Raw genomic sequence first — 57671 nt, forward strand, 5'->3', positions numbered from 1 at the left:
TTTGTCGCCTGCCCTAGGTACTTTCTTAGCAGGTGTGGTACTCGCCAACAGTGAGTTCAGGCACGAACTGGAATCTAACATCGACCCGTTTAAAGGGTTATTGCTTGGATTGTTCTTTATCACGGTAGGCGCAGGTATCAACTTTGGCGTTCTATTTAACGATTTCGCACTCATCATTGGCTTAACTCTTGGCGTGATGGCGCTGAAAGCCTTGGTGTTGTTTACACTGGCTTTAATCTTCAGAATCAAAAACAGCGACCGCTGGCTATTTACATTGAGCTTGGCTCAAGCGGGGGAATTTGGTTTTGTACTACTCAGCTTCTCAGCACAGAACCATGTATTACCTGCGGATATTGTTCAAACACTATCACTGGTTGTTGCCCTCTCTATGTTCTTAACTCCTGGTCTGTTCATTCTGTTTGATAAAGTCATTCTGCCCCGTTACGAGCAAAAATCGAACGATCGAGAAGAAGACAAAATAGAAGAGAAAGGTACCGTTATCATTGCAGGCATCGGCCGATTTGGTCAGATCGTAAACCGCTTGTTGGTATCAAATGACGTCAATACCGTAGTATTGGATCATCAAGCAAACCAAGTGGACTTATTACGCTCCATCAATATTAAATCTTACTTTGGTGATGCTACTCGTCACGACTTGTTGCATACCGCGGGTATCGAAGAAGCCGCGATGCTAGTAGTGGCAATCGACAACCAAGACTCAAGCGTTGAATTAGTGAAATACGTTAAACACACCTACCCTAAAGTGAAAGTCTTAGCGCGTGCATTCGACCGAGGTCATAGTTATCGCCTAAGAGAAGCGGGGGCAGACTTTGTTGAATCAGAGACCTACCATTCTGCTCTTGAAATGGGCGCTGAAGCCTTGCGTTCTTTGGGTCATCACCCATTCTTCGTCGAGCAGCAAAAATCGACTTATCAACGCGTTGAGAGCCGTAAGTCTGAAAAGCTTTACCAAGCTTGGTCTGAAGCGGAAGAGAACCCGCGCTACGACAACAACTACCGACAAATCTTCATTCACCTTGAAGAAGCAATGAAAGAAGATATGAAAAAAGACCGTTCAGACAAACACTCTCGTTCTGAACGTGGTTGGACACCTCCACCGAAAGGCTATGCAGATGGCTTTGAGGAAGAAGAGTCTTAAGCAGAATCTAGACTACAGCTCTAGATAACCATGCTATTCAACCATCAAAAGCGGCTATTTGAGCCGCTTTTTCTTTCATTTAACCCCGACAAAACCTCAAATGAGCACAAGTATCAGGTGCTGAAACTCTTAATCCGAAAGATTTGTGTGATCTAGCTAAAATTTTTAATTTCTGACCACATGGCAAAAGTGGATTCGATTTTTACATTATTGAAACATTCCCACCCCGCATAAACCACACCAAAAACATGGCTATATATGCACTCATTCCTACCATTCAAGCACCCACCCAATTCTTAGCGACCACTCTCTAAGGCTTGAATTACATTGCATATATCGAAATACGCCGCAAAACCCCTAACAGATTCATTCATCAATCAAATAAATAACGCACGACATTCACAAATTCAAACCATCAAAATTAACATAAACATTTCAAGATATGTCTATCGTTACAATTTGTAACGAATGGCGGTTGTCGGTATAGTCCTGCAATTCAAAAAAGTGAGACCTTTGCGCTCACCTTAAAGGAGATATAATAATGATTACTAATGATGCTGTAATAATGGGCATGTTAGCTGTTATTCTTGGCGGTGTTTTTATCACGGAAAGTAGCCAAAATAGCGCACTGAAAAAATTCTACTCGTTCGTTCCGGGTCTATTGCTCTGTTACTTTGTTCCTTCTCTATTGAACAGCCTAGGCATCATCGACGCATCAAACTCAAAGCTGTACTTTGTTGCAAGTCGTTACCTATTACCAAGCGCACTCGTTCTACTGATCATCTCAGCTGATCTACGCAAAATCTTCGGTCTTGGCTCAAAAGCCGTAATCATGTTCCTAACGGGTACTGTCGGCATCATCATTGGTGGCCCTTTGGCAATTCTGATTATCGACCAAGTTAACCCTGACCTAGTATCTGGCGATGTATGGCGTGGCCTTACAACTGTGGCTGGTTCTTGGATTGGCGGCGGTGCGAACCAAGCAGCAATGAAAGAAGTGTTCGAGGTTGATGACCAACTCTTCTCTGCAATGATTACGGTTGATGTTATCTGTGCGAACATTTGGATGGCAGTGTTACTTATCATGGCTGGTCGCCAGAAGAAGATTGATGCATGGTTAAAAGCAGATACATCATCTATCGAAGAGCTAAAAGAGACGGTATCTAAGTACCAAGAAGAGAACGCTCGCCCAACAACCACAACCGATCTCATGAAGATCACGGCAATTGCCTTCGGTTTAACAGGTTTGGCTCACTTATTCAGTGACATGATTGCACCGTGGATCTCAACCAACGCGCCAGAGCTTGCGAAATACAGCCTAACATCTGGCTTCTTCTGGCTGATCGTAATGGTGACAACGTTCGCGCTGATCGCTTCATGCTTCAAATCTACACGCAGCCTTGAGCACAGCGGCGCGTCTAAAGTTGGTTCAGCGTTCATCTACATCCTAGTTGCAACTATCGGTATGCAAATGGATGTGACAGCTATCTTAGACAACCCAGGTTACTTCTTCATTGGTATCACATGGTTAACTATTCATGCCCTTCTGATGATTGTAATGGCGAAGCTAATTCGTGCACCATTGTTCTTCATGGCTGTAGGTAGCCAAGCAAACGTAGGCGGCGCTGCATCGGCACCTATCGTCGCGGCTGCATTCCACCCAGCATTGGCACCAGTAGGTATCCTAATGGCGGTATTGGGTTACGCTCTCGGTACATACGGCGCTTACATCTGTGGTCTCATCATGCAGGCTGCTGCATTGGGTTAACAACTCATTGCTATAAAAAATGGGCAACTGAACCTTGATCATATCGCCCATTTTCTTGAGTTCCGAGATGTAAAAAAGGCGACAGTAAAAACTGTCGCCTTTCTAATATCTTGTTACTCAGCTAAAGCTTATTCCCAATCAAGAATTACTTTACCTGACATACCAGAGCGCATCATGTCGAAGCCTTTCTGGAAGTCGTCCACTTTGTAGTGGTGAGTAATGATTGGTGTTAGATCTAGGCCTGATTGGATTAGTGAAGCCATCTTGTACCAAGTTTCGAACATCTCACGACCGTAGATACCTTTGATAACCAAGCCTTTAAAGATTACTTGGTTCCAGTCTACTGCCATATCTGATGGTGGAATACCTAGTAGAGAGATCTTACTGCCGTGGTTCATGTTAGTCAGCATGCTGTTGAACGCAGATGGGTTACCAGACATTTCTAGGCCTACATCGAAGCCTTCAGTCATGCCAAGATCAGACATTACGTCTTCAAGCTTCTCTTCCATCACGTTTACTGCGCGAGTCACACCCATTTTCTTAGCAAGATCTAGGCGGTACTCGTTTACATCAGTGATTACAACGTGACGAGCACCAACGTGCTTAGCAACAGCTGCAGCCATGATACCGATTGGGCCAGCACCAGTAATTAGCACGTCTTCGCCAACTAGGTCGAAAGAAAGTGCTGTGTGTACTGCGTTACCAAACGGGTCAAAGATTGAAGCTAGATCGTCAGAGATTTCTGCAGGGATCTTAAATGCGTTGAACGCAGGGATCACAAGGAACTCAGAGAACGCACCAGTGCGGTTAACACCAACACCTGTTGTGTTACGACAAAGGTGAGTACGGCCGCCACGACAGTTACGACAGTGACCACATGTGATGTGACCTTCGCCAGATACACGGTCGCCGATTTCAAAACCACGAACTTCTTGGCCAATGCCAACAACTTCACCCACGTATTCGTGACCTACTACCATAGGTACTGGGATTGTGTTTTGTGACCACTCATCCCAGTTGTAGATATGTACGTCAGTACCACAAATTGCGGTTTTCTTAATACGAATAAGAAGATCATTATGACCCATTTCAGGTTTTTCAACCTCGGTCATCCAAATGCCTTCTTCAGGCTTTAGCTTAGAAAGTGCTTTAATTTTCATAATGTTACCTAGTTCATCTCGCCTAACTGTAAGGCGAGAATCAAAAATCTATATGTTCTACTGGGTGTTGTTCTATCTAATTAAAGGATGCTCGTGGCACCCCTTTAAAATTAGATGATACCCATGTCTTTACCAACTTGGATGAACGCATCGATTGCGCGGTCTAGTTGCTCACGAGAGTGTGCAGCAGACATTTGCGTACGGATACGAGCTTGACCTTTTGGTACTACAGGGAAAGAGAAACCTACAACGTAGATGCCTTTCTCTAGTGCGCGCTCAGCGAACTCAGCCGCTACTTTTGCATCACCAAGCATGATTGGGATGATTGCGTGGTCTGCACCGCCCATAGTGAAGCCAGCTTCTTCCATGCGAGTACGGAAGTGAGCAGAGTTTTCCCATAGTTGAGTACGTAGGTCGCCAGATTCCGCAAGAAGATCTAGAACGCGGATAGACGCAGATACGATTGCAGGAGCAACAGAGTTAGAGAATAGGTATGGACGAGAACGCTGACGTAGCCAGTCGATCACTTCTTTCTTACCAGAAGTGTAACCGCCTGAAGCGCCACCCATTGCTTTACCAAGAGTACCAGTGATGATATCGATACGGTCTACAACGTTGTGGAACTCGTGAGTACCCGCTCCGTTTTCGCCCATGAAGCCCACTGCGTGAGAGTCATCAACCATTACTAGTGCATCGTACTTGTCTGCAAGGTCACAGATAGCAGGAAGGTTAGCCACTACGCCGTCCATTGAGAACACACCGTCAGTTACGATTAGTGTGTGACGAGCGCCAGCTTCTTTAGCAGCGATAAGTTGCTGCTCTAGCTCTTCCATGTTGTTGTTCGAGTAACGGAAACGCATTGCTTTACACAGACGAACGCCATCGATGATAGATGCGTGGTTTAGTGCGTCAGAGATGATTGCGTCTTCTTTACCTAGAATTGTTTCGAACAAACCAGCGTTTGCATCAAAACAAGATGTGTAAAGGATAGTGTCTTCTTTACCTAGGAACGTAGAAAGCTTTTGCTCTAGTTCTTTGTGAGAATCTTGAGTACCACAAATGAAACGTACTGAAGCCATACCAAAACCGTGCTGATCCATACCATCTTTAGCTGCTTCGATAAGAGCTGGGTGGTTAGCAAGACCTAAGTAGTTGTTTGCACAGAAGTTTAGTACTTCTTCACCAGTCGAGATAGAAACCGCTGCTTTTTGTGCAGAAGTAATAATGCGCTCAGACTTGTAAAGACCTTCTTCTTTAACTTCTTCGATTTGAGTTTGAATCTGTTGGTAAAATGCAGAAGACATTGTCTCATTCCTTCCTAGTTATAATTTAGCAGCATCGCGCGCCGCTTTATGTAGGGATGTAAACGATCTCAACACGATCATTTACACTGTAAAACTTATGCCTATATTCTAGTTGAACATCCCCGTTCCGATTATCCCTTTAGTTGGAAAAACATTAATGAATCACAGGCACTAATAATAGTTCATCCCAGTGACATAGGGCACATTAACGCCCTTCACCTGCTTTTTTAAACGCCAAATTAGCTATAATTTCCGTCTAATTTCGCTTTCATATCAAATCTCAATTTTTCATCTCAGAATGCGCAGCAGCAACGCCGCTATACAGATGAGCTTCAAACACAACAACCTATCAGAGCAATCACGTCAATCAATTAATGAAATTGATTCACAAATCAAAGTAAATCGCTCACAATGACCATTAAGTTCATCGTTGAAACTAGCTTAACTGGATACTTATGATTAACCCAAAACTCATCGCCCTGCTTCCGGATCTCGCCTCGTTCATTTTGGTGGTTAACGAAGGTAGTTTTACGGCTGCAGCAAAACAGTTAGGCGTGACACCATCAGCCTTGAGTAAGCTCATCACCCGCTTGGAAAAAGCGCTATCGGTGAAACTGTTTGAGCGTACCACTCGTACCCTTATCATTACGCAAGCGGGTCAATTGGTTTATGATCAGAGTGTGGTGATGATCAACGCAGCGCAACAAGCCGTTGAACTGTCTACCTCCGACCATACCGAACCTGCAGGCTCGATAACGGTAGCGGCGCCTGAAGCCTTCTTGAATTCGGTATTGCAGCCTTTCGTTGTTCCATTCTTAAATCAGTATCCAGAAATCCAACTTAAATTGAGAGCGGCTGACGGCGACATCGATATTTTACGTCAAGGCATCGACATTGCTTTCCGCCTGACTGATAAGCCCGACGAAAGCTTAGTATTGAAAGAGTTAGGAAAAACAAACCTCGTGTTGTGTGCAAGCCCTGACTATTTAGATGCCAAGGGGATTCCTCACCACCCTACCGAGCTGTCTGAACACGACTGTTTGTATCTTGCAGAGACAGACAAAGATCACATTTGGGATTTTCTTAAAGATGATGAATTTCACACAGTACCCGTCAGTGGACGTTACGCAGTTAACCACTCGCAGATGCGACTGAAAGGTGTGAAAGAAGGTCTAGGCGTCGGTATTTTCCATGACTTCGTGATTCAAGATGCGTTGGCTGAAGGCTCCGTGGTACAAGTGTTGGAAGATTGGACCATCAAGAGTAACTACCATGGTGCTATCGCGATGCAATTTGCTCAAACCAAGTATATGCCCGCACGACTGCGTGTATTCATTGATTACGCCATGAAGCACTTAGGTGACAAGTTGGCAGGAGAAATAAACTGATGCTGAAAGGAATACACCACGCCGCCATTATTTGCTCAGACTACGAAGTCTCTAAACGCTTTTATACGGAAGTTTTACAGCTTGAAGTGATTGCGGAGAATTATCGTGAAGCACGTCAGTCGTATAAGCTCGACTTGGCACTGCCTACTGGCGCTCAAATAGAACTATTCAGCTTCCCTAACGCGCCAGAAAGGCCTAGCTTTCCTGAAGCTCAAGGGCTAAGACACTTAGCTTTTTGTGTTGATGACGTTCAACAAATCAAAAGCTATTTGGAAGAACAAAGAATCGAAGTCGAACAGATCCGAATTGATGAATTTACAGGTAAAGCATTTACTTTTTTTGCCGATCCTGACGGGCTTCCGTTAGAGCTTTATGAAATCTAGAGCTTTATCAAATATAGAGCTGTACAAGTCTAACGTCTTCTTAATAAACAGAGCATGTCATCTGAATAATGAAACTGACCTCCTCAAAAAGGAGGTCAGTTTGTATATCAATTAACTCAATGCCGTCTTGAATTTCTCAACGCGTGAAAATAGTAACCAATCCAGCAGCATTGCTGTCACGATCGTCGCTCCCGCCAGTGGAAACAGTACTGAAATAACTATCACGATCACTAAACCTGTCTTCCAAAGCCCTGCATCGCCAAACTTCGGTGGCGTGCCAAGCTTTCTTTGACCTGAAGGTCTACGTATCCACCACATCACACCGCCAGTCACGGACACAACAATGAACGCCAAACAAAACAAAGCATTTAGAAGCTTGTTAATGATGCTGATGTCACCTTGATGCAATGAAATACCTACCGCTAACGTTTTGGCAATGAAGTTATAATCTTGCCATGTCACCTCACCCAGAATACGACCTGAGTATTGGTCGAGGTGCGTAGTACGATCCTGCGTTGGATCGATGATGTCACCGCCCATAGTGTTGGCTGTGACCGTGTAAACACCTGTTTCTGAACGCGGGAAATTCACCTTGTATTGAGTGAAACCAAGTGAGTATGCTTTTTCAGTAACGTCATCAATGTCGAAGTTGCTTGCTGACAACACATGTTGAGAGTGATCTTCACCCATCTTAGAGTGATCATGAGGTTCCGTCGCCTCTTCCACATGATGAACGTGTTCTGCTGGCTTATCTTGAGACAAAGGCAATAGTGTTTGCTCCAAGTTCCAAGGTAGCTCTTCTTCTGAGCCATGGTTGAGGGAAGCGTGCGTCTTATCAGACAACGGAATATCGTCCCACATTTGAGCAGGGAAAGTGCTCCATGCTTGAACAAGCTTACCGCCCCAAAAACCTGTCCATGCCAATCCAGACAGAATAAACAACAACAGAACGAGCGATAACACACCTCCAATGTTCGCATGCAGATCACGCATTAAAATACGCGTTCCTGAACCAAATCGAAGCTTAAGAAAACCAGCGCGGCTCGCGTTATCTCTAGGTAACCATAAGTAAATACCACTGATGAGCAACAGAATAGACAAGCTTATTGCGACTTCAATTAGATAATCACCCCAATCACCAATCAACAAAGTGCCGTGAATGTCATTCGCGAGTTGGTACAGGCTGTCGCTACGCGGAATCTCTCCGACCACTTCGCCCGTATATTGATTTACCGTGGCGAAGACCGATGTGCCGTCTACAAGTGCTACCGAAAAGCGGTTAGCCAGATCAGGAGCTTTGCTCGGAACAAACTGGGTAACCGAACCTTGTGGGTATTGAAGTTGTACTGCAGCTAACTGTTGTGACACTTTAATCGGCTCGCCCGATGCAACAATCTCTAGGGCTTCGTGGTGGAAAGTCAATTCGATTTCATCATCAAACAGCATCACCAAACCTGTAATGCTCAGCATTAACATAAACGGGATAACAAATAGCCCAGCATAGAAGTGCCAGCGCCATGTGAGGAAATAGAGGGTTTTATTGCGGTCTTTGCTTTTTATATTGGTTTCCGAACCGGTTGTTGCACTGCTTTTAGACTGCGAAGTTGCTTGTGCTTTCGCAGGGGTTTGAGATTCATTTCTCAACATTATAATTTCCTTTGACACACGCAAACATACCTTCTGAAAAATCAGAAAGTAATCTGAGCATGTTTAACTTTACTTAATACTTTATTTTTTAATTATTTTAATGGGTTAGGTTTAAGCAATAACAAAGGGAGGGCCGCGCGGGGCTTGCCTCGTGTAGCGTTCGCTTAGAGCCAAAAAAGCGTAGCTGTCGGAGACAATAGAACTCAGTCGAGTTGTCAGTAGTGTAGTGGGAAGTTCATCTTGGTGAAACGTGGAAAAATGGCTAAACGGACACGGCTTACCTTTGTGAGTATTCGGTTCGCCTTCTTCGATTTGAACCAATTCAAAGCCATTGACCGTACATAACGACGCCCATACTCCCGCACTATTACCATGAGCATTGATAACAGGCATTAATGTCACTAGCGCCCAGCTTAATGCTGTTGCAAGTAACATGAAGAAGTTGAACGAGGTTCGGCGCATTATTCCAAGTCTTTATAAATTTCCCTTATTATGAGGGACTTGGAATATAGGTAAACGTAAAGATTAACAGCAAGTTAAAAAATTGAAGCTAACGCACACTCTTTTTCGTTAAATACTGGTTACAACACTAAAGCTAAGAAAGTAATACTCATCTCTTTGCAGCAGTCTTTCGATAAAAGAGACAATAAAAACGCCGCCTTACACCTTCCTCGAAAGAGGGTAATGTAAGGCGGCGTTTTAGAAATCGAATCTTGAGGTTTGCTCTTTGTTACCTATCTAGCAAACGTTCATGATTAACGAATTAACCGAAGATCTTGCTCCAGATGCTTGGGTTACGCTTCTCATGGTACTCTTCACGAAGGCCATCAATAGTACGAAGTTCTTGCTGTGCCGACGCTAAGTCACCTTGGTCTAGCTTCTGCTCAATGCTATCCAGTGATGCACTGATCTTTTTGAAGCCTTCCATGAAGTTGTCTTCTTTCTCGACTGGGTAAACACCCGTTTTCAGCTCGGCCACTAGCGTATCTAAACGAACGATAGGCTTTTGCATCTCTTCAATGCTTTGAGCTTCTGCCGCTTGTTTGAACGCAAGCTTCATTTCTTGCATGTTTTTCTTAAGGTCTACATTAGCAAATGCGTTGCCAGACAATACTGAAGCAGCGATTAAGCCAGATAAAAGGATTGAGCGAGTTTTCATTGTTTCTCCAAGTGAAGCGGTGTCTTTGAAGTTAGAGCCGTCATTACTGTGGCACTTCGACTTTATTATTTTCGGCTAGTGTATACAAAAATCTTTCAGGCACAAAAATTGATTGTGTCGAAATGCAAACCCGCCGACATTCTCTTAAACAAGATCTGAATATTCTGGGATTTCATTACGACCGCGCAAGGCCAAAAAGGCTAGGAACTGCTTTGGCGAATGGGTAATCACTTTACTCGAATCTACGCCCACTTCATCTAACAATGCTGCGACTAAGTCTAAGCCACCGACATCTAAACAGAAATGCGCATCGCTGCCTGTTGTAATAAATGCACCCTTCGCTTTCGCTATTCTTGCAATCTCATAGCAGCGGTCAACACTGCCAACTCGGCTATTGCCTTTGAGTGTGGTGTTGTTGATCTCAATCGCCACGTTGTTCTCAACCGCACATTGAATAACGGCTTCGAAATCGAAATCAAAATTAGGATTGCCTAAGTGACCAAGCGCATCAATTCGACCGCCCTTAATCACATTCAACAATGCTTCTGTATGGGTAGCGACATCCGATGGGCGAAATACTGGCTCATGAAAACTCGCGATCACCCAATCCAAGTTCTTATCCACACTCGGATGAATGTCGATTTCACCCTGTGTGTTCATGATGTTTGACTCAACACCTCGAATAATTGCGACATCTTCAATAAAACGAGGGAGCACACGCTGATTGCTGAAGAACCAATAGTGTGGCGCGCCCGGCATTGATTCTGAATGATCAGTAGTACAAAACATGGCTAAACCATTTTGCTTTGCCGACTTGGCGTTTTCGCTCAATGTGCTGTAAGCATGACCACTTGCGTATGTGTGGGTGTGAGTATCTACTTTGAGTTCCATGAATCAATGCCCTCTTCGCTCGGTCAAAATACGTTTTTCAGAAAGTAACTCTGAATCTCTTTCAGGAAAAGAATACTTCAGAAAATGAATGCCTAATGGCAACAATTCGGCCAGTTTATCAGCTGAAAGTGACAATTAGCACCCTAACATAAAGGTTTATTACTGGTTCATTTACACGACACGGGAATACGTGGCTAACCAGAGCCAGCCAGCGCTTGGCCTTATCTAAGTAGAACCGCACACACTCGGTAATTGCGCCAATTTTTTGCAACCTACTCAAGTTCGTCAATACTTAAACCAGCCTACAAACTGGAGTGTTAGATGAGAAGAAGACGATATCCGCTGAGTATCCACATCACTAGCCTTTTCCTAATTTTGACAACACTTGTCGGTGCGGTATTGATTTCGATTAGTTATCGGCACTCCCAAGAGCTGCTGCTAGGCACAGTGCGCGAGATCAGTAATGAGCACCGCGACAAACTGGAATCAGTATTTAAACAAGCCATTGCCCCTGTTATCACAACCTTAAATGTGATGGCGGTGAGCCCGTTTGTTGCTCATCAAGCTTCCGCTGTCGAAAAAGACTCTTGGCTTGCTTCGGTCGATATCATCTTCAAGCAAAACACCAATTTGGTCGCTCTATTTTATGGTTCTGAAGATGGTGACTTCAGAATCTTTCGTCCATTAAGCACCAATAAACAGAGAGCCGAAAACAGCGCGCCCGCTAAAGCGACCATGATGGTCAGCAGCACCAATCTAGACGGTGAAAACTTTATTACCTATCTTGATGGCGCACATCAAGTGATCAGTACTCGACAAGCAGAGAGTAAGTTCAACCCCACCACTCGTCCTTGGTTTCGTAACGCAAAGCCTGATGGCTCAATACAACTCTCTGAACCCTATCTGTTCTATTTCCTGCAAACCAATGGTATTACGCTCTCTAGGCGTTCTGCCGATGGCAAGCATGTGGTTGGTGCCGACTTTACGTTGAGTTCCCTCTCTTCTCAGATCAGTGAATTAGCTTATTCTCCGCAAACCCGACTCGCCTTGTTCGATCAACATTTTAATCTTCTCGGTCAGCATCAACTTGAGCTATCAGTACCCAAGCCTGACTCCCAATCTGATGACACAAGTAAAACTGAGCAAACGAACAACCAAACGACGGGGAATCTCTCTGGCAGTGAGCAAGACCAAAGCTTCTTTAATGTGCCCAAACGTGAACAGATGGAAGCATTGAAAGCGTCCGTTATTGCGCCGCTTATCTCTGATGAAGAGAAGTTTAACCTCAATCTAAAAAACGTTGAGTACAACTTAAACACTTGGGCACTAACGCTAACGCCGGTTCAACTGACTCAAAATGTCACCTTATACTTGGCAGAAGCGACGCCACACAATGAGCTGCTCGCTGATCTTATCTCGATGCGAGACAAGCAAGTTGCGGTCGCGATTGGGATGTTGTTCATCTGCTTCGCTATCGTATGGTTTGTTGCTAATCGACTGTCTCAGCCGCTCAATACGCTGATGCAACTCACCGACAACATCGCTCGGTTCGACTTCAGGCGTACTCATTATCCCAAAAGCATGATTCAAGAAGTGGCTAACCTCGCCCACTCGATTGAGCTAATGGAACACACGCTTCATGATCTGATTACCCTACTTCGAGACACCGCCGGGAATCAGGAGTTTTCGATCTTAGCCAAGAACATTGCTCATCAAAGCTATTTAATTACCAAAGCAGAAACTATTGTCCTTTTCACTCAATCCAAAGAGAAAGACGTGTTTGATACGGCAGCCAACCTTGCCATTCTTCCTTTTAAGGCCGACATCAATGACTTCATCAAACACACGCCTTGGTTGCTGTGTCAGCTTAAATCTGGTGAGACGATCCATTTGAACAGAGAAGACAATGTTCTCAACTATTACCAAGATTCGATCTTCAATTCAGACCTGTACCTATTTCCACTATTAAACCGAGAGAAACTGTTGGTAGGGATTGTGGCAATTGGCTATGAGAGACCAATTACCAAGATGCAGGCAGACAAGCACGCCTTTTTAAGAGAGTTGCTCAGCTTTGCGGAAATAGCGAAAGACAACATCGACCAAATGCAGCAACAAAAAGACATGCTTAATGCCTTTATTGAGCTGATTGCATCGGCGATTGATACCAAGTCACCTTATACGGGCGGGCATTGCCAACGAGTGCCTGAGCTCACCAAATGGCTAACTCAAGCAACCATAGATGATGACCGCTATTACCCGCAATTCTCATTGGACAGTAAACAGTGGGAAGAGTTGATGCTCGCCGCTTGGCTTCATGACTGCGGCAAGGTGACCACGCCTGAATATGTGGTAGATAAGGCAACAAAACTGGAAACCATTTACGACCGAATCCACGAAGTGCGAATGCGTTTTGAGTTGTTGAAACAGCAAGCGGAAACCGATTACTGGAAAGCGATGGCGAACGGTGCACTACAAGAAGAACAACTCAAAATACTCGAACAAAGCCTGTCTGAACTGGATGAGGAGTTTGCCTTCGTTGCTGAGTGTAATCTTGGCGGCGAATCTATGACGGAAGAGCAGCTAGAACGCTTAGATCAAATAGCCAAACGCCAATGGAAACGTACACTGGATGATCAATTGGGTTTGTCTTGGTCTGAAAAAGAGAGATTTAACACCCAAAAAGAGTCGGTTGAGAAAGAGAGAACTGAGCCAACAAGTCAGGAAAAGGGTTTGCCTGTCATGGAGCCTCTGCTTGCAGACAAACCGGAGCATAAAATACCTTGGGACAATGGCTTTAACCCTGCCGATGTATGGCAAGAAGCGTTTGTACTTAAGCCCGGAGAAGTTAAATACAACCAAGGTGAACTGCACAATTTGAAAGTACGCCGTGGTACGCTAAACGATGAAGAACGTTTCATGATCAACGATCATATTATCCAAACCTTCACCATGCTCAACAAGTTGCCTTACCCGCCTTACCTTCAAAACATTCCGGATATCGCCAGCGGACACCACGAACGTATCGACGGTAAGGGATACCCAAGAGGCTTAAACGAAGACCAGTTACCTCTGCCGTCCAGAGCAATGGCAATTGCTGATGTCTTTGAAGCGCTCACCTCTAGTGATCGCCCTTATAAGAAAGGTAAACTCTTAAGCGAATCACTCAACATCATGACCGACATGGCCACCAGCGGTCATATCGATCCCAAGTTGTATTTACTGTTTTTGGAAAACAAAATCTACGATAAATACGCTGAGCGATTCCTAGAAATGAACCAACGCTGCGAGATTGACCCGCACGAACACATCGACCGAGTAAAAGAGTACATACGCTCATTATTTTAAGTTTGAGCTAACCATTTAGTCTTTAGGATATAAGGTCAATGATTAGCTTTTAGCCGCAGAATCCAACACCGCAACGTCCACTACAGTCGCTACAGCCCCTGTGACTCGCGGCGTTTGCTTGGCTTTTTCTTTGCTGTGTCTCTTCGCTAATAGTGTGTTGGTAATGCTCGCCACAACAATCAGGTTAATGCCAATCATCTGCTGTGTAGAAAACACATCATCAAAGAACAAACCCTGCCATAAGGCGCTAAACAGCATGTTAGTAAAAATCAGTGGTGCCAACTGGGAACCGCTGTCTGCAAGCTTATAAGCCTTGGATCGGAAAATTTGAGTATTGATGGTAAACAGTGCGAGTCCAAATGCACCAAGTCCAATCCAACGCAAATCATCAAACGACAGCAAAGTCGTTAAAGCTCCATACACACTATCCCCCTGAAGTACATCTGGTACAGCAGAAACAGAAGTAAACACAACCATCGGTATCACAATGATTGCCGCGACCAAGAACGTCCACGCGTTTAGCTCTGCGGGTGTCAAGCTCGTCTTCGAGGCTCGGTACAAGCTCACCTGTGAGCCAGAGTTAAACATACCCGCCAATAAACCCAGTAACAATGCAGGTCTAAAGAACTCCGAACCAAACTCAAACTGCGACCAATCCCCTGCCATCATCACTACGCCGAAAAATGTAATGGCTAAACATGCGATAGTCGTTGTATGAATCTTGGTTCCGAATATTAATTTTTCTAACAATGGAATAAACAACGGACCCGTACTGAATAACACCACACCTTCAACCAGCGTTAAGGTTTGTAGTGAAGTAAGGAAACACCACTGACACGCCACCATAAAGATCGCTCGCATCACTAAAGGTTTCCACATTTCTCGTGTCGGCTTGCTGATTTTGTAAAAGGTCAGGAAAAGAAATAAAAACAGACTGGGTAACAAAAAACGCACAAAACTGAGTAACGAAGTGGGCATCACTTCAGATAGATACTTGGCCATCAAGCCACTTAAAGACAAACTGAACGTCGACAACAACATGAAAGTCGTCGCCTTGGTAATATCAGACATAATTATCACCTCCTATGACATCTATTTTAGAGGCGTGACGTAATGAAAAATAGTGAGTAATATTAACTATAACTGTAAGGAAAACTTACCAATGAAAAAACTCGTTCCGCTTAAATCCGTTTATGCTTTCATTGCTGTTGCTGAGACTGGCAGCATGACCGACGCCGCGCGGGTATTGTACGTCAGTCACTCTGCGGTAAGCCAAGCGATAAAGTCGTTAGAACAACTGGTCAACAAGCCTCTGTTTCAACGAGTCGGTCGTCGTGTTGTTCTTAATGCCGCAGGTAAGCGATATTACCGCAAAGTTACTCCCGCACTTGAGCAAGTGATAGAGGCGACCGAAGAGCTTGCCAGAACGCCTAACGACCACCGCATTACCCTCAACATGGTCAATTCGCTCGCGATGCACTGGTGGATCCCACGAGTTCCCGACTTCCAAGCTTTCGCTCCCTCACTTGATATCCGTATTTCGACGCTAACTGGCCCTTTCGATATTGAACAGGAAGGGGTCGATGTTGCGCTCGTACATGGCAAGCCCAATGAGTGGGAGCAATATTACAGCGAGAAACTGGGCGACGATGATCTGGTCTTGGTGTGCAGCCCTACTCTATTAAAAAACCAGACCGGATTGAGCGTCGAGCAACTCGTCAAACAAAACCCGACCATTGGCGTTTTTAACCTCAGGCGGCAACACGACTGGCAAGTGTGGTGCAACAATTACCAAATTCCACTGCCCACATTCCATAGCAATCTGACGTTCGATGTCTCCATTCAAGCAGTACAAGCTGCGATTCGTTCACTAGGCGTATTAGTAACGCATCGCTTGTTTGTGAAGGATGACATCAGCCATGGGATGCTCGTTGAACTAGGTAAACCGGTTGCTAACCCGCATCAAGATTTCTACTTTGTTTGCCCGAAAAACAAATTAAAACAAGAAAGTGTGCTAAAACTGAGAACATGGTTAAGACATGAATTCACACGCTCAGAGACAACACTGGACGGTGACGCTCAAGAGCAAGACCAAGACCAAACTATCAACCAATAAGCGAGTAACAGCTCAGCAAGCTTACAAGAGGCCATTATGATTATTACCACCACACAATCAGTCGAAGGCAAACGCATTGTCGATTACAAAGGGGTTATTGCCGGAGAAGCCATTCTAGGGGTGAACGTTTTCAAAGATATGTTTTCAGGAATTCGTGACTTTGTGGGTGGGCGTTCTGGCACCTACGAGAAAGAACTGGAAAAAGCACGTAACTACGCGTTCAAAGAGTTAGAACAGAAAGCGATTGAAGCGGGTGCCAACGCGGTGGTAGGCGTAGATATTGATTACGAAGTCTTGGGAACAGGTAATGGCATGTTGATGGTCTCTGCTAGTGGCACGGCAGTGGTGGTTGCTTAATCAGTGGCAAACCTATCGCTCAATAGCTCTATCCATCGAATAACGGATTCATTCGCTTAATCGTGTGATTCTCTAAAAATGCCCCTTAGCTAAATCGCTAACTAAGGGGCGTTATTGTATTCGCTGCCAAACTAGGCTTGAATATCTCTAACTCGCACGATCTGCGGGCTCAGAGAGCATGGCATCAAAAGAGGCAATTCGAGCCAAAAACTCTTTTCTATCTTTAGGCATAATTGAGCTTGCCATTGGTAAGTTCGCCTTCATTGCATCGACGGCGCGACCACGAACCAATACCTCAAAGTGCAAGTGCGGGCCAGTAATACGGCCAGTAGCACCCGATAGCGCAATTTTCTGACCTCGTTTAATTTGCTGACCTTTCTTAACTAAGAAGCGGCTCAAGTGAAGATAACGCGTCGTATATACGCTGTTGTGTTCAATCACCAAATATTTACCAGCATACGGGTGGTCACGAAGTGCCACCACACGACCATCACCAGTTGAGTAGATAGGTGAACCAACAGGTGTCGCAAAGTCGGTACCATTGTGCGGTGAGATTCGCCCAGTTACTGGGTGTCTTCGTGTCGGATTAAACGAAGAAGTGATTCTTCGGAATTTTCTGTCGACTGGGTATCTATCAAAGGCTTGCTCTAGACTATTTCCCTCTCTGTCATAAAAAAGACCATCTGGTGCTAGAAAAGCTGCGACTTCTCGGTTTCTTAATTGAATTGAGATACCTTGAATTTCTGTTTTACCCGTTAGGTGATCATCCGTGTACTGCTCTTTGACCAATACATTGAAGCTATCACCAGCTCTCAGCTCTCGAGCGAAGTTGACTTTGTCTTTTAGTGTGCGGGTGATATTGGCTATCTGGTTAGTAGTTAACCCCGCTTTGTAGGCTGACGTTGAAAAGCTACCATGCACACTGCCAGCATAAAGTTTTTCCTTCCACTCGCCTGGGATCTCGTGGAATTTATAGCTGAAGCTACCATCATCGTTTCGAGTAAAGGCTGCTTGCTCAACCAGACTTTCGTGAAAGACCAACTCTACGAGCTGTTTGGACTCACCATCGACAAGCAGCTCTAAGTGGTCACCAGGTTTTATCGTATCGAGTTTCAAAGATTCAAGATCCGCTTCCATGATCTTATGAACCGTTTCATAAGGCAGATTCCATGACTCGAATATGTTACTGAGGGTATCGCCAACTTTCACAAAATAATGGACCTTAACCAAAGAGTTGGGAGTCGCTTGCGAGTCGATGACTTCCTTATCATTAGGTTGAGAACCTTGGTAAGGTGTTATTTTGATAGAGATTTCTGGTGCTGGTTTGGAGTGAAAAGAGAGCAAAGCAGCAAGGGAAAATGCGCTGATCGCAGTAACGATCAGACCAATACGGAGGAACTTCATAAAATACTTAGCGGTTATAACGAGGAACTTAGAAAGTGTTATAACATAACAATTAAATCAAAAAAATAAATGAAATGTAAGAAACCATAGCGCGATAGGTGTGAAAGTATGGTGAGCATGCAAAGCCCACCACCTTAGTTAACACGGATCTTTACCTCATATTACTCTTCACGAAGTACTTCGAAGCGTTCTAAGCCTCGCAGCATCTCAAAGTCCGGCTCTTCAGTTAGCAGCTCTCTCATGGACCCACTGGCTTCAATAGCGCGTTCTAAGTCATCGATAGCTTGACCTTCTGCCCCTAATCGAGCATAGGCGCAAGCACGTTGATACAAGGCATGAGCATTTTGGTCATCGACTTCTAATACACGGTTACAAAGACTCATTGCCCAGTGGTATTCCTGTATATCCATAGCAGCGTCAGCTTTGGCAGTAAGTGCTTCTAAATCTCCAGGACGAACCTTCAGTATTTCATCGTAGATTTCAATTTTTTGCTCTGCCGTTTGTGCGTTCTGTGCTCTCAACCATAGGTTATGAATCTCATTGATAATTTCAATTTCGCGGTTGTTGTCGGAAATGATTCTGGTCTTGCGCTTAAGATCCCGTTCAAGAACATTAAACTTCTTCTCATAGTCTTGAGCGATAGAATTAAGTCGCTTATCAGCCATGTCTTGAGTTGTGTGTTTAAGCTCTTTGATGGATTGCCAACCCACCAGCGCGATAAGAGAGGCCACACCAGCAATAATGTAGAAGAAGTAGGTTACGGTTACATTGGCGTAATTCAGAGACTTGTCTGCCACAGTCAGTTCCCGGTCAGTCATCTGAATGGTCAAGCGTCTTTCAAGATCCTGCTGTTCCATTCGAAGCTGCTTCAACTCATCCAAGATATAGCGTTCCATCAGCGGTCTATCCAAATACTCTTGTTCCGAGTACTTAACATCTTCGCTTGCAAAACTCATCGTGCTGAACACCGAGATAACTGCAACCAATAAGATTCGAAGCATTATACATTCCTTATATGTTTATATTTAGACTAACTGTATCTCGTAATAGGCATACAAGCTAGGAAGTCGACAAGTTTGCTATGTCCATATTGGAATTAACACTCTAAAACATCATTGATAATTATAAAACACCTTAAGCAACATCATTAATTTCTAAATTATAAAAATACCGCGTAATACTGTTCTATATGATTAATTCGCGATGCGAATATACCGAAAAATGGTTTATTGCATCGAGATGAATCTTATATTAATAACGATCAGAACGAGGTTAATTTGAATAATTCACGATACGATTTAGTAAGCCGTGTACTGCACTGGGTAATGGCTTCTGTAATCATCTATGCAACGATCGCAGGGTATGTGATGCACTATGTCACCAGTCATCCAGAGCTGTTTTCTTTTCTGTCAGTGCTCAACATGTCATTGGCGACCGTTGCGACGCCACTGCTTGTGGTTCGTTATATCTGGAGCCACTTTCGCTCGTCGCCAAGCATGCCAACCTCTGTGCCTGAAGGGCAAAAATGCGTTGCCAAGCTTGCACACTCTTTGATGTATCTTGTGATGTTTATGGTTTTCAGCACCGGCTACTTAATGCTAAAAGAACCGTACTCTTTATTTTGGTTAGTGAGCGTAAATAATCTAATTACCGACTCTGCAATCAACGGCTTCTTTTTCTATTTCCATCGTGCCAGTTGTATTGCCCTAGCCTGTTTAATTGTGCTGCATATCAGTGCCGCACTTAAACACCACTTTGTCTCTAGGAACTATGTATTGAAGATGATGCTCTAGATTCAAAGAATTCAAGACAATTTGCACAAACAACAAAAAAGCCATAGCATGTTCGCTATGGCTTTCTTATTTCAATTTGATTACTTGGTTTGAGTATCAATCATCACTTGCCAGTATTCACATTTAGCCAAGAACTCTTTTAAATAAAGCTCTGGGTTAGCAAGTTTCTCACCGCCTTTAACAACAGCACCAGTCACACGCCAAAAGCCACGAGTGACCAAGTTTCGATGATAAATAAAATCGTTGAGTTCATTAGCCTTCAAAGGAAGTTGTTCACCAAACGTATTTTCGTAGCGGCTCAGAGTCGAGGCTTGTTCACTTGGCTTCTCCCTTAAAAAGGTATCCAAATCCAAACCTAATGACTGTTGCTGCTCTTTTGATAGGGCTTTAGCTAATTTAGAGATCACACTGAACAGAGCCAACTCAACTTTTTGAGACGCTAATAACGATGCACCTAAAAGCGCATGTTCGTTGGAAATATGTTGTTCTGTTGATGAAACGGTTGCTGTTGTCACTGTGTTAACCTCAAATAATCATAACGGGTGTTACTGAACTGGATAGAGTCTTTTCACTAAGCTGAATCTTATTCTTGTTATTAAGAAGAATCTTGCAGCTAAGCAGAGCCTTTCGACTAAGCAGAATCTTTTAGCAGAACACGGTCAGCATCAATAATGGTGAAGCCTGATGCATCTTCATTCTTTTCGACTTGCACTAAACCTTTAAAACCAATCTGCGACAGCTTCTTCGCAAGTTGATCTGGTGCTGTTTCAAAAACAACATTCATAAAAGGTAAAGACTCAGCATCAACAAAACCATGCTCGTTAAACAGTTCCATTGCTTGAGATAAATGGTCTGAGTCGGTTAATTCGATAATTTCTACAACTTCTTCCAACAACATTTTCGATTCCATATTCGCCAGAAAGTGACTGACACAAGCCGGTTCTTTTTGCTTGCATACATCCCGATGCCCTAAGACACCCCTTTAGTAGTAGGGAGATCATAACATATTAATAATCGTAAAATATGTTTTATTTTCCCTAAGCTACTGGGAATACTAGAAAAGAATAGAAATTGGTGAAACATAAGCAACACCAATTCATAGTATCGATAACGGTAAACCTGATTTGAGGTGATCAGGCAACCGTTACTTGAGAATCGCCCGTTTCTACAATCGATTCTTGTAACAAGCCAGCATAAATACCATTGTGTGCCACCAGCTGTTGATGATTACCTTGCTCAACAATTTCACCCTTTTCCAACACCAAAATCGTATCTGAGTGACGAACGGTACTCAAACGGTGTGCAATCGCAATCACGGTTTTTTCCTTGAAAAGGCGCTGCATTGCTTTTTGAATCAGGTCTTCAGTGATTGAATCTACCGAACTGGTCGCCTCATCAAGCATCATCAATTGACCACCCTGTGCAACCGCTCGAGCGAACGAGATAAGCTGCGTTTGCCCTACAGACAAGTTAGAGCCGTTCTTTTCCAAGTGGAAGTCATAACCTTGTGGCAATTGTTCAATAAACTTATCGGCATAAACATAGCGCGCCGCCTGTTCAACCTCAGTTCTAGATAGATGCGTTTTGCCCAGCGCGATATTGAATTGGATGGTCTCTTCAAATAAGTGCACGTCTTGCATCATCATTGAGAACAAATGAGCAGAGTCTTCACTTGAGATCTGTGACAGCTCTATTCCATTCAACAAAATGCTGCCTTCATAGTCTTGGTAGGCTTTAGAGATCAGACGCAGAATCGTCGACTTGCCCGAGCCCGTCGAACCCACAAGCGCGATTTGATGCCCTTTCTCCAATACAAACGAGACATTCTTTAGAACGTAGGGAGAGTCGTCTTTGTAGCGGAAGCTTACGTTCTTAAACTCTAGGCTCACAAACTGTTCAAGCTGCTTCTCAACCTTGTTAGATGACAACAGGTTGCGCCCTTCTTCTTCAGTCGGCTCAACAAACAGCTCTTCAATATGGTCAAACGCTGCAAATGAACTCTGAATCGAAGCGATCTGCGAAGTAAAGTCACGAATCGGAACAAACACTTTCTCTAAGGTGTTGATGAACGCAATCAGCACACCCAAGGTGAGCGCCCCTTCTAACACTTGCTCAGAGCCATACCAGATCATAATCGCGATAGTGATGGAGGTGATGCCAGAGATAAACGAGAACAAAATCGCATCGTATTTATTGATCTTCTTCTGCGCTCTTAAAAACTCATCGGTATAGCCTTGGTAGCGTTGCTCGACTTGCTCTTCCGCTCGGTACATCTGAACGGTTTTCATGCCAAATAAGACTTCTTGTAAAAAGCCAATACCGCGAGCGAGAGAAGAACGAGTCACCTTATAGAGAGCACGAAGTCGGTTTCTCACATACACCGTCAAATACATCACTGGCGGCATAATGATCAATACAATCATCGTTAACTGCCAATCAATGAAGAACATCATCACCAACAGAGCAATGGTATTGATGCTGTCTTTAACTAGCCCTACAACCGACTGAACAAACGTCTCGCCGATGGTTTCCAAGTCACTGGTTAATCGTGAAAGCGTTACCCCAATCGGTGTGTTATCAAAATAGCTGCGTGGCAGTTTGAGCACGCGAGCAAACAATACTGAGCGCATGTCAGTTATCGTGTATTGACCAGTTTTACGCAGATTGTACGAATAGGTGGTATCCACCACATAACTCGCCACCAGCACGGCAACGAGATAGAAGACGTATTCGAGCAGACCATCCATATCCCCGTGACTCAGGTGAACATCGATCACTTGAATGATCAGCCAAGGGAACAACAAGCTCGTGATGACAGAAAGAGGAAGCATAGCGATGCCCAGAATCGCAGAGCCTTTGTATTTCTTAGCAAACTTAAAAAAGTGCTTGAGGTACTTGAGATCAACACGTTTTAACATGCTGCTGCCTCCGTTTCATTCTGCTGTAGTTGCCATGTATCGTAATAGTAATCACAGGTTTTCAATAACGTGGCGTGGTCGCCCTTCGCGATCACTTTACCTTCGTTCAACACGATGACTTCATCCATATATTCAAGGGCATTAACGCGGTGTGAAACCACAAGAACCGATTGATTTTCCAAACGTTTAAACAAACCTTCCAAGATCTTACGTTCTGTTTCATAGTCGACAGCCGATAGAACGTTATCCATGATGATCAGGTCGGTGGGTTGCAATAAAGCACGCGCAATACTTAAGCGCTGCTTCTGACCACCTGACAACATGATCCCTTTCTCACCGACTAAGGTTTGATCGCCGTGTTCAAAACGTGTCACATCACTAGCCAACTGGCTGAGCTCTAGCACTTCATCAACCTGACTCTTTGCCAAATCGGTATCTAGGCTACCAAAGCGGATATTGTCTTCGACGGTTGCTGAAAACAGGTAAGGGTCTTGAGTCACGGTTTTCACGTAACGGCGTAAGTCACTGCGTGAGAAGCTAGTGACATCTCTTTCACCAAGGAAAACAGAACCTTGTGGTACATCCAAGTGGTGGTTTAAGCAGTTCACTAATGTCGTTTTACCCGCTCCGATCCCGCCTAACACACCCACTTTCTTACCTGTTGGAATATCAAAGCTGATGTCATCGAGAATCACGCGTTCTTCACCTGAATAGCTGAAGCTGAGATTGCGAACGGAAAACGTTTTTCCCTTCAGCGATTCAACATCTAATTCAGTAAGCTTATCTTCATCTAGCTCTGGGACTTTGGCATTAAGAATGGTTTGTGCACTTTGGATACCGACCATGCCTCGCTGATAAATGGTCGCGATTCTGCCAAGTTGCATCAATGGCATAGCGAGCAAAACTGAGTAAGTCAGAAAGGCGGTAATCTCACCAAGTGTGAGTTCCTGTCTCATTAACATGTAGCCACCAAGCCCAAGAATGATGATTTTCATCAGGTCATTGGCGTAGTCGAGTACCGGCATAAAGAAGACTTGAATGCGTGTAATTTTAAGGCGGCATTCAAGCAATAACTGGTTCAGTTTTTCAGTTTCAGCTTTCACCCAAGGTGACATCTGCTGGCTCTTAATGAGATCAATCCCAGACAGGTAACTCATTAGCTGAGCAGACAGATTTTGTAGGCGCTTCATGTGCTCTAAATGCAGCGCTTTCATACGCTTGAAGCCCACACGGAAAATCACAAAAGCGATTGAGATAGGAATGATCGAATACAGTGTGAGTTCTGGCGATATGCGCCACATGTAAAGAGGTGTCAGCGACAACGCCAGCAGCGCATTAAAGAACTGGAGGAAACCCACACCAAACAACAAGCGTATGCCACCAAGATCATTATTGATAATGGATATTAGCCGACCAGAAGCAAAACGCTCATGAAAACTATTCGGTAAACGATTTAACTTTTTGAGCAATGTACTTTTAAGTGCAGCCTCTGTAATTCGCCCTGGATTAAGCGCGTAAATACGAGACAGAATACGTACTACTACCATAGCGACCGACATGCCAACTACCATCCACACATAACTTTGAAGTTGTTGATGGCCACTGGGAGAAGCATCATCAATCAAATCTATGGCGAGTTGAATATAGCGAGGGATCTCAACTTGCAACCAGTTGACGAGAAAAATGAACACAATCGCCAAAAAGTAAGAGGTGCGATTCATGCGCAGGTAATGGGCAATAAACTGTCTTTTATTCATAGTATTCTTTGTTTAGGGCAGGCTCACAGCGAGATTTAGCGATTTAACCGAGCAGTTTAGCTAAATAGGGTCATCGCTGAGGTAAAGGTACATCAAAAACACATAGTTGACAATATCAACCATATTTAATAATTAGTTTTCGCTATTACATTTTAGCATCGCTAGAAACAAGTTTGCCGCCAAAAGTGGCGGCAAGTAAAAAGCTTAACAGGCTTGTATTGATAAAGGCTAAAGCATCTCTTTGGCAATCAAATGCAGCAAAAAGGTTTCACGTTCAATACTCATGCCCTTCTTAGGGCTCTCTGCCATGGTCTTTTCGTTATGAGCGATCGCTTCATGGATATTCATCCACACCGGTTTCATCCCGTTTTTCACTTCATAATCTTCGTAAGCCGTTTCACCAAGCTCACGATCGATCTTGCATGAGTAGCAGTAAGAAATCATGTGCATCATGTCTGCATCGTCTTTGTACCAAGGACGAAACTCTTCAAAAATGCCGAACGGCTTGATGCTATGGATATTCTTCGCGCCAGTCTCTTCTTCGAGTTCACGAACCATACCTGCGATCACATCTTCCCCTTCATCCAAACCACCACCAGGAATGGTGTAGTCGTGATAACGCTCTGTATACAGCATCAGAATGTCTTCACCATCTAACACAATGGCACGGGCAGCGTTGCGCTTATAGACCGTTTTATTGTCTAGATGGTCGATATCAGGATGGATGGTTGTTTTTAGGTGTCTCATGATTCTGACTGCTCTACTGAATTTGGCGGCATCATATCATAATCATCAATAGATTCGAGGTTCACAACCGCTAACCAGAACGGATCGGACGGGGATATTCCTACGGTAACTTGAATCCACTTAGCTTGATCTAACACTCAAAAAGTCGTTAAACATGAAGAAATATCAACCTATTTCAATATCTTGACCAAATTAGGACAACCTTTTCTGAAATCTAAAATATACTAATTTCATAGAGCTTCTCATTTGGTTCTGTAGAACTTAACGCATTCGATTATAGAGTTATCACGTAGGAGATAGACATGAAGAAAATTGGTTTGATGGCTGTATGTGCCGTTGTATTAGGCGGTTGTGCAAACGACTATGCAGAATATAGCGAGGGCCAACGTGTTTCAGTCGCTAACCCAGCAGCGGTTTATTGTGTTCAACAGGACGGTGAATTAGACACGGTTACTGAAAACAATCAGCGTACAACTTACTGTGTATTCGATGACGGCGAGCGCATTGAACAGTGGGAGTACTACCGCAATAACCATGAGCAAGATTCAGAAAACCAAAGTTAATCACTGTAAAAAAACACATGAGCCTTCTGGCACAATGTTATGGGCGATGATTACGTTCGAGCGGTTAAAAACATCGCTGAAGAAGGCACTGAGCTTCTAGCTTACTGTCTGATTGCCTTTGCGAGTTTAAAGACCGTTATTGGCATCACGAGAAAGAAAAAATCACCTATCGCCACCAGCGATGTGTGTGATCCGATTCCGGATCTAAATAACGATTCAATAAAGTCAGGTTAGTATCTAGTAGAGCTAGGTATTCCCTGACTTTTTTTACATCGGTACCCACTGAAGTCTGCTGGATACAGCGCTCCAATGCTGGGAGTAAACTCTCCACAATGTCAAAGTCAGATGAACGTCCAACGAGCTCTTTGGCAGTAATCAATGCTTCCAAAGACAGTCTTTCTGGCTCTCGTCTAACCAACTCTAAATCTCGCTTAAATGCGCCCGCACAAACACCTTCAAGATAAACTCGGTAGGTCGTCAGTACGTCCATCAACAGAAACAATTGCCCCTGAGCACTTTGATGTGGGTATGGCACCGCAACATGAGCCTCCAACCTGCGATCTATTTGCTGCTCTACCCCAAGTGCGGAACACTTCTCGATGAGAACTTTAAGCAAACCTTGCTCGCCCATGAGCGATTGAATCTCGAATATACGTTGTAAATGGTAGTCATTCGAAACGAATGTCACTTGCACACTTTGCCCTCGAGTAAACAGCCCGCTTGCAATCATCTCTGAGGCCAAGTTCTGTATGTTCTCGACAGTGTTGGTCGAGTGCTGCTCGAGCAAAATCGCCCCTAAAGAAAACGGATGTTCACGCTGCTTTTCAAGCTTTCTAAAGTACTGGTGCATCGCGTCGGCTTCAGACAGTGTTTGCCCTTTTGTTAGCCCACCACAAAATGCTACCGCAGTTTGCTGATTCGAGTCTTCTACCAAAGGCTCCGCCAGATACTCAACCAAAGCATCAACTCGACTGATTCCTTCATCAGTCAATTTATTCTCATTAAGTCGCTTACCCAGCACAATAAGGAGGTGATTAATGCTCATTTTATGTTCAAGTCTCGTTTTGGGGATTAGATGGAGTGAATTATGTATACAATACTTGTTAACAAAAGTATTTTGAAATTCTTATATGTTGCTCGCAATAATGCTCACTATTGATAGCGACATCTTAGGTAATACAAGAATAAACGTGTCGCTTTACAGCAAACATAGCACGCTCTTGTATTTCATCGCTCTATGCTTGTTAGCACTAGTCGATAAAAGAGCCCTTTCAATCAATGAATACGCTCTATCGCATAACTGTTTCACCCACAGAACAGGTTCACTCAAAGAAGTGCAACTAACCAAATACAAATTTTACACAGAGTTCGTCCATCGAACCGTCTTCACAGGAAGTTACTATGCTGTCTATTTTTGATATCTACAAAATTGGGGTTGGACCATCCAGCTCCCACACAAATGGACCAATGATCGCTGGGTTTAACTTTACCCAAAAAATTGATGCTCAGCTTAAGCAAGTGAAGCGTATTCAAATCGACTTATACGGCTCGTTATCATTGACGGGTATTGGTCACCACACAGACAGAGCGACCTTGTTAGGTTTGCTAGGTAACCGCCCCGACACCATTAAAATCACCAGTGCTAACCAAGCAATGCGTAAGGCGATTGAAGATAAATCTCTATTGGTTAGCGGTAACCATGAAATTTATTTCGATGTAGAAAGCGATCTGCTCTTCCACAAGACCAACCTTCCGCTGCATGAAAATGGTATGACTATCTCTGCCTTTAACGAAAGCGGCAGCCTTCTGGATATGGAAACCTACTACTCGATTGGTGGTGGCTTTATCGCAACCGCTGATGAGCTACAAAACGGCAAACAGGAAGCAGAAACTCAAGTTGAGTTCCCTTTCTCTTCTGCTGATCAGTTGCTTGAACTATCCGAACAACAAGGACTGAGCCTTGGTGGCTTAATTCTACGTAACGAAGTTTCATTCCAAGGTATGGATGTGATTGACCAGAAAGCCGACCAAATTTGGAAGGTGATGTCTCTGTGTATGCAGCGTGGCTTTGACACGGAAGGCATCCTTGATGGCGGCCTAGAAGTCACTCGTCGAGCACCTGCTCTGCTTAAAAAGCTTGAAGCGAATGCCTCGATTGAAAACGATCCAATGGAGATCATGGATTGGATTAACCTATTTGCCTTTGCCGTGAGTGAAGAGAATGCAGCGGGCGGTCAGGTCGTGACATCACCGACCAACGGTGCGGCTGGGGTTATTCCTGCGGTATTGATGTACTACCATCGTTTCATCAAGGAGCTAGACACCAAGCAGCTTAAAGACTTCTTGGCAGTCTCTGGCGCAATCGGCATCTTATACAAAACCAACGCTTCGATTTCTGGCGCAGAGGTAGGTTGTCAGGGTGAAGTCGGCGTTTCTTCATCAATGGCCGCAGCAGGCCTAACTGCCCTACGTGGTGGTAGCAACGAACAGATTTGTATTGCCGCTGAGATCGCGATGGAACACTCACTGGGCATGACATGCGATCCGATCGGCGGACTAGTACAGGTGCCATGTATCGAACGTAACGCAATGGGTGCAATGAAAGCCATCAATGCATCGCGCATGGCGTTGAAACGTACCAGCAAGTGTCTTATCTCGTTAGACAAGGTTATCGAGACCATGTATCAAACAGGTAAAGACATGAACAAGAAGTACCGTGAAACTTCTCTAGGCGGCCTAGCCGTGATCCACATGGCACCACCTTGTGAATAAAAGACAGGAACACGAGTGGAGAAAGCCTCTATAGAGACAGCATTCTTGTAAACTTAGTTTTCAATATCTCAACAAAGCCAGCCACCAAGCTGGCTTTTTTATTGGCTAAAGCCCAACAGCTAATTGAAAGTGATACTCACTCAAAATAACTTACAGAATGACTACCTCTAACTTTCCCTTTATTAGTTCATTACTTAGCCACAAATGATGATGGCTAAATTTCATACCGCCATGCATCCACTAGCAAAATCTAATATTGCACATTTCATTCATGAAAAATATCAATGGTCTCATGAGAAAAGATATATCGAGTAAAGTTCTGTTTGGGATGCACGTTTCATTTTATGTATCGCTACTAATGATATTATAATTGGGTAATTACACTACATATCAACACAAATGTGAGAATAAAATAATGTGGAATAGATTAAACAAATCAATGATGTTCTGCCAAATGATGTTCGGACTTTCGTTCTATGGCGTCATGGTGATCTTGACTCGTTTCTTCCTTGAAGATCTGAACTACAATGAAGCCGACACCATGATGGTTGTTGGTGCTTTCTCTGCAATCGGACCGCTATTTGCTATCGCAGGTGGCTTTATCGCCGACAAGTTTTTAGGCGCTTACCGATCTTTAACCATTGCCTTCCTAGGGTTCGCAAGTGGTTACGTTCTACTGGTACTTGGTGCAGCAGCAACCAATGTTCCGATGGCATTATGTGGTATTGCGTTAGCAAGTTATGCACGTGGTTTGATGTCCCCTTCTTACCCAAGTCTTTACAAACGCACGTTCAAAACTCAAGAAGATTTTGAGAACTGCTACCCAATCAACTACTCAGTAAACAATATTGGTGCTCTGTTAGGCCAATACCTGTTCCCAATGCTAGTACTTGTTGTTGGTTTCCACGGTGGTTTCCTTCTTTCAGCGGTTCTAGCCGGTGCTGCGCTTCTGATGATGATCTTTGTTCGCAAAGGCCTTGTTGAAGCAAGTGCTGAAATCGACCAAAAACCAGTAAGCACTAAAAACTGGGCAGCGTTCCTTGGTCTTTCTGCCGCTATGATTGGCTTGGTATTCTTCATGTTCTCGAACATGGATATTGGCCAAAACATCGTATACGCAATTGGCGGTGCAGCAATCGTCTACTTTGTTTCTTTGATGTTGAAATCGAAGAAATCAGACATGCTGAAAATGGGCACTATTTTAATCATCACATTCCTGACGACATGTTTCTTCGTGTACTACGGTCAGATGATGACTTCGATGACAATGGTAGCGATCAACACAATGCGTGGCGATCTATTTGGTTTTATCCCTGTTGCACCTGAAGCTTCAATGGCAATGAACCCACTATGGTGTATGGTTGCTGGTCCTATCATCGCGGGTATCTTCTCTAGCCTAGAAAAGAAAAACATTAACTTCTCAACTGCAACCAAAGTCGGTTTCTCTTTCATCCTTACGGCTATCGCTTTCGGTATCCTTACGATGGCAGTAACGACAGTTGGTGACGATGTTCTGATCCGCCCAGAAGTCTTCCTAGCGATTCACTTCTTCCTAGCATTCGGTGAAGTGATTGTAGGTTCAATGGTTGTAGCCTTCATCCTGTCTGTTGCACCTAAGCACATTGAAAACTTCTCAGTAAGCTTGTTCTCTGTTGCTATCGCACTATCAGGCATTGTTGGCGCGGTATTCTCAACGTCTATTGCACTAGAGAAAGGTCAAGAGATCACACAAGAGATCGTGCAAACGGTTTACGGTGATTACTTCCAAATGCTGACTGTTCTTGCCGTCGTGATGGTAGGTATCGCAATGGCAGCATCGTTCATTATTCGTAAGATGCTAGAAGCTGCGAAAGCCGCTGAAGAAACGATTGAACTAGAGCAAGCAAACAGCTAATTCTGTTCGCTGAGTCAAACCAATCCTAAGAGCCCTTTAGTTTTCTAAAGGGCTCTTTTTTGTAGGATCCGTTTCTCAATAGGATCTGTCGTATAAGTTAGGTAGTACATGTGTAAATAAAAGTAAATGATAACTATTAGTATTGAGTGTTTTTTGGTTCAGGATTATGATGTGGAAATCCAAATCTAAGAGAGCCTTATATGAGCAAGCCTAGCCCTATCACATTAACCGTTACTCAAACCTCAACAATTACTCCAAACATGCAGCGCATAACGCTTAGCGGTGAGGGATTAAGTAAATACCCAACAGAATGTGCCGGCGGCTACATCAAGCTTTTATTCTCGCCACTTGGCACGACTGATTTAAGCCAGCTAAACGAAGGTGAGCGCCCAACCATGCGTACCTACACCATTCGTCAGTACAATCCTGTAGAGCAGTGGATTGAAGTCGATTTCGTTCGTCACATCACTAAAGATTTGCAGTGTGGCTTTGCTGCAAGGTGGGCAATGAACGCGAAAGTGGGTGACACTATTTCAGTGGCTGGTCCTGGTTTAATTCAGGGGCTTAACCTAGAGTCAGACTGGTTCTTCTTAGTTGCAGACATGACGTCCCTACCTGCGCTTTCTGCAAAAGTAAAAACGCTCCCAGAAACAGCAACTGGTCACGCTATCATTCAGATCAACTCAGCAGCAGATAAGCAGGTACTTGAGACTCCTCAAGGTATCAAAGTAACCTGGTTGATTGAAGATGAAACCTCAGAGTCACTTTCACAAACCGTGCGCAACACAGAATGGTTAGAAGGTCAGGTTTCAATATGGACAGCGTGTGAATTTGAAAGCATGCGTGAGCTAAGACAATACTTCCGCAACGAAAAAGAAGTCGCGAAAGAGAACATCTACATCAGCAGCTACTGGAAACGTGGTGTCACTGAAGATGGCCACAAAGTGTTGAAACAGCAAGATGCTCAAGATTTAGCGGGGTAAGTCTTTTACTACCTACAGCTTCTTACTAGATAAAGAGAAAACGCCCTTAACGAAGTTTGTTTCGCTAAGGGCGTTTTTTCATTTAACTTAATAGAGATACCTATTCACAAATCCCCAATCACTCAGGCGATCTTTTAAGTCAATGAGATAACTAAGCCAGCAATAATTAGAGATACGCCTACACCGCGAGTCGCGTGCCACTTTTCCTTTAAAAAGTAGATCCCCATCACTACGCCGAAAATGATACTCACTTGCCTAAGAGCAACAACCAAGCTGACATTTTCAGTCATGGTCATCGCAAACAGCACTAAGCCATAAGTCGAAGCCATCATAATGCCTGCAAGCGTGGCTTTCTTTCGCAGTATCCAAGCATTAGTAAACTCGATTCTTTGGTTGGTTACGAATAACCAAACACTCAACGGAATCACAATTGCCCAAAACTGAATGCCTAGGTAGAAAATCGCGGTGTGCTTGTTAGTTATAACTGGTGTGCTCAAAGGATCGAGTAACAGAAGCGCTTCTTTATCAATGATGGAATAGCCCGTGGTACCAATGGCCGCGATTAACGCCCACAGTACGCCAAGGTTGAGATACGCTTTTAACCTAAGATCTGAAAACTTCTTAAGTGGTACAAACAAACAACCCAAGGTAATCAAGGTGAAGCCAAACCATTGATTAGGTGACAGCTCATAGCCTATCAACACCGTGCCTAAACCCACCATCAACACGGGCAGTGCCCGTGCCATTGGGTAAATCACACCGATATCAGCTTGTTTATAGGCCGCGCCTAACCCAATCAAATAGATGATTTGACAGATCCCACTCAAGAAAACCAGTTGCCAAAATGGAAGTAAGATATTTGACAGTCCAACGCTGTGAACATACCAGATCAAGTAAGGCGTCAATATCGCTGCGGCGGCAAAGCCAGAGGCTAAGAAGAATGACGAGCCCGAGCCTTGATTAGATTTACCTAGAACGTTCCAACCCGCGTGAAGCAAAGCCGAAATGATCACGATTACAATCGCAGAGAATTCCATTTCATTCCTAAATTATTGATGAATTAGCACAACGGCTGACAACAGGTGATAAAAAAGGCCTCCGAATAAGAGACCTTTGAGCGTTTCAATTGGGCAATCCTGCATAATTGCAGATATGCCAACGTTATAACGTATGACTAGCGCTCTAGCTGTGCGATCGACTCGATGCTGATCGCGTCATGACGCCAATATTCAATATCGCAATCAATCAAATCACCGTCTTGATTGTAATTAACACGCTCAACCACCATAGCAGGAGAACCAGAAGTCGCACGCAGAGCTTGCGCGGTTTCGCCAAGCAAAGACGTTGTGCTCACTCGATAACGGATCTTCTGATACACCACACCAAAGTGCTCACGGTAGATGTCCGTCAACGATTTAGACAAGTCATAATCAAGCAAATTAGGGAACAACTCTGGTCGAATGTAGTTGGTCACATACACAACGGGCCTGTCTTCAAGATAACGAACTCTGTCTACTCGATAAACGTCCGAAAAAGGTTGCAGCTCAAGAAGCCTAGTTGCTTCCTTGGTCGCTAAAATGCCTTTCGCCGCCACCAACTCTGTTTTCGGCTTACGATTCTGCGACAAAGCCATATTCGTGAAGTTCAGCGTTTGTGTTGGATCGTAGCGCAGTGGCGCTGGAGAGATAAACCAACCACGTCGGTCTTCTCGATAAATTCGTCCTTCCGCTTCAAGTGAAGACAAGGCTTCACGTAACGTAACTCGTGTTGTATCAAACGATTCAGCCAGTTTGCGCTCCGCAGGCAGCTTCTGTCGTGGTGTTAACATCCCCGACTCTATCTGCTCTACGATGACGTCTTTGATTTTTACGTACTGCACTTCATTTCCTTTTATTCTTGTTCTTGTCGTCAGCCATTCCTTGGCCAACTGCAATATAAAATGGTTAGCTAGCGTTTGCGCCAAGCTTGGGTGCGCTTCTCGAATAACTTGTTGATTAACATATGAATCAACTTCGCGCTCGCTGCCGATATCATGATCATCACCGCCATGGCAGCTGCTGCACCCGTTTGTCCCGCATCATCCATATTCAGTACTGAAACTGACGCAGGTATCGTATCGGTAGAATACAAGAATACTACCGCAGATGTCGTGGTAAGTGCATTAATAAACAGGTATGTCGCAATATCTAAAATCGCAGGCAGACAAACGGGTACCGTCACCTTAAAGAACAGCTTGTATTGCGGTAGGTTAACCGAAGCCGCCGTCGCTTCTATTTCCTCAGGCAGCTGTTTTAATGCGGTTAACGCTGTCATGTGGCCGACTGTGTAGTAGTGAACCACGGTATTAATCACCAAGAACGCCATCGTGCCATACAAGAAGTTGAGTGGGTTACTCAAATCATTAAAGTAGAAGATATACCCCAAACCCAACACCATACCCGGAACGGCCATCGGAACCACACTGAGCATTTGCATTGCTTGACGAACAGGACCAAATGCTCTGCCCTTCTCAATGCAGTACGCGCCTAAGAAAATCAATACGGTACCGATGATCGCAGTCCAAGCGCCGAGGGTTAAAGAGTTGAAAAATGGCGTCCAACCATAAGTACTCATCTCTGCGAAGTTATAGTTATTTAGCGTTAGCGTTTTATTCCAAGGCCAGAAAGTGACCATAGATCCGTATATCGCCATGCCTAGCACAATAACAACAGCCACTGAAATTACGGTGCAATAGAGTAAACACACGCCATCACGTAGAGTGTTTGGCTCTGGTTGGTAAGCGACGGAGCGAGTATCAAACAAGCTCTTTTGTTTCTTTTGAACCCAGCGGTCAACGGTAAACGCAAGCAACGCAGGCAATAGCAATAGGATGCTAGTCACCGCGCCCATAGAGAAATTCTGTTGCCCTACTACCTGCTTAAAGATATCGGTAGACAGAACGTTGTAGCTACCACCAATCACCTTTGGCACACCAAAATCACAAACCACCAGCGTAAACACAACGATCAAGGTACTTATCAAACCGTATTTTGCCGCAGGTAACGTCACCATGAAGAAGGTTTTTAGCGATGAAGTATTGAGTGCACGTGCCGCCTCATAAAGACGAGCGTCAGAGGTTCTCAATGAAGTAGTTAAAATCATTAAGGCATGTGGAAACGTCCAGAATATCAAGCCCAGTGAGATACCAATCAAGCCGTACACCGAATTGCCACCCAAGACTTCTTTTGCGATACCTTGGTTGCCAAATAAGAAGATCAAACTGATTGCAGGAAGCAGTGACGGAGCAAGAATAGGCGCAGAACCCAGTACTTGAAAAAGCCCCTTAAAAGGCATGCATGAACGAGTTAGCGCATAGGCATAACCAAACGCCAAGACACCCACGATTACGGTCACTAGCAATCCAAGCGTGAAGGTATTACCTACCGACTGCCACAGGCTTTGAGACGCAAAATACGTAGCGAAATTCTGTAAACCTACAAATTCACCGTCTGCGTTCTGAACACTCTTTTTCAACATTGCCCACAGTGGCATCAGGATAAACAACGTCATGACCACAGACAAAAAGGCCAACAGCCCAAATAGAATTACGTTGTCTTTGCTTAACCGAGCCAGAAAAGGTTGTACTCGTCGTTGAATTAGCAGCTTAGATTGCATCATTTGAGTCGATTCCATGATTGATTACGCCGCCTCGTCTTTCATCACTTGCAGGCTTTTCGATGAGTAAGCTCTAAGGCCTTCTTGATCAAACGCCACGTAACGAATATCACTGCGACGCAGCTTCAATCGGTTGAACTCTTTGACGGGTACATCAACGATGATCTCTTTCGCCGTTGAGTCATGTTGCAATTGACACTCAACACGATAAAACGCCCCTAAGAATTCGCTTGATACGATTCTCACTGGCAAGGATTCACTAAAACGATCAACAAACTGGATTTGCTCTGGACGAACGGCAATATCAAAAACATCACCCAGATTTGGCGTGAGATTATCTAAGCCAGGTAACGGCAGCATTGACTCAGCAATACGCATCTTGCCTTGAGCCGCAACAGAAGCTTGAATAAAGTTCATGCTACCAACAAACTCAGCCACAAAACGACTGACAGGTTTTTGGTAGATCTCTTGAGGAGCACCGACCTGCTCGATAACACCATGATTCATCACGACAATACGGTCTGCCATCGTTAACGCTTCATCTTGGTCGTGCGTCACCATAATAGTGGTGATACCCAATTTGCGTTGCAGTTGGCAGATCTCATCACGTAGGTGTGTTCTTACCTTCGCATCCAACGCAGAAAGCGGTTCATCGAGTAGCAACAAGCCTGGAGACAAGGCTAATGCGCGAGCCAGAGCAACACGCTGCTGCTGTCCACCAGATAGCTGATTTGGAAATTTCTGACCAGACGTTGGTAAGCCAATGGTCTCTAACCAAGACTCAACCGTCTCAAGGGCTTCTTTGGTCGACATGCCTTGGTTTTTCAGACCAATCGCAATGTTTTCTTCCACAGTGAGATTTGGAAACAAAGCGTAAGATTGGAACACGATGCCAAAGTCGCGCTTTTCTGGTGGCAAAAAGGTCGTATCATTACCGTTCTGCTCAATAGAACCTGACGTTGGTAAGTCTAGGCCTGCAATCGCACGTAATAAGGTGGTTTTTCCACAGCCAGATGGGCCAAGGAAGCAGACGAACTCGCCTTTATCTATCGATAGGGAGATGTCTTTTAACGCTGTAAATTGGCCAAATTGCTTTACAACGTTTTCAATATTCAAATAAGTTTGGTTGCTCATACTACAGCACTCTCTATATGGTATATACCAAATTTATACTGAGAATATTGCAGTTGAGTGACAAATTTATAGAAGCTAAATGACAGTTATATTGCAGATATAATAAGCATTAAAAATTGCTATTTGTTCAACATTGAAAGTTAGTTCAACGTTGAAAGCCCTCAGTGACTTGCCCATAAATCACTGAGAGCCTCAATGTAAACTTCTAATTTAAACGCTAGATTAATCTATGATTCAACCTTGTCGGCTTTGCCCGCCGCACCTGCGAGTTTGGATAACTGTTTATCTAGCCACAATGGCGTGCTACCCGAATCTTCCGCGTTCTCTTTTCTTCGTACCGCATCACGCACTATCATCGCACCTACCCAACGGAATGGCTCTGGCGGGAAGTGTCCTAATGGGCCTTTAGTTAAACCGCTTCGCGTCCAAGCATTGTCGATATCGAGTACCATTGCTGACAAAATCTTCCCGCCCATACGGGTTTGAGCAACGCCATTTCCAGAGTAACCAAGCCCATAATAGATGTTGCTTTGGCCTTTTAGATTACCGAAAAATGGCAATCCGGTGACCGAACGATCTGAGCCGCCAGACCAGTTGTAATCGAATTCACTTTGTTCCAATTTAGGGAACAATTTTTGGAACGATTGATTGAGAATCGGTAGGTAGTTAGTCGTTTGGTTGAACATGCTTTCAACCTGATTCGCAAACGAGAATTTATTGCCGCCTTTGCCCAACATGAGTCGTCCGTCCTGGGTATCTCGGTAGTAGTGGACAAAGATACGCGAATCTACCACCGCCGCCCCTTTCTCTGGGCCAAATTGCTTGAGCTTTTCCGGAATGGGCTTGGTCACCACCATATCTGAAGAGACAACCACAATGCTGCGTTTGAACTCTTTGAAGTGATCGAGCATCCACGCATTGAGTGCCAAAATCACTTTATCCGCAAATACTGACCCGCCTTTGGTTTGAATTCGAGCGGGAGAGCCATAATCGAGCGATGTCATCTCTGTGTTTTCGTGAATTTCGACACCCAGTTCGAGCGCGACTCGGCGTAAACCTCTAGCCAATAACGCTGGCTGAACACTGCCCGCAGCTTCTGAGTAGTAACCCTCAATGTGGCGTTCAGATCCCGCTTTATCAGCCAAAGAATTGTCGCACTTCTTCCAACTATTGATCCCCTGCTTAACCAGCTCATTAACAACAGGTTCCATTCCCCCCTTTTGAGCTTGATTGGTCGCCGTGTAGTAAGTTCCGCTGCGATATAGATGCGCGTCAATCTTGTGTTCGTTACAGAAGGCTTCGATCTCGTAAATGACCTTTTCCGATTCCTTAACCAACCATTTCGCTTGTTCTTTTCCGTAGAGCTTTTTCAGCGTCGGATACTTAGTTGACTACGTCAGCATGCAACCGCCGTTCGCTCCAGAAGCACCGCTACCACATAGGCCTTTTTCAATCACCACAACATGTTTTTCGGGTTGCTGTTGTTTGATTAAAATCGCCGTCCATAAACCCGTATAGCCACCGCCAACAATGGCGATATCACAGTTGACGTCTTTTTGGAGCGACTTCGCCGAATCTAGCCCCTCATTGATGTTGCCAAACTCTTGTTCTAACGCTTGCTTGAACCAATATGAGTAGTGCTTTGTCATTTGTTGTACCTTACTTAAAACCTAAAGGCGTAAAACTAAAAAAGGAAGACCGAAGCCTTCCTTTACTGATCTCTAACTTCTAATGAGCTGCATATCTAATGGACTACGTGTCTAATAAGCCATATATCTAATAAACCATGTGTCTAATAAGCTCGGTAGATAATTAACCAAGGAGCTCATGAACTAAAAAGCTCAGCAGATTAAGATTTTGGCTCTGATTTAGCGTCAAACTTCTCAGACCATGTTTTAAGAACGTCTGCACGTTCACTGCCCATGCGAGCGAAGTCCATTTTTGCCATGTTCTTTTCTACATTAGGGAAGTTCTCTGCTTTGCCTGTCACATCTTGGTGACCAACAACTGGGTACATTTCGATGTAAAGCTCATTTGCCGCTTTAGAAATAGACCAATCGATAACACGTTGTGCTGCATCAGAAGGCTTAACAAGGCCTACCGCTTCAGATTCCCAGCCGATGCCTTCAGGCGTAATCACTGAAAGTGGAGCGCCTTGAGTTTTCAGCTTAGCGCCACGGCTCGCCATAGAAATACCGATAGCCACTTCACCCATACCGGCTTGAACACATGGCTTCGAACCTGAGTGCGTGTAGTGAGCAATATTTTGGTCTAGCTTCTGCATGTAGTTCCAACCTTGGTCTTCACCCATGTTTTGTAACCAAGCCGAAACCTGCATGTAGCCCGTACCTGAAGATGCTGGGTTTGGCATAGCAATGTGGCCCTTGTAGATAGGCTTCGTTAGGTCATCCCAAGATTTAGGTGCAGGTAAGTTAAGTTGCTTAGCGACCACTTCGTTGAAACAAACTGCATTGAAGAATGCATCATTACCGTACCAAGCTTGAGTAGACTGTGGGTCGTTAAGGTTAGCGCGTAATGCTTCTACACCTTGAGGCGTATAAGGTTTGAGGATGCCCTCTTCTTTAAGCAGTGCCATTGAAGAACCAGCAAGGCCCCACACCACTTCTGCACGCGGGTTGTTTTTTTCGGCCAATAATTTTGCCGTCATGATCCCAGTTGAATCACGTACCCACTTGATGTTGATGTCTGGGTTTTCACTTTCAAATGCGTTCTTGTATTTCGCTAAAATGTCAGTTTCAAAAGCGGTGTAAACCGTCACTTCCTGTGCTGCATAAGCATTACCAGCGAGTAGAGTTACTAACGCTGCAAGTGATCCTTTCATAAAACGGTTTTTCATCATTTTCTCCAGTCAGGCCCGATGCCAAGGTTAGAAGCTAGAAGCCCCACCAAGAGGCTTCTATGTCCATAAATTCATTTAGGTTGTTAGTACACGCCTTTGAATTGGTATGTACCAGATGACGAGTATTAACCTAATCGACTTTTATGACGGTTAAATGAACAAAAAATGGCAATTTAAAGATCGGAAAATTTCTCAACACCAGTGAAAAATTTGAATATGAAGCTTTTGTGAAAATAACGTTTGGGCTATTTACGACCGTTTAAATTGGTTGTTAAAGTAATCGCAAATACTGGTATAGTCCAAAATACAAATCACGAGAATTGAACATGAGAAACGAATACTTACTGCTGACACCGGGCCCTCTATCTACTTCTGAAACCGTTCGCCAAGCGATGCTAAAAGACTGGTGTACTTGGGATGATGAATACAACAAAGACGTTGTTGAAGTGATTCGTAGCAAGCTTGTTACTTTGGCGACTAAGCAGGCGGGATATACAAGTGTATTAATGCAAGGCAGCGGCACTGCTTCAGTTGAAGCAACAATCGGTAGCGTTATCTCTAACAGCGGTAAGCTTCTTGTGGTCGATAACGGTGCGTATGGTGCTCGTATTGCTCAAATCGCAGAATATTTAAACATTCCATGCCATGTCGTTTCCCCAGGTGAAACATCACAGCCTGACTTGAACAAAATGGAAACGGCATTGGCTATGGATTCAGATATTACTCACGTTGCGATTGTGCATTGTGAGACCACTACAGGTATGTTGAATCCAATCGAAGAGATTGCAAAATTGGCAAAACAGCACAACAAAACCGTCATTCTTGATGCGATGTCGAGTTTTGGCGGTATTCCTATGGATATTGCTGACTTAGGTATCGATTACATGATCAGCTCAGCAAACAAGTGCATTCAAGGTGTACCGGGGTTCGGCTTTGTTATTGCAAAGCAATCAGATCTCGAGAAGTGCAAAGGCCAAGCTCGCTCATTAAGCCTTGACCTGTTTGACCAGTGGCACTGCATGGAAAGCAACCATGGTAAATGGCGCTTCACCTCTCCGACTCATACAGTGCGCGCTTTCTACCAAGCTCTACTTGAATTGGAACAAGAAGGCGGCATCGAAGCTCGTCATAGTCGCTACCAAACCAACCAAACCACATTGGTTGCAGGTATGCGTTCTCTTGGTTTTGAACCACTGCTTAATGATGACCTTCATTCACCTATCATCACCTCTTTCTATTCTCCAACTCATAGCGATTACCAATTCAAGGAATTCTATGACCGTTTGAAAGAGCAAGGGTTTGTGATTTACCCGGGCAAGGTTTCAAACGCAGACTGCTTCCGAATCGGTAACATCGGTCAAGTGTATCCGTCAGACATTGAAGCTCTCATTGGCGCAGTGAAAAACGCTATGTACTGGGACATCAAATAATGACGACGACCAATCAAGAGCCGACTCTAAAGGCCACACACTTTCGAAGCGAAGGCGATGTGAACACCACGCTAGCACGCGAAAAATGGAACGAGTCGCTAAACGATGATGCGACTCAAGCGATGTTAAAACGTGACTCTGACGTATTTCTTCATCAAGCGATGTCAACGCCTTGTCTAGACACACTTGAAGCAGCTGAAGGCATCTACATTCAAGATGCGACGGGCAAGAAGTACATGGACTTTCACGGCAATAATGTTCACCAGCTAGGTTATGGTCACCCACACATCATCAATAAAGTGACTCAGCAAATGGCGTCATTGCCGTTTTCACCGCGTCGCTTTACCAATGAGACGGCCGTTCAGTGTGCTGAGAAACTCACACAGATCTGCGGTGGTGATTTGAATCGCGTGTTGTTTGCCCCCGGTGGCACATCAGTGATCGGCATGGCGCTAAAACTTGCTCGACATGTCACCAACAATTTCAAAGTAGTGTCTTTGTGGGACTCATTCCATGGCGCGTCACTCGATGCAATTTCAGTAGGTGGCGAAGCGTGTTTCCGCGAAGGCATGGGGCCATTAATGGCTGGCGTAGAGCGCATTCCACCAGCGGTCTCTTATCGTGGTGCTTTCCCGCTTAATGACTCTTTATCGCTTCGCGGGCAAAACTCCGGCGATGCGAACGAGACCACATGTGATGTGCGTTATGCGGATTACCTAGAGTACGTGATTGAAAAAGAAGGCGGTATTGGAGCCTTCATTGCAGAAGCGGTTCGTAACACAGACGTTCAAGTGCCAAGTAAGGCTTATTGGAAGCGCATTCGTGAGATCTGTGACAAACACAACGTCATATTGATCATTGACGACATCCCAAATGGCATGGGTCGTAGCGGCGAATGGTTTACACACCAAGCGTTTGATATCGAACCTGACATTCTTTGTATCGGTAAAGGTTTTGGCGGGGGCTTGGTTCCAATTGCAGCCATGGTCACTAAAGACAAATACAACACGGCAGCGCAAGTATCACTTGGTCACTACACCCACGAGAAAAGTCCTATTGGCTGCGCAGCGGCACTGGCTACGATGGAAGTGATTGAGCAAGAAAATCTACTTGAAAAAGTACAAGCGGACAGCGCATTCGTGCGTGAACAACTGCTTCAAATGAAAGAGAAATACCCAGTCATTGGTGACGTTCGCGGCATCGGTCTGCTTTGGGGAGTGGAATTGGTCACTGACCATATCACCAAAAACCGAGCGTTCGATGAAGCAGAAGCAGTACTTTACCAATGTCTGAACGATGGCCTGAGCTTTAAGGTTTCACAAGGTAACGTGATTCAATTGAGCCCACCATTGATCATCAGCCGTAGCGAGCTAGAAGTCGCTCTGTCTGTATTCGAAAAAGCGATAGCCAAAGTCTGCAAAGATTTTGAATACCTTTAATTCTCGAAATCAACATTTAAACCAATAACCTTAAACAACCATTTGTTTCCCAGAACTTTGAACTGGGAGTGACACAAAAATAGGACACTATTATGAACACGACATCACCTATCCAAGCGGTTATCTTTGACTGGGCCGGCACTATCGTTGATTTTGGGTCGTTTGCTCCAACTAGCATCTTCGTTGAAGCATTCAAACAAGGTTTCGACTTTGACATCGACTTAGCTGAAGCGCGTGAACCTATGGGGATCGGCAAATGGGACCACATCCAAGCAGTGGGTCGAATTCCAGCTGTTGACGCTCGTTGGAAGGCTCAGTTCGGACGCTCCATGACAAGTGAAGACGTTGACGCGATCTACGCGGCATTCATGCCTCTTCAAAAAGCGAAAGTAGCCGATCACGCAGCACCTATTTTGAATGCGATAGAAGTGGTCAATAACCTAAAAGAGAAGAACGTGAAGATCGGGTCTTGTTCAGGTTACCCACGTGAAGTGATGGATGTTTTAATTCCTGCTGCTGCAGATTACGGTTACCGACCAGATAACGTGGTAGCGACCGATGACTTACCTCAAGGTGGTCGCCCTGCTCCATTTATGGCACTGAAAAACGTAATCGATCTAGGTGTAACTAGCGTTGCTGCGTGTGTAAAAGTAGACGACGCAGCACCGGGGATCGATGAGGGTCACAACGCAGGCATGTGGACAGTTGGACTTGTATTATCGGGGAACGAAGCAGGCTTAACGTATCAAGAATATTTAGATGCAGACGAGACAACACTTGCAGCTGCACGTGAAAAAGCAAGCGTTAAGCTAAACAAATCAAACCCACACTACCTAATCGATACCATTGCAGACCTACCAGGTGTCATTGCAGATATTGAAAAACGTTTGTTAGCTGGTGAGCGCCCATAACGGTAATCACCTAGATTACCCAACCAAACATTCCGTACACATGAAAATGAAACCTCGTATCGCCTAAAAATGATACGAGGTTTCTTCGTTTCCAACATTTGAGACAGCAATTAATTGACAAAAACCTCTGTAAATAGCACCTTAAATATATAATTTTTAACAATTTCATTGACCATAATAAGCAACTATACTAACAATGTAATAACAGTTCCAAGATAGGTTCGACCTGAATCTACGCCTTGAACGATCTACTGTTGCAGTGTCCCAATCAGTAAGTCGTCGCTTTAAAGGCTCATTCAGATAACAATAAGAGTTAATCCAAGGATAAGATTATGAAAAAATTGTCAAAAATCATGTGTGCTGTGATAGCTGCTTCAGGTTTCGCTGCTGCTCCATCAATTGCCGCAACGACATACGTAGGCGCAAAAGTTGGCATGGGTTGGCTAGATAGCGCTTGTGTCGACAACATTGATTGTGAAGATGATTCAGTGGCGGGCGGTATTTACGGTGGTTACAACTTTACCGATAACATTGCTCTAGAATTGAATGCAGATTACTTAGGTGATTATGACACCAGCTTTAACAACAACGGAGCGACTCAAAGATACAGCGATTCTATCGTAGCCATTTCTTTAAGCCCAATGTATCGACTAGCGATTAAACAAGAGTTTGATATCTTCTTTAAAGCAGGTCCTGCTTACATCATGCACGATGACGAAGACGACGTTGTTTTAGCCTTAGGTATCGGTGCCGAGAAACAGCTTTCAGACGATTGGGCGCTGAGAGTGGAATACCAATACTTCGATGATTTTGACGATAAGATCATCCAAGACCTAAACTCCAACCTTGTCACAGTAGGTCTTAGCTACAATTTCGGCACGGGTAATACAACCGCATCAGCGGCTGCAGCTTCTGCGGCGGCTGTAACTCAAGCACCTTCTGAACCAATCACAGAGCCAGAAGCTGTGGTCGTTGAAGAGGAAGTGGAGGTAGTGGTTACCAAAGCGCAAACTGAGAGTTTCTCTCAAGGTACATTTGCGACTAACAGCACAGAACTTTCAGACGAAGGTAAAGCCGCTATACAGCCAATTGTGGAAGTCTTACAAACATACCCTCAGTCTACCGTTAACATTGTTGGTCACACAGATTCAACAGGTGCAGCTGAGTACAACATGATGATCTCTAAGAAACGTGCGGCAGCAGTAGCAGCATACATCGAAGAGCAAGGTATTGAAGCTGATCGCATTACCGCTTCTGGTGAAGGGGAAGAAAACCCAATCGCATCAAACGATACGGCTGAAGGTCGTGCTCAAAACCGTCGTGTGGAAGCAACAATCCCAAGCTTCGAGTACCAAGAAGATGTTCAAGTTGAAGAAGTTATCATTGAAACAGTGGAATAATCGTATTCTAACGTAATAACGACTTCCTTAATAACAAGGGAGGAGCACTGCTAAGTGCTCCTCCCTTTCTTTATCTATGTTTGCTCATAAGCCGAAAAGTAACGACTCAAAGCCAAGCTATACAGCCAGAAGACTAGACGATTTCCCAACTATGAGTCATCTCTACGCCAGCACCCAACATTAGACATACAGAACAGTACTTTTCTAATGAATCAGCGCATACTTTTGCAACCAACTTAGGATCAAGATTGTCACCTGAAACTTCAAAGTGAATGTTAATCGCAGTAAAGATTTTTGGCGCGGTTTCACGACGTGTAGTTTCAAGTTTCGCGTTACAGCCTGTAATGCTTTGACCAGCAGATTTCAATCCATCTACCACATCAACAGAGCTACAACCACCAGCGGCCATAAGAACCATTTCCATCGGGCTTGGCGCCGTTGCACCACCGCTACCATCCATGACAATAGAGTGGCCTGATTGAGATTGACCCAAGAATTTAAAACCTTCGACCCATTTAACTTCTGCTTGCATGCTGTTCCTTAGATGTACGAAAACGTCATCATTATCTATTATTTTACATCAATGCCTACACCCTACTACTGGCGGCATTTATGAGCAAGATTTTCTATTTTAGATATTTTTTTCATGAATAGTGTAATTTTTTCCATCTAAAACCTGTCTCTATTCGTACATTCAAAATCGAATGAGAAAAACGTCAAGATGAGGTATCTATGAATAAATTATCTAAAATATTGGTATCACTCGTGGTTACACTACCACTGATTTCGCTGTTTGTAAGCCAGACTGGCACTGCCAATACAATGGATAAAACGGCTAGTTCAGGTAAAACTGAAATCGCGACACTGGCTGGTGGTTGTTTTTGGTGTACAGAATCCGATCTAGAAAAACTGACAGGCGTGACCGACGTTATCTCTGGATACTCTGGTGGTGAACTGGAAAACCCAACCTACAAACAGGTCTCTTCGGGTAAGTCAGGTCACATCGAAGTGATCAACGTGACCTATAACCCTGATGTGGTTAGCTACGAACAGGTTCTTGACCAATTCTTCCGACACATCGACCCAACCGATGACAAAGGTTCTTTTGTAGACCGAGGCCGTCATTATCGACCGGCTATTTTCTATCATAACCAAGCACAAAAAGATGTTGCTCAGAACTTCATGATGGAGATCGACAAAGCTAATATCTTTGGTGCACCACTAAAAACAGAACTGATAAAATTTGAGAAGTTCTGGCCAGCAGAAGATTACCACCAAGATTATTACAAGAAGAGTAAGGTTCGTTATAACTACTACCGCTATGCTTCTGGCCGCGATCAGTACCTAGATAAGATCTTCGGTGATGATAGAAAGGACAACCCTAAAACACTACGTCAGATCATCGACAGTAAGAATGCGACAGCGAATGCTAAAACATACGTAAAACCGTCTGATGCAGAGATCAAAGCGAAGCTTACAGCACTTCAATACGATGTAACGCAAGAAGACGCTACTGAGCGCCCATTTGACAACAAATACTGGGATAACAAGCAAGAAGGTATTTACGTTGATATCGTAACTGGGGAGCCATTGTTCTCTTCAAAAGACAAATACAAGTCAGGCACAGGCTGGCCGAGCTTTACACAGCCAATCAGCGAGGCTTATGTCGTCACAACTACTGACTACAAACTGCTTTACCCAAGAACAGAGGTTCGCAGTAAGTTTGGCGATTCCCACCTAGGGCATGTATTCAAAGATGGTCCAAAACCAACAGGCTTACGTTACTGCATGAACTCAGCCGCAATGCGCTTTATCCCAGCGGATAAATTAGCAGAAGAAGGCTATGAGGAATACGTTGAGATGTTTGAGGGCTAAGCATTCAGCATTTAACGAACAGCCTATAACAACAAAGCCAGCATATCGCTGGCTTTGTTTTTATTTACAGAGCTTTATTTATCAGCCCGTGAACCTAATTAACCAGTCAACACCGTGTCTTCTGGATATTTCAACAAGGAAGGTTCTGGGCGAGCTAGCATATAAGCCAAGGTCAGGGGGCCGATACGTCCAATCACCATAACAACAATCATGATGTATTTACCTGGCTCAGTCAGGTTCGCGGTTAAGCCAGCGGTTAAGCCAACCGTTGCAAAGGCTGAAATCACCTCAAACATGACTCGATCAAACGCTGCCTTTTCAGTAAGCATTAACAAAAACATCGCGGTGGTTAATAACGCCCCACTTACCACAATAATGGCCAATGACTTTGTTACCGCTTGCCAAGTCACAGTGCGCTTAAACATCACCACGTGCTTTTTCTGACGGAGGAAGGTCCACGTTGCGACAAAGGCTACTGCAAAGGTCGAAACCTTAATACCACCACCTGTTGAGGTAGAACCTGCACCAATCAACATCAGTACAATCATTACCAGCAACGCAGGCTGTGTGTACTGAGACAAATCCACACTATTAAAGCCAGCAGTACGAGCACTTGCCGACTGAAAAAATGCGGCTAGCCACTGTCCTTGAGTCGATAACCCTTCCATGGTTGCTGAGTTATTTCTTTCTAGCAGCCAGAACAATACCGTACCTACCAACAATAGAGTCGGAGTGGCGGTTAGCATAATCTTGGTGTGTAAATGAAGATGTCGAAAACCTTTACGCCAGTTACTCGATAGGTCGCCGACGACTGTGAAGCCTAGCCCACCGAAAATAAACAAGCCAGCTAAGGTGAAGATCACCAGCGGATCATCAACAAAACTCATCATACTGTCTGAAAACAGTGCAAAACCTGCGTTATTGAATGCAGATATCGCATGAAATAGAGCATAAAAACTGCCCGTTGACCATCCCATCTCAGGTACCCAGCGGAAGCAGAGCAATACAAAACCGATAAATTCAGCCACTAATGCAAAGATGATGATCTTCTTAACCAATTTACGAAGGTTAATCTTACGATCTTGGCCAAGCGCTTCTTTCGCGAGTGCTTGTTGTTTAAGGCTTAACCTAACACCGAACATGTAAAGCAGTACCGCAGATAGAGTCATCTGCCCTAACCCGCCGACTTGCATCAAGAACATCAGTAAGATTTTACCCGCCAAGGTGAAATGCTCACCGGTATCGACAACACCTAATCCTGTCACACTGATCGCCGAGGTTGCTGTAAACAGTGCATCCGTAAAACTTAGGCCTGTCACAGAGAATACAGGCATCGTCAACAATATTGCAGAGGGGATAAGTACGCCTAAGAAGCTCGTAAGGATAATCTTAGGTTCAGAGCCTTTACGTGGCTTTTTATCACTCTTAAGCGTGTAGAAAGTACCTTTTCGTTTTAACGAATTCATACTGTTACCTTATTGCCAATTACCAATTGCGTAGCTTTCTAGATAAGGTCTCTTTCGGCCCAGCGATGATCACCACATCCCCAATTTCTAAACTCACATCCAATTCTGGTGCTTTAGTGAGGTTCGGCCCTCGCTTGAAGCCAAGTACCTCAACACCATTTTCTTTACACAGCTTAAGATCGCCAAGTTTCTTACCCAACAGTTTAGAACCAATAACAATCTCCGTCATCGCTAAGCCACTGCCAAGGTCGATAAATTCGAGAACGCGTCTATCCAACATTTTACGCGCAACACGAATGCCCATATCTCGTTCAGGCATGATGATATGGTCAGCACCAATCTTAGAGAGAATCTTGCCGTGAAACTTATCGTTCGCCTTAACCCAGACTGCTTTTGCTCCAGATTCTTTCACCACCAAAGTCGTTAGAATGCTTGAGTTAACGTCAGAGCCTATCGACACCATCACCATATCGTAATCATCGAGTCTTAACTCTTTCACCGTCTCTTCGCTCGTGCAGTTCGCAACAATCGCTTGTGAAACAAAAGCCGCTGCTTCTTTCACTCGCTCTTCATCAATATCGACGGCCAGTACCTGTGCCCCTGAACTTTGTAGCTCTTTGCAAACAGACAGACCAAATCGCCCTAAACCGATAACTGCATATTGTTTGTCGCTCATTTGAAATCCTGTTTAGAAATTTTAATTACACGGGATAGCCAAACCTACATTAGTTTCTATCTCAAAAAAAGTTAGTTCTGCAAGAATAAGGTTATACTATTGTCATAATCGCTTGATTTATAAAGGTAGAGAACAACTCGAGTTTCTGCTAATTTCCAATTCATAATTTCTGCGGCAGCACACACAATGAATGAATTCATAACCCAAGTACAAACCTACATCAACCAGAGCCATAGTGATTGGGCAAACAGCGTCCTATGCATCACTATTGCGAGTTTTCTCGCTTGGGTAGCTTGGCGAATTATCCATAATCGCTTGGAAGTTCTGGTACAGAGAACCCACTTTCACTGGGATGACCTACTACTAGAGGCACTGAAAACCCCTGTCAGTACGTTACTTTGGTGTTGGCCAGCGACCGTATCTATCGGGTTGATTCTTCAAGATCAGTTTGGCAATGAAATCAACTGGTTAAAAACTCTCAAGCACATATTGATCATATGTACCTTCGTTTGGTTCACCTTACGAATGATCACCAATGCTGAAGCATACGTCTTAGAGCAAAAAAACAGGGATGAGACAACTGTACAGGCGATTGCAAAAGTAGCTCGTCTGTTCTTTATGGTCATGGGCGGCCTGACAATCATGCAAGCGTTTGGACTCAGCCTATCAGGCTTACTCACCTTTGGTGGTGTTGGTGGCTTGATCGTCGGTTTAGCGGCTAAGGACTTACTGTCGAATTTCTTCGGTGGCATGATGATTTACTTCGACCGCCCTTTTAAAGTCGGTGATTGGATACGTTCTCCCGATCGTCAAATCGAAGGCACTGTCGAACGCATTGGTTGGCGCATGACGATCATCCGCACTTTTGATAAGCGTCCTTTGTACGTGCCAAATTCGGTGTTCAGTAGTATTGTGGTAGAGAATCCATCGAGAATGTTGAATCGTAGAATCAATGAAACCTTTGGTCTTCGTTATCAAGATGCAGACAAATTGGCGCTCATTGTTGATGATGTAAGAACCATGCTCGAGACCCACCCAGATATTGATGCCAAACAGACGTTGATCGTTAACTTTGACAAATTTGGGCCATCAACGCTCAACTTCTTTATCTATACCTTCACAAAAACAGTCAACTGGATCAGGTACCACAAAGTGAAGCAAGACGTTCTGTTACAGGTTCTGGCGATTATTCATAAACACAATGCAGACATCGCGTTCCCAACACAGACACTCAAGATTGACCCTCAAGACTTTTCTAATGTTCAAGATCATAACAGCGTTCAAAGCCTAGGTGATAATCAGAATATTAGCAATCCCAAAGACATGTTGAACTCCCCTACGGAAGATCATCGATAGTCATATCCTTCTTGGTTATCGATAAGTAATAAGCGTGAAGCGTGGTAATATGATGGCAGTATTCTAATGCACCTAATTACCACGCTATGATTTTACCTGTCATTCTAGCCGGCGGCTCCGGAAGTCGTCTCTGGCCACTGTCTCGCGAGCTTTACCCTAAGCAATTTCTCAATATTGCCGGCGACCAGTCAATGCTTCAGCACACACTTCAACGCCTGCAAGGCCTTGAAGAGCACTTGATGGATAGTAAATGCGATGCCCCATTCATTATCTGTAATGAAGAGCATCGCTTTATTGCCGCTGAACAAGCTCGATCAGCTAACATTCAACATAGTGGTATTCTGCTAGAGCCAGTCGGTAGAAATACAGCCCCAGCCATTGCGCTTGCCGCCCTAAAGGCTTTAAGTAAACCACCGCTTAATGAACAAAGCGCATCCGACCCTATCTTGTTAGTGCTGGCTGCTGATCATCACATCGCGAAAACCTCTGAATTCCAACAAGCGATTAGTCGTGGTGTTGATTATGCAAAACAAGGCAAGCTGGTGACATTCGGTATAACACCTAGCTCCCCAGAGACTGGCTATGGCTATATCAAGCAGGGAGAGCCTCTTTCCTCCAGTGCTCAAACTGATACTAATGGAACAGAGCAGCCAATCAATCACGCCTTCGCCATAGAATGCTTTGTAGAAAAGCCAGACACAGCAACAGCAGAAGAGTACATCCGCTCAGAACAATACTTATGGAACAGTGGCATGTTCATGTTTAAGGCATCACGCTATGTTAAAGAACTCGCCGAACACCACCCTGAGATAGTAGCGGCTTGTAAACTCGCTCTTGCAACGCAAAATACCGACCTCGACTTTATCCGTATAGACGCTGAAGCATTCAAAAGCAGTCCAAGTGATTCAATCGATTACGCCGTGATGGAAAAGACCTCGCACGCCGCGGTGATCCCGATGGATGTCGGTTGGAACGATATTGGCTCATGGTCCGCGATCTGGGATGTAAGCGAAAAAGATCAGCACAATAACGTCATTGAAGGTGATGTGTTAACCGTCGACTCTCAACACAACTACATCCATGCTGAAAATAAGCTGGTTGCGACGGTAGGTGTCGACAACCTGATTATTGTCGAAACCAAAGACGCTATATTGGTTGCAAATAAAGACAGGGTTCAGGGTGTTAAATCGATTGTCAGTCAACTAAATCAAGCGGGTCGCACAGAACATGTGCATCATCGTGAGGTGTTTAGACCTTGGGGTAAATACGATGTTATCGACCTAGGCAAGCGCGACAAAGTTAAACGTATCACCGTTAAACCCGGTCACAAGTTGTCGTTACAAATGCACCACCATAGAGCGGAACATTGGGTAGTCGTGGCGGGTACTGCGAAAGTGACCAACAATGAGAAAACCTATCTGGTTGAAGAAGATCAATCCACTTACATCCCTTTAGGTCATATTCACAGCCTAGAGAACCCAGGGGATCTCCCACTCGAGATGATTGAAGTACAAACAGGCAGTCATTTAAGTGAAGGCGACATCATTCGATATCAAGACAGTTATGGGCGAGACGTGCGCAAGCAACAAGTCCACTCATCAAAGCACAACCAAACGAAATAAAGCAGCGACAAATCGATGAAACCAACATTAGACCTAAACTGCTTTAAGAACAACGATATCCGCGGCGTCATTGGTAAACAAATCAATGAGCCACTCGCCTACCTGCTCGGTAAGGCATTTGGCGAATACGTCCTATCCGCTAAGCCTGAAACCTCACTCGATGGTTTGGCGCAGGTAGTGATTGGTCGTGATAACCGCAAAACCTCCCTGTCATTACAAGAAGCCATGACCAAAGGCTTAATCGAGTCAGGGATTACCGTCATTGATCTAGGTATGACTGGCACTGAAGAGGTCTACTTTGCGACTCGTTACCTAAAAGCGATTGGCGGAATACAAATCACAGCCAGCCACAACCCAATCAATTACAACGGCATGAAAATGGTCGGTGTAGACGCTAGCCCTATCAGTAAAAACAGTGGTTTAGATGAAATCAAACGACGCATTGAAGAACTTAATCAAGAGCTGAACTGCAATTTACCGTTCGTTCATGCACAACCAAGTAACTCTAGTAGATCGTACAGTATTCTTGCTCCGTACGTCGAGCACCTACTCTCGTACATAACCCCATCAAAGCTGTCACCGATGAAGATTGTGGTTAATGCTGGGAACGGTGTTGCAGGACATATCATTGATGCTTTAGATAATAAATTTAACGAACTCGGTGTCCCTATCACCTTCATCAAAGTTCATCATAACCCTGATGGAAACTTCCCAAATGGTATTCCAAACCCTTTGATTAGAGAGAACCAAGCAGCCACTCGAGATGCCGTTTTAGAGCATTCTGCCAACCTTGGAATTGCTTGGGATGGAGACTTCGACCGATGCTTTTTCTTTGATGAGCAAGGCGATTACATCGAGGGTTATTACATTGTAGGGTTGCTTGCTGAAGCATTCTTGGTCAAACAGCCTAACACGACTGTATTGCACGATATGCGCATGACCTGGAACACAATTGAAATCGCAAAAACGCATGGTGGAAAAGCGATTGGAATTAAAGCAGGACACGCACTGATCAAAGAGAAGATGCGTGAAACGAATGCCGTCTATGGGGGCGAAATGAGCGCACACCATTATTTTCGTGATTTTGGATATTGCGATTCAGGCATGATTCCTTGGCTATTGGCTATCGAGCTGATGTCGAAAACTCAACAATCTATTCACCAATTAACGAGTACTAGTATAGATAGATTCCCCTCTTCCGGGGAGATCAATCGAAGAGTCTCAGACCCAGAGCAGGTCATGGCTTGCGTGTTATCGCACTACCAAGATAATGCCGTTGAGATCGATCACACAGACGGAATCAGCATGAATATGGGCTCATGGCGCTTCAACTTAAGAAAGTCCAATACCGAGCCATTAATACGCCTTAACGTTGAAACCAAACAAGATAAAGCTTTACTGTCACTTAAAGTCGACGAGTTACTGTCTTTTCTCATTTAAGAATACAGACACTTCCAGTTTTCAACTAAGATCCACAAAAAAGCCCTTATTAGCTGTTGCTAACTAAGGGCTTTGAATTTTCAGTAGCTTAATCGCTGACTGTAATTAGTCTATTTGTTACGACGAGCTTCAACAGCGTCTGCCAACTGGCGAAGTACTGTTTCAGTGTCTTCCCAACCAATACACGCATCAGTAACAGATTGGCCGTACGTTGCAGCTTTGCCCTCAACCAGGTCTTGGCGACCTTCAACAAGATGAGATTCAATCATCACACCAAAGATAGCTTTGTCGCCACCAGAAATTTGTGCGCTTACGTCATCAGATACGTTCATTTGACGCTTAAACTGCTTAGAGCTGTTTGCGTGGCTGAAATCGATCATCACTTTTTGTGGAAGACCAGAAGCTGCTAGCTCTTCTTTAATCTTACCAACGTGTTCTGCGCTGTAATTTGGCTCTTTGCCACCACGTAGGATGATATGACAATCAGGGTTACCTGCTGTTTCAACGATAGCTGAGTGACCGTACTTAGTTACTGATAAGAAGTGGTGAGAAGCGCTAGCAGAGCGAATAGCATCTGTTGCAATCTTGATGTTGCCATCAGTACCATTCTTAAATCCAACTGGGCAAGATAGGCCAGAAGCCAGTTCGCGGTGAACTTGAGATTCTGTAGTACGTGCGCCGATTGCACCCCAGCTGATTAGGTCAGCAACGTATTGAGGCGTGATCATGTCTAGGAATTCGCTTGCCGTTGGCATGCCCATGTCAGTTAGGTCCAGCAGTAGCTTACGTCCTAGACGAAGGCCATCATTTAGCTTGAACGTATCGTTCATGTACGGGTCATTTATTAGACCTTTCCAACCAACAGTTGTACGTGGTTTTTCAAAGTAAACACGCATTACGATTTCAAGGTTATCACCAAGTTCGTCGCGCAACACTTTCAAACGTTTACCGTACTCAAGAGCAGCTTCTGTGTCATGAATAGAACATGGGCCGACAATAACAAGCAAGCGATCATCGCTCTCTTCTAAAATATTGTGGATCGCTTTGCGGCTTTCAAAGGTTGTAGAAGAAGCAACTTCTGTCGCTGGAAACTTTTCTAAAACAGCAACAGGGGGTAATAACTCTTTTACTTTGTTAATTCTTACATCATCAGTCTGGAACATTGCTTACTTCTTCCTTTTTTCTATCCTTGAGCTGAATGTACGTTGTCTCACGTCACTTTCTATCAGCACTAATCTTCTTGTTCCCTGTAACTTAACTAGTAAAAACTCTAGTTTCAATCACTAATTAAAAATAAACGCAATTTTTTTTGTGTTTTATATTTAAAACACCCTGTATACCATTATTTACACGCTATCGATTGCGTATTTTATAGCAAGGTAAGAAGAGCCATTCTTCAAGCTACATCATGCATGTAAAATTGTGTCGAACTCAAAAACAAAAAAGCTCACGTGATCAGCGTGAGCTTTTATTTAATTACATTCTTTTCAATGGCTTGACGACACTATCAAGCCCTTCAATTTTCAGAGCAAGGCACAGTTTCAATAAATCGCCGAGTTCGCCAGACGGGAATCCCTTTTTATCAAACCACAGCAAATATTCTTCAGGTAAGTCAATCAGTGTACGACCCGCGTACTTTCCAAATGGCATCTGCATTCGAGCCAACTTAATCAGGTTCTCTTTCTCTAGCATTATTCGGTCTTTACTATGCGTCATCTATGTTGTGTAGAGTATCACCTAAACGTTCAACCCAATAGTTGATCGCGTCTTTGGCATCATCCAGCGAATCAATCATGGTTGAAAAATCTTTGTTACCCGCTTCACGGTCGATCACCACAGAATCATAGTCGTCTAACTTGGAGCTCAATCGCTGCGCATCACGTAGCCCAATCCTTGCCCAAACTAGGTCAACGCCTCCATCAGGGACTGGCTGAAAATCTTTATAACTGGTGAATTTAGTTGCGGTTTTAATTGGGCCGCCTGCACAACCAAACAAGAAGATGCTGGTTGCAACAAGCAAAAAGACTTTTAAAGGGTTCATAACGCACTTAGTCAAAATTAAGGAATCTAATTAAGTATGACATACCCTATGTGAAAAGGTTGTAGAAAAAGGGGGTTAAAAATCAGAGCTAACTCTAAAATTAATCATGTTGAACAGTGTGTGCGTACTCTACAATTACCTGATTTCCTTCAATATAAGCATTTTGGATCTCACCATCAACACTCATTCTACTTTTCAGGTAGACCACTTTAGGCCCCGATTCATTGACCTCTTTTAGCGAGGGGAATACATTCCTTGGTTCCAAATGAAGTAAACGACAAAAATGACTAATGAAAGACATGGTTAATGGCGTCTCCCCTCTTAGCACTCTTGAGAAATCAAGCTGGTTCATGCCTAGCTTTTTTGAAAACTCCATCTGCGTAATTCGCATTCTCGATTTTTGTGACATCCACGTTTGATACAACGCGTCTCTGTCTAGTTCTGTGAATTCCATACTGGCTCCTTTATATAATTCATACCAATCAATTGTCCGGTTTTTCATACATGGCGTGTCAGGGTTCGGTTAGTGGAAACCAAAGGTTTGGTTTTGATATGTGCACAATTGTTGTACAGAGCGAAGCGAAACAACCCAAAGTCATTCACTAAAACGATTAGATCAAATGCTTTCTTTATTTATATCAATAATTTATACGTTAACGAACTAAACATATAGCAAGTTAATTTGTATCAAGAATTAAAAGTTCGAGATTGGCATTCCACATTTCAATCGATTGATTCGCATTTATAAAACTGGTTGGCTACATTTCGATTGCTCAAACGCACTTCTGGCAAACTATTTGAAAGAATAGGACGCAAAGCCACCGGTCTGTCGACAAATATTCTGTCTATGATAGCGGGGCCGCCACTTAATAGAATTTAAGTGTAAATGCATGCCGGGGTGTTCTCTTTTTTGTCGGCCAAATACAGTAAGGACAAATAATGAAACAACTCCAAAAAAAATCACTCATCGCGCTATCGCTTCTTAGCGTAAGCGGTGCAAGCTTCGGTCACGGTTATGTCTCGGCATACAACAATGGCGTAGCTGAGAGCCGTGTTGCCCTATGTAAGTTCCCTGCGAGTGATACGCAAGAGAAAAACACCAACTGTGGTGGTATCCAATACGAACCACAAAGTGTAGAAGGCCCTGAAGGCTTCCCAGAAGTTGGCCCTGCTGATGGGAAAATCGCCAGTGCGCAATCTTCTTTAGCAGCAGCACTAGACGAACAAAAGGCAGACCGCTGGGTTAAACGCCCTATCAAGTCTGGTTCTCAATACTTCGAGTGGACATTCACAGCTAACCACAAGACTCGCGATTGGAAATATTACATTACTCAACCCGACTGGAATCCAAACCAGCCGTTGGCTCGCAGCTCTTTTGACTTAACGCCATTCTGTGTTGTTGAAGGCAATATGGAACAGCCACCGATGCAAGTCAGTCACTTGTGTAATGTCCCAGAGCGTGAAGGTTATCAAGTGATCCTTGCCGTATGGGATGTAGGTGACACTGCAGCGGCTTTCTACAACGTTATCGACGTGAAATTTGATGGTGACGGCCCTATCATTCCTGATTGGGATCAAGGTGGTCAAATCAACCCGACACAAGACCTGAATGTTGGTGACGCTGTTTATACGCGTGTATTCGACCAGTCTGGTGAGAACGCTTCATACAGCACTGAGCTTGTGATTGAAACTTCTGAACAAGGCAAAGCCAATAACTGGTCTTACGCGCTTGCTTCTAAGATCAACCAAGAGCAGACGCAAATCAAAGCAGGTCAATTGAATGACCAAGGCGATTTCGCACCCGTTTACGGCACGAATCCTGTTTATCTAAAAGCAGGCTCTGGCTTTAACAGTGTCGAAATCGGCTACAAGATTGATACTCCAGAACCCGAGCATGATCTTGAAGTCTCGGGCTTAGAATCAGAGTACATTATCGATGAGAGCCAACCTACTCAGCTTGATCTTACGTTAACGGCAACAGGCGATATCCAAGCTGAGCTTACCGTGTACAACCATCACCGTGAAGCACTTGCATCTCAGAAATCGGATCTAACAGACGGACAAGTTGAAGATATTCAACTGACTCTTTCTAAGTCTGAAGCTGGTCACCACATGCTTGTGGTTGTGACGAAAGATGACCAAGGTAACTTAGTTGATCAGAACACGCTTGATTTCCACCTAATGGACGAGCAAACACCGCCACCAGCAGGCGACTACGACTTCGTGTTCCCAGAAAGCATTGAGTCTTACACAGCAGGAACAAAGGTTCTAAGCAGCGATGGTGGCGTTTATCAGTGTAAAGAGTTCCCATACTCTGGCTACTGTGTTCAATGGGCTCCAACAGCAACTCAGTACGAACCAGGTGTCGGTTCACACTGGCAAAGTGCTTGGAACAAAGTGGACTAAGTACTCGCTAGATACTTACTTTGTATTAGGTGAGTTTTAGTGATCAACCAAACAAAAACGGATGCCCAGAGCATCCGTTTTCTTATTCTGTAACAGCTGAAGCATCAGTTATCAAAGTAGATAGTGGTCCGCCAACAGAGCGACAAACAAGATCATGAGATGATAGATGGAGAACTTAAAGGTCTTCATCGCCATATTAGGTTCATCACGATATTTAAGTATCCAAGCGTGATAAACAAACCCGCCGTTGAGCACCAATGAAGCGCTTAGATATATCCAACTACTCATGCCGACCAACACTGGCAATATACATACGATGCTTAGCAGCAAGGTATAGAGCAGAATCGATGTTTTGGTGTAAGCAATACCATGGGTCACAGGCAGCATGGGGATATTCACTTTGGCATACTCATCACGACGATGAATTGCCAACGCCCAGAAGTGCGGAGGTGT

Annotated in this window: 49 protein-coding genes, 2 pseudogenes and 1 riboswitch (2 of these 52 cut by a window edge); of the genes and pseudogenes, 22 read left to right on the plus strand and 29 right to left on the minus strand. The window is 44.2% G+C overall.

The features are described 5' to 3' along the window. Positions 1-1159 carry the 3' portion of a monovalent cation:proton antiporter-2 (CPA2) family protein gene (locus tag AB4249_RS11715; protein WP_017067137.1) on the plus strand. It extends 764 nt beyond the left edge of the window, so the window shows 1159 of its 1923 coding nt (coding positions 765-1923); its start codon lies beyond the left edge, outside the window; the stop codon is at positions 1157-1159. A gap of 541 nt (positions 1160-1700) precedes the next feature. Continuing rightward, complete coding sequence (locus AB4249_RS11720; protein WP_229647745.1) at positions 1701-2927, plus strand: DUF819 domain-containing protein; 1227 nt, start codon at positions 1701-1703, stop codon at positions 2925-2927. A gap of 128 nt (positions 2928-3055) precedes the next feature. On the opposite strand, the gene tdh is transcribed toward AB4249_RS11720, so the two are convergent. Both tdh and AB4249_RS11730 read right to left on the minus strand, forming a co-directional pair. Further along, positions 3056-4087 carry an L-threonine 3-dehydrogenase gene (gene tdh, locus AB4249_RS11725; protein WP_372103257.1) on the minus strand — a complete coding sequence of 344 codons (1032 nt, stop codon included), beginning with the start codon at positions 4085-4087 and terminating at the stop codon, positions 3056-3058. A gap of 110 nt (positions 4088-4197) precedes the next feature. After that, positions 4198-5391 (minus strand): glycine C-acetyltransferase, encoded by a 1194-nt coding sequence (locus AB4249_RS11730; RefSeq protein WP_017064793.1) that lies wholly within the window; start codon positions 5389-5391, stop codon positions 4198-4200. A gap of 455 nt (positions 5392-5846) precedes the next feature. Between AB4249_RS11730 and AB4249_RS11735 the strand changes: the two genes are divergently transcribed. Together AB4249_RS11735 and AB4249_RS11740 are read left to right on the plus strand one after the other, a co-directional pair. Beyond that, positions 5847-6779, plus strand: coding sequence for a LysR family transcriptional regulator (locus AB4249_RS11735; RefSeq protein ID WP_065584581.1), 933 nt, complete (start codon positions 5847-5849; stop codon positions 6777-6779). Further along, positions 6779-7162 carry a VOC family protein gene (locus AB4249_RS11740; protein ID WP_372103260.1) on the plus strand — a complete coding sequence of 128 codons (384 nt, stop codon included), beginning with the start codon at positions 6779-6781 and terminating at the stop codon, positions 7160-7162. The genes AB4249_RS11735 and AB4249_RS11740 overlap by 1 nt, the downstream gene beginning before the upstream one ends. 111 nt (positions 7163-7273) lie before the next feature. On the opposite strand, the gene AB4249_RS11745 is transcribed toward AB4249_RS11740, so the two are convergent. The 4 genes from AB4249_RS11745 to AB4249_RS11760 all read right to left on the minus strand — a co-directional run bounded on the left by AB4249_RS11745 (position 7274) and on the right by AB4249_RS11760 (position 10859). After that, complete coding sequence (locus AB4249_RS11745; RefSeq protein ID WP_372098281.1) at positions 7274-8809, minus strand: PepSY-associated TM helix domain-containing protein; 1536 nt, start codon at positions 8807-8809, stop codon at positions 7274-7276. A 111-nt stretch (positions 8810-8920) separates the two neighbouring features. Then, complete coding sequence (locus AB4249_RS11750) at positions 8921-9271, minus strand: hypothetical protein (RefSeq protein WP_017064798.1); 351 nt, start codon at positions 9269-9271, stop codon at positions 8921-8923. 301 nt (positions 9272-9572) lie between these two features. After that, positions 9573-9968 carry a cytochrome b562 gene (locus tag AB4249_RS11755; protein WP_017059534.1) on the minus strand — a complete coding sequence of 132 codons (396 nt, stop codon included), beginning with the start codon at positions 9966-9968 and terminating at the stop codon, positions 9573-9575. A 144-nt stretch (positions 9969-10112) separates the two neighbouring features. Beyond that, positions 10113-10859 (minus strand): phosphatase, encoded by a 747-nt coding sequence (locus tag AB4249_RS11760; RefSeq protein ID WP_372103262.1) that lies wholly within the window; start codon positions 10857-10859, stop codon positions 10113-10115. A gap of 321 nt (positions 10860-11180) precedes the next feature. Between AB4249_RS11760 and AB4249_RS11765 the strand changes: the two genes are divergently transcribed. Beyond that, positions 11181-14204, plus strand: a complete 3024-nt coding sequence (locus AB4249_RS11765; RefSeq protein ID WP_029236400.1) for an HD domain-containing phosphohydrolase — start codon at positions 11181-11183, stop codon at positions 14202-14204. 42 nt (positions 14205-14246) lie between these two features. Here AB4249_RS11765 and AB4249_RS11770 read toward each other — a convergent pair whose 3' ends face one another. Further along, positions 14247-15275, minus strand: a complete 1029-nt coding sequence (locus AB4249_RS11770) for a DMT family transporter (protein WP_372103264.1) — start codon at positions 15273-15275, stop codon at positions 14247-14249. Between the two features lie 91 nt (positions 15276-15366). On the opposite strand from AB4249_RS11770, the gene AB4249_RS11775 reads away from it, so the two are divergent. Continuing rightward, positions 15367-16320: a LysR substrate-binding domain-containing protein gene (locus tag AB4249_RS11775; RefSeq protein ID WP_372103267.1), complete on the plus strand. Its 954-nt coding sequence runs from the start codon at positions 15367-15369 to the stop codon at positions 16318-16320. 36 nt (positions 16321-16356) lie between these two features. After that, on the plus strand, positions 16357-16677 hold the full coding sequence (locus tag AB4249_RS11780) for a heavy metal-binding domain-containing protein (protein ID WP_004730185.1): 321 nt from the start codon (positions 16357-16359) through the stop codon (positions 16675-16677). A 147-nt stretch (positions 16678-16824) separates the two neighbouring features. Here AB4249_RS11780 and AB4249_RS11785 read toward each other — a convergent pair whose 3' ends face one another. Continuing rightward, on the minus strand, positions 16825-18081 hold the full coding sequence (locus tag AB4249_RS11785) for a peptidoglycan DD-metalloendopeptidase family protein (RefSeq protein ID WP_372103270.1): 1257 nt from the start codon (positions 18079-18081) through the stop codon (positions 16825-16827). Between the two features lie 161 nt (positions 18082-18242). Beyond that, the gene (locus AB4249_RS11790; protein ID WP_017067625.1) at positions 18243-19082 is read right to left on the minus strand and encodes a tetratricopeptide repeat protein; all 840 of its coding nucleotides are present in this window, start codon (positions 19080-19082) and stop codon (positions 18243-18245) included. A 276-nt stretch (positions 19083-19358) separates the two neighbouring features. On the opposite strand from AB4249_RS11790, the gene AB4249_RS11795 reads away from it, so the two are divergent. Next, a complete protein-coding gene (locus AB4249_RS11795) occupies positions 19359-19874 on the plus strand; it encodes a cytochrome b (protein WP_372103272.1) in 516 nt (171 codons plus the stop codon). An 80-nt stretch (positions 19875-19954) separates the two neighbouring features. Here AB4249_RS11795 and AB4249_RS11800 read toward each other — a convergent pair whose 3' ends face one another. The 5 genes from AB4249_RS11800 to AB4249_RS11820 all read right to left on the minus strand — a co-directional run bounded on the left by AB4249_RS11800 (position 19955) and on the right by AB4249_RS11820 (position 25296). Then, a complete protein-coding gene (locus AB4249_RS11800; RefSeq protein ID WP_372103275.1) occupies positions 19955-20389 on the minus strand; it encodes a hypothetical protein in 435 nt (144 codons plus the stop codon). A gap of 116 nt (positions 20390-20505) precedes the next feature. After that, positions 20506-20772 (minus strand): hypothetical protein, encoded by a 267-nt coding sequence (locus tag AB4249_RS11805; protein ID WP_017059525.1) that lies wholly within the window; start codon positions 20770-20772, stop codon positions 20506-20508. Positions 20773-21007: 235 nt separating this feature from the next. Next, positions 21008-22792: an ABC transporter ATP-binding protein gene (locus tag AB4249_RS11810; RefSeq protein WP_017059524.1), complete on the minus strand. Its 1785-nt coding sequence runs from the start codon at positions 22790-22792 to the stop codon at positions 21008-21010. Then, positions 22786-24549 carry an ABC transporter ATP-binding protein gene (locus tag AB4249_RS11815; RefSeq protein ID WP_372103278.1) on the minus strand — a complete coding sequence of 588 codons (1764 nt, stop codon included), beginning with the start codon at positions 24547-24549 and terminating at the stop codon, positions 22786-22788. The genes AB4249_RS11810 and AB4249_RS11815 overlap by 7 nt, the downstream gene beginning before the upstream one ends. 228 nt (positions 24550-24777) lie before the next feature. Next, on the minus strand, positions 24778-25296 hold the full coding sequence (locus AB4249_RS11820) for an NUDIX hydrolase (RefSeq protein ID WP_017059522.1): 519 nt from the start codon (positions 25294-25296) through the stop codon (positions 24778-24780). Between the two features lie 302 nt (positions 25297-25598). Here AB4249_RS11820 and AB4249_RS11825 point away from each other — a divergent pair, with 302 nt between their 5' ends. Together AB4249_RS11825 and AB4249_RS11830 are read left to right on the plus strand one after the other, a co-directional pair. After that, positions 25599-25859 carry a DUF333 domain-containing protein gene (locus tag AB4249_RS11825; protein WP_017059521.1) on the plus strand — a complete coding sequence of 87 codons (261 nt, stop codon included), beginning with the start codon at positions 25599-25601 and terminating at the stop codon, positions 25857-25859. Positions 25860-25880: 21 nt separating this feature from the next. After that, positions 25881-26093 (plus strand): annotated as a pseudogene (locus AB4249_RS11830) (hypothetical protein); the annotation flags it as partial. Here AB4249_RS11830 and AB4249_RS11835 read toward each other — a convergent pair. Continuing rightward, entirely contained in the window at positions 26026-26904 is an 879-nt protein-coding gene (locus AB4249_RS11835; RefSeq protein ID WP_372103281.1) for a YdcF family protein, read from the minus strand. The pseudogene AB4249_RS11830 and the gene AB4249_RS11835 overlap by 68 nt on opposite strands. Positions 26905-27260: 356 nt before the next feature. Here AB4249_RS11835 and AB4249_RS11840 point away from each other — a divergent pair, with 356 nt between their 5' ends. The 3 genes from AB4249_RS11840 (at position 27261) to AB4249_RS11850 (ending at position 31508) form a co-directional block, all read left to right on the plus strand. Continuing rightward, the gene (locus AB4249_RS11840) at positions 27261-28631 is read left to right on the plus strand and encodes an L-serine ammonia-lyase (RefSeq protein ID WP_017059518.1); all 1371 of its coding nucleotides are present in this window, start codon (positions 27261-27263) and stop codon (positions 28629-28631) included. A 415-nt stretch (positions 28632-29046) separates the two neighbouring features. Further along, entirely contained in the window at positions 29047-30525 is a 1479-nt protein-coding gene (locus AB4249_RS11845) for a peptide MFS transporter (RefSeq protein ID WP_069601584.1), read from the plus strand. 200 nt (positions 30526-30725) lie between these two features. Beyond that, positions 30726-31508, plus strand: coding sequence for a siderophore-interacting protein (locus AB4249_RS11850; protein ID WP_102332033.1), 783 nt, complete (start codon positions 30726-30728; stop codon positions 31506-31508). Between the two features lie 134 nt (positions 31509-31642). Here AB4249_RS11850 and AB4249_RS11855 read toward each other — a convergent pair whose 3' ends face one another. The 6 genes and pseudogenes from AB4249_RS11855 to AB4249_RS11880 form a co-directional block, all read right to left on the minus strand. Next, positions 31643-32545, minus strand: a complete 903-nt coding sequence (locus AB4249_RS11855; protein ID WP_017064814.1) for a multidrug transporter — start codon at positions 32543-32545, stop codon at positions 31643-31645. 137 nt (positions 32546-32682) lie between these two features. Next, positions 32683-33387, minus strand: a complete 705-nt coding sequence (gene phnR, locus AB4249_RS11860) for a phosphonate utilization transcriptional regulator PhnR (protein ID WP_017064815.1) — start codon at positions 33385-33387, stop codon at positions 32683-32685. A gap of 68 nt (positions 33388-33455) precedes the next feature. After that, positions 33456-35165: a putative 2-aminoethylphosphonate ABC transporter permease subunit gene (locus AB4249_RS11865; RefSeq protein WP_372103285.1), complete on the minus strand. Its 1710-nt coding sequence runs from the start codon at positions 35163-35165 to the stop codon at positions 33456-33458. A 21-nt stretch (positions 35166-35186) separates the two neighbouring features. Beyond that, positions 35187-36296 carry a putative 2-aminoethylphosphonate ABC transporter ATP-binding protein gene (locus tag AB4249_RS11870; protein ID WP_017067332.1) on the minus strand — a complete coding sequence of 370 codons (1110 nt, stop codon included), beginning with the start codon at positions 36294-36296 and terminating at the stop codon, positions 35187-35189. Positions 36297-36523: 227 nt separating this feature from the next. Continuing rightward, positions 36524-37945, minus strand: a pseudogene (locus AB4249_RS11875) (FAD-dependent oxidoreductase). A gap of 200 nt (positions 37946-38145) precedes the next feature. Next, positions 38146-39156: a putative 2-aminoethylphosphonate ABC transporter substrate-binding protein gene (locus AB4249_RS11880; protein WP_017104203.1), complete on the minus strand. Its 1011-nt coding sequence runs from the start codon at positions 39154-39156 to the stop codon at positions 38146-38148. Positions 39157-39482: 326 nt separating this feature from the next. Between AB4249_RS11880 and phnW the strand changes: the two genes are divergently transcribed. From phnW to AB4249_RS11900, 4 genes are all read left to right on the plus strand, one after another. Beyond that, on the plus strand, positions 39483-40586 hold the full coding sequence (phnW, locus tag AB4249_RS11885) for a 2-aminoethylphosphonate--pyruvate transaminase (protein ID WP_372103288.1): 1104 nt from the start codon (positions 39483-39485) through the stop codon (positions 40584-40586). Continuing rightward, positions 40586-42025 (plus strand): aspartate aminotransferase family protein, encoded by a 1440-nt coding sequence (locus AB4249_RS11890; RefSeq protein WP_372103291.1) that lies wholly within the window; start codon positions 40586-40588, stop codon positions 42023-42025. Before phnW ends, AB4249_RS11890 begins: the two co-directional genes overlap by 1 nt. Before the next feature lie 92 nt (positions 42026-42117). Then, complete coding sequence (gene phnX, locus AB4249_RS11895) at positions 42118-42936, plus strand: phosphonoacetaldehyde hydrolase (protein ID WP_050649212.1); 819 nt, start codon at positions 42118-42120, stop codon at positions 42934-42936. Positions 42937-43268: 332 nt separating this feature from the next. After that, positions 43269-44336 carry an OmpA family protein gene (locus AB4249_RS11900; protein WP_372103293.1) on the plus strand — a complete coding sequence of 356 codons (1068 nt, stop codon included), beginning with the start codon at positions 43269-43271 and terminating at the stop codon, positions 44334-44336. A 133-nt stretch (positions 44337-44469) separates the two neighbouring features. On the opposite strand, the gene AB4249_RS11905 is transcribed toward AB4249_RS11900, so the two are convergent. Next, positions 44470-44868 (minus strand): OsmC family protein, encoded by a 399-nt coding sequence (locus AB4249_RS11905; RefSeq protein ID WP_371720962.1) that lies wholly within the window; start codon positions 44866-44868, stop codon positions 44470-44472. A 200-nt stretch (positions 44869-45068) separates the two neighbouring features. Between AB4249_RS11905 and msrB the strand changes: the two genes are divergently transcribed. Further along, the gene (msrB, locus tag AB4249_RS11910; protein WP_102332024.1) at positions 45069-46211 is read left to right on the plus strand and encodes a peptide-methionine (R)-S-oxide reductase MsrB; all 1143 of its coding nucleotides are present in this window, start codon (positions 45069-45071) and stop codon (positions 46209-46211) included. Between the two features lie 98 nt (positions 46212-46309). Here the strand turns inward: msrB and AB4249_RS11915 are convergent, their stop codons facing one another. Both AB4249_RS11915 and AB4249_RS11920 read right to left on the minus strand, forming a co-directional pair. Then, complete coding sequence (locus tag AB4249_RS11915; RefSeq protein WP_017065604.1) at positions 46310-47677, minus strand: TrkH family potassium uptake protein; 1368 nt, start codon at positions 47675-47677, stop codon at positions 46310-46312. Positions 47678-47696: 19 nt separating this feature from the next. After that, entirely contained in the window at positions 47697-48353 is a 657-nt protein-coding gene (locus AB4249_RS11920) for a TrkA family potassium uptake protein (protein ID WP_019820412.1), read from the minus strand. Positions 48354-48539: 186 nt separating this feature from the next. On the opposite strand from AB4249_RS11920, the gene AB4249_RS11925 reads away from it, so the two are divergent. The 3 genes from AB4249_RS11925 to AB4249_RS11935 all read left to right on the plus strand — a co-directional run bounded on the left by AB4249_RS11925 (position 48540) and on the right by AB4249_RS11935 (position 52771). Beyond that, positions 48540-49709, plus strand: coding sequence for a mechanosensitive ion channel family protein (locus AB4249_RS11925; protein WP_372103296.1), 1170 nt, complete (start codon positions 48540-48542; stop codon positions 49707-49709). An 86-nt stretch (positions 49710-49795) separates the two neighbouring features. Further along, on the plus strand, positions 49796-51331 hold the full coding sequence (locus tag AB4249_RS11930) for a mannose-1-phosphate guanylyltransferase/mannose-6-phosphate isomerase (RefSeq protein ID WP_136973804.1): 1536 nt from the start codon (positions 49796-49798) through the stop codon (positions 51329-51331). 15 nt (positions 51332-51346) lie between these two features. Next, on the plus strand, positions 51347-52771 hold the full coding sequence (locus tag AB4249_RS11935) for a phosphomannomutase CpsG (RefSeq protein WP_372103298.1): 1425 nt from the start codon (positions 51347-51349) through the stop codon (positions 52769-52771). 110 nt (positions 52772-52881) lie between these two features. Here the strand turns inward: AB4249_RS11935 and aroG are convergent, their stop codons facing one another. The 4 genes from aroG to AB4249_RS11955 all read right to left on the minus strand — a co-directional run bounded on the left by aroG (position 52882) and on the right by AB4249_RS11955 (position 55266). Then, on the minus strand, positions 52882-53934 hold the full coding sequence (aroG, locus tag AB4249_RS11940; protein WP_017061746.1) for a 3-deoxy-7-phosphoheptulonate synthase AroG: 1053 nt from the start codon (positions 53932-53934) through the stop codon (positions 52882-52884). A gap of 313 nt (positions 53935-54247) precedes the next feature. After that, positions 54248-54463, minus strand: a complete 216-nt coding sequence (locus AB4249_RS11945; RefSeq protein WP_004730103.1) for a DUF3820 family protein — start codon at positions 54461-54463, stop codon at positions 54248-54250. Positions 54464-54476: 13 nt separating this feature from the next. Beyond that, on the minus strand, positions 54477-54812 hold the full coding sequence (locus AB4249_RS11950) for a hypothetical protein (RefSeq protein ID WP_372103301.1): 336 nt from the start codon (positions 54810-54812) through the stop codon (positions 54477-54479). Between the two features lie 100 nt (positions 54813-54912). Further along, positions 54913-55266, minus strand: coding sequence for a hypothetical protein (locus AB4249_RS11955; RefSeq protein ID WP_017068634.1), 354 nt, complete (start codon positions 55264-55266; stop codon positions 54913-54915). A 323-nt stretch (positions 55267-55589) separates the two neighbouring features. Further along, a riboswitch (cyclic di-GMP riboswitch) is annotated at positions 55590-55679 on the plus strand. Between the two features lie 72 nt (positions 55680-55751). Here AB4249_RS11955 and gbpA point away from each other — a divergent pair. After that, positions 55752-57218: an N-acetylglucosamine-binding protein GbpA gene (gene gbpA, locus AB4249_RS11960; protein WP_372058056.1), complete on the plus strand. Its 1467-nt coding sequence runs from the start codon at positions 55752-55754 to the stop codon at positions 57216-57218. 111 nt (positions 57219-57329) lie between these two features. Here gbpA and cyoE read toward each other — a convergent pair whose 3' ends face one another. Then, positions 57330-57671, minus strand: partial view of a heme o synthase gene (cyoE, locus tag AB4249_RS11965; RefSeq protein WP_372103304.1) — the end only. 633 nt of this gene lie beyond the right edge of the window; 342 of the gene's 975 nt are visible here — the last part of the coding sequence; its start codon lies beyond the right edge, outside the window; it ends in the stop codon at positions 57330-57332.

It is taken from the genome of Vibrio sp. 10N.261.55.F4 (assembly GCF_041470465.1).
Lineage (GTDB): Bacteria > Pseudomonadota > Gammaproteobacteria > Enterobacterales > Vibrionaceae > Vibrio > Vibrio crassostreae_C.

Coding starts and splice junctions, on each gene's coding strand:
- AB4249_RS11935 (WP_372103298.1), top strand. CDS start 51,347: ATGAAACCAACATTAGACCTAAACTGCTTTAAGAACAACGATATCCGC.
- AB4249_RS11955 (WP_017068634.1), bottom strand. CDS start 55,266: ATGGAATTCACAGAACTAGACAGAGACGCGTTGTATCAAACGTGGATG.
- AB4249_RS11865 (WP_372103285.1), bottom strand. CDS start 35,165: ATGATGCAATCTAAGCTGCTAATTCAACGACGAGTACAACCTTTTCTG.
- AB4249_RS11915 (WP_017065604.1), bottom strand. CDS start 47,677: ATGAATTCGTTAAAACGAAAAGGTACTTTCTACACGCTTAAGAGTGAT.
- AB4249_RS11820 (WP_017059522.1), bottom strand. CDS start 25,296: ATGAGACACCTAAAAACAACCATCCATCCTGATATCGACCATCTAGAC.
- AB4249_RS11900 (WP_372103293.1), top strand. CDS start 43,269: ATGAAAAAATTGTCAAAAATCATGTGTGCTGTGATAGCTGCTTCAGGT.
- AB4249_RS11825 (WP_017059521.1), top strand. CDS start 25,599: ATGAAGAAAATTGGTTTGATGGCTGTATGTGCCGTTGTATTAGGCGGT.
- AB4249_RS11770 (WP_372103264.1), bottom strand. CDS start 15,275: ATGTCTGATATTACCAAGGCGACGACTTTCATGTTGTTGTCGACGTTC.
- AB4249_RS11745 (WP_372098281.1), bottom strand. CDS start 8,809: ATGTTGAGAAATGAATCTCAAACCCCTGCGAAAGCACAAGCAACTTCG.
- AB4249_RS11905 (WP_371720962.1), bottom strand. CDS start 44,868: ATGCAAGCAGAAGTTAAATGGGTCGAAGGTTTTAAATTCTTGGGTCAA.
- phnW (WP_372103288.1), top strand. CDS start 39,483: ATGAGAAACGAATACTTACTGCTGACACCGGGCCCTCTATCTACTTCT.
- AB4249_RS11920 (WP_019820412.1), bottom strand. CDS start 48,353: ATGAGCGACAAACAATATGCAGTTATCGGTTTAGGGCGATTTGGTCTG.
- AB4249_RS11765 (WP_029236400.1), top strand. CDS start 11,181: ATGAGAAGAAGACGATATCCGCTGAGTATCCACATCACTAGCCTTTTC.
- AB4249_RS11850 (WP_102332033.1), top strand. CDS start 30,726: ATGAGCAAGCCTAGCCCTATCACATTAACCGTTACTCAAACCTCAACA.
- AB4249_RS11840 (WP_017059518.1), top strand. CDS start 27,261: ATGCTGTCTATTTTTGATATCTACAAAATTGGGGTTGGACCATCCAGC.
- AB4249_RS11890 (WP_372103291.1), top strand. CDS start 40,586: ATGACGACGACCAATCAAGAGCCGACTCTAAAGGCCACACACTTTCGA.
- AB4249_RS11720 (WP_229647745.1), top strand. CDS start 1,701: ATGATTACTAATGATGCTGTAATAATGGGCATGTTAGCTGTTATTCTT.
- AB4249_RS11785 (WP_372103270.1), bottom strand. CDS start 18,081: ATGAAGTTCCTCCGTATTGGTCTGATCGTTACTGCGATCAGCGCATTT.
- AB4249_RS11775 (WP_372103267.1), top strand. CDS start 15,367: ATGAAAAAACTCGTTCCGCTTAAATCCGTTTATGCTTTCATTGCTGTT.
- AB4249_RS11760 (WP_372103262.1), bottom strand. CDS start 10,859: ATGGAACTCAAAGTAGATACTCACACCCACACATACGCAAGTGGTCAT.
- AB4249_RS11845 (WP_069601584.1), top strand. CDS start 29,047: ATGTGGAATAGATTAAACAAATCAATGATGTTCTGCCAAATGATGTTC.
- AB4249_RS11945 (WP_004730103.1), bottom strand. CDS start 54,463: ATGCTAGAGAAAGAGAACCTGATTAAGTTGGCTCGAATGCAGATGCCA.
- AB4249_RS11880 (WP_017104203.1), bottom strand. CDS start 39,156: ATGATGAAAAACCGTTTTATGAAAGGATCACTTGCAGCGTTAGTAACT.
- AB4249_RS11790 (WP_017067625.1), bottom strand. CDS start 19,082: ATGCTTCGAATCTTATTGGTTGCAGTTATCTCGGTGTTCAGCACGATG.
- AB4249_RS11805 (WP_017059525.1), bottom strand. CDS start 20,772: ATGTTGTTGGAAGAAGTTGTAGAAATTATCGAATTAACCGACTCAGAC.
- AB4249_RS11870 (WP_017067332.1), bottom strand. CDS start 36,296: ATGAGCAACCAAACTTATTTGAATATTGAAAACGTTGTAAAGCAATTT.
- AB4249_RS11835 (WP_372103281.1), bottom strand. CDS start 26,904: ATGAGCATTAATCACCTCCTTATTGTGCTGGGTAAGCGACTTAATGAG.
- AB4249_RS11810 (WP_017059524.1), bottom strand. CDS start 22,792: ATGTTAAAACGTGTTGATCTCAAGTACCTCAAGCACTTTTTTAAGTTT.
- AB4249_RS11925 (WP_372103296.1), top strand. CDS start 48,540: ATGAATGAATTCATAACCCAAGTACAAACCTACATCAACCAGAGCCAT.
- AB4249_RS11755 (WP_017059534.1), bottom strand. CDS start 9,968: ATGAAAACTCGCTCAATCCTTTTATCTGGCTTAATCGCTGCTTCAGTA.
- AB4249_RS11780 (WP_004730185.1), top strand. CDS start 16,357: ATGATTATTACCACCACACAATCAGTCGAAGGCAAACGCATTGTCGAT.
- tdh (WP_372103257.1), bottom strand. CDS start 4,087: ATGAAAATTAAAGCACTTTCTAAGCTAAAGCCTGAAGAAGGCATTTGG.
- AB4249_RS11740 (WP_372103260.1), top strand. CDS start 6,779: ATGCTGAAAGGAATACACCACGCCGCCATTATTTGCTCAGACTACGAA.
- AB4249_RS11730 (WP_017064793.1), bottom strand. CDS start 5,391: ATGTCTTCTGCATTTTACCAACAGATTCAAACTCAAATCGAAGAAGTT.
- AB4249_RS11950 (WP_372103301.1), bottom strand. CDS start 54,812: ATGAACCCTTTAAAAGTCTTTTTGCTTGTTGCAACCAGCATCTTCTTG.
- msrB (WP_102332024.1), top strand. CDS start 45,069: ATGAATAAATTATCTAAAATATTGGTATCACTCGTGGTTACACTACCA.
- AB4249_RS11735 (WP_065584581.1), top strand. CDS start 5,847: ATGATTAACCCAAAACTCATCGCCCTGCTTCCGGATCTCGCCTCGTTC.
- phnX (WP_050649212.1), top strand. CDS start 42,118: ATGAACACGACATCACCTATCCAAGCGGTTATCTTTGACTGGGCCGGC.
- AB4249_RS11750 (WP_017064798.1), bottom strand. CDS start 9,271: ATGCGCCGAACCTCGTTCAACTTCTTCATGTTACTTGCAACAGCATTA.
- gbpA (WP_372058056.1), top strand. CDS start 55,752: ATGAAACAACTCCAAAAAAAATCACTCATCGCGCTATCGCTTCTTAGC.
- AB4249_RS11855 (WP_017064814.1), bottom strand. CDS start 32,545: ATGGAATTCTCTGCGATTGTAATCGTGATCATTTCGGCTTTGCTTCAC.
- AB4249_RS11930 (WP_136973804.1), top strand. CDS start 49,796: ATGATTTTACCTGTCATTCTAGCCGGCGGCTCCGGAAGTCGTCTCTGG.
- AB4249_RS11815 (WP_372103278.1), bottom strand. CDS start 24,549: ATGAATAAAAGACAGTTTATTGCCCATTACCTGCGCATGAATCGCACC.
- aroG (WP_017061746.1), bottom strand. CDS start 53,934: ATGTTCCAGACTGATGATGTAAGAATTAACAAAGTAAAAGAGTTATTA.